This window comes from Streptococcaceae bacterium ESL0729, from assembly GCA_029391995.1.
Taxonomy (GTDB): Bacteria; Bacillota; Bacilli; order Lactobacillales; family Streptococcaceae; genus Floricoccus.
On record CP113924.1, the window covers coordinates 292,844 to 350,514 of the forward strand.

The 57,671-nt window shown below is 39.4% G+C and carries 58 protein-coding genes and 1 other RNA gene (2 of these 59 running past the window's edge); 50 read left to right on the forward strand and 9 right to left on the reverse strand.

Features of this window, described 5'->3' with window-relative positions:
- From OZX68_01530 to OZX68_01570, 9 genes are all read left to right on the forward strand, one after another.
- On the forward strand, window positions 1–338 hold the 3' portion of the coding sequence (locus OZX68_01530; GenBank protein WEV60953.1) for an amino acid ABC transporter ATP-binding protein. Its footprint begins 301 nt before the window's first position; 338 of the gene's 639 nt are visible here — the last part of the coding sequence; the start codon falls outside the window, past its left edge; the stop codon is at window positions 336–338.
- Window positions 339–340: 2 nt separating this feature from the next.
- Window positions 341–1,153, forward strand: coding sequence for an amino acid ABC transporter substrate-binding protein (locus OZX68_01535; protein WEV60954.1), 813 nt, complete (start codon window positions 341–343; stop codon window positions 1,151–1,153).
- Between the two features lie 99 nt (window positions 1,154–1,252).
- The gene (locus OZX68_01540; GenBank protein WEV61352.1) at window positions 1,253–1,738 is read left to right on the forward strand and encodes a peroxiredoxin; all 486 of its coding nucleotides are present in this window, start codon (window positions 1,253–1,255) and stop codon (window positions 1,736–1,738) included.
- 74 nt (window positions 1,739–1,812) lie between these two features.
- Window positions 1,813–2,124, forward strand: a complete 312-nt coding sequence (locus tag OZX68_01545) for a DUF1827 family protein (GenBank protein ID WEV60955.1) — start codon at window positions 1,813–1,815, stop codon at window positions 2,122–2,124.
- A gap of 107 nt (window positions 2,125–2,231) precedes the next feature.
- A complete protein-coding gene (locus tag OZX68_01550) occupies window positions 2,232–2,858 on the forward strand; it encodes a YigZ family protein (protein ID WEV60956.1) in 627 nt (208 codons plus the stop codon).
- Between the two features lie 25 nt (window positions 2,859–2,883).
- Window positions 2,884–3,233, forward strand: a transfer-messenger RNA (tmRNA) gene (gene ssrA, locus OZX68_01555).
- 100 nt (window positions 3,234–3,333) lie between these two features.
- Window positions 3,334–4,623 (forward strand): DEAD/DEAH box helicase, encoded by a 1,290-nt coding sequence (locus tag OZX68_01560; GenBank protein ID WEV60957.1) that lies wholly within the window; start codon window positions 3,334–3,336, stop codon window positions 4,621–4,623.
- A 143-nt stretch (window positions 4,624–4,766) separates the two neighbouring features.
- A complete protein-coding gene (locus OZX68_01565) occupies window positions 4,767–5,288 on the forward strand; it encodes a ComF family protein (GenBank protein WEV60958.1) in 522 nt (173 codons plus the stop codon).
- 132 nt (window positions 5,289–5,420) lie between these two features.
- Complete coding sequence (locus OZX68_01570) at window positions 5,421–5,819, forward strand: lipopolysaccharide assembly protein LapA domain-containing protein (GenBank protein ID WEV60959.1); 399 nt, start codon at window positions 5,421–5,423, stop codon at window positions 5,817–5,819.
- A 44-nt stretch (window positions 5,820–5,863) separates the two neighbouring features.
- On the opposite strand, the gene rsmG is transcribed toward OZX68_01570, so the two are convergent.
- The 3 genes from rsmG to OZX68_01585 form a co-directional block, all read right to left on the reverse strand.
- Complete coding sequence (gene rsmG / locus OZX68_01575) at window positions 5,864–6,577, reverse strand: 16S rRNA (guanine(527)-N(7))-methyltransferase RsmG (protein WEV60960.1); 714 nt, start codon at window positions 6,575–6,577, stop codon at window positions 5,864–5,866.
- Window positions 6,578–6,666: 89 nt separating this feature from the next.
- Entirely contained in the window at window positions 6,667–7,614 is a 948-nt protein-coding gene (galU, locus tag OZX68_01580; protein ID WEV60961.1) for a UTP--glucose-1-phosphate uridylyltransferase GalU, read from the reverse strand.
- 19 nt (window positions 7,615–7,633) lie between these two features.
- A complete protein-coding gene (locus OZX68_01585; GenBank protein ID WEV60962.1) occupies window positions 7,634–8,653 on the reverse strand; it encodes an NAD(P)H-dependent glycerol-3-phosphate dehydrogenase in 1,020 nt (339 codons plus the stop codon).
- Window positions 8,654–8,801: 148 nt separating this feature from the next.
- On the opposite strand from OZX68_01585, the gene OZX68_01590 reads away from it, so the two are divergent.
- The 4 genes from OZX68_01590 (at window position 8,802) to OZX68_01605 (ending at window position 14,280) form a co-directional block, all read left to right on the forward strand.
- A complete protein-coding gene (locus tag OZX68_01590) occupies window positions 8,802–9,365 on the forward strand; it encodes a 5-bromo-4-chloroindolyl phosphate hydrolysis family protein (GenBank protein ID WEV60963.1) in 564 nt (187 codons plus the stop codon).
- Window positions 9,358–10,539 carry a toxic anion resistance protein gene (locus OZX68_01595; protein WEV60964.1) on the forward strand — a complete coding sequence of 394 codons (1,182 nt, stop codon included), beginning with the start codon at window positions 9,358–9,360 and terminating at the stop codon, window positions 10,537–10,539. The genes OZX68_01590 and OZX68_01595 overlap by 8 nt, the downstream gene beginning before the upstream one ends.
- 151 nt (window positions 10,540–10,690) lie before the next feature.
- Entirely contained in the window at window positions 10,691–11,848 is a 1,158-nt protein-coding gene (gene nagA / locus OZX68_01600) for an N-acetylglucosamine-6-phosphate deacetylase (GenBank protein ID WEV61353.1), read from the forward strand.
- Window positions 11,849–12,003: 155 nt separating this feature from the next.
- Window positions 12,004–14,280, forward strand: coding sequence for an AAA family ATPase (locus OZX68_01605; protein ID WEV60965.1), 2,277 nt, complete (start codon window positions 12,004–12,006; stop codon window positions 14,278–14,280).
- 16 nt (window positions 14,281–14,296) lie between these two features.
- Here the strand turns inward: OZX68_01605 and OZX68_01610 are convergent, their stop codons facing one another.
- The gene (locus OZX68_01610; protein ID WEV60966.1) at window positions 14,297–15,502 is read right to left on the reverse strand and encodes a cation diffusion facilitator family transporter; all 1,206 of its coding nucleotides are present in this window, start codon (window positions 15,500–15,502) and stop codon (window positions 14,297–14,299) included.
- Between the two features lie 129 nt (window positions 15,503–15,631).
- Between OZX68_01610 and OZX68_01615 the strand changes: the two genes are divergently transcribed.
- The 4 genes from OZX68_01615 (at window position 15,632) to OZX68_01630 (ending at window position 20,903) form a co-directional block, all read left to right on the forward strand.
- Window positions 15,632–16,117 carry a MarR family transcriptional regulator gene (locus tag OZX68_01615; GenBank protein WEV60967.1) on the forward strand — a complete coding sequence of 162 codons (486 nt, stop codon included), beginning with the start codon at window positions 15,632–15,634 and terminating at the stop codon, window positions 16,115–16,117.
- 129 nt (window positions 16,118–16,246) lie between these two features.
- Window positions 16,247–17,953 carry an ABC transporter ATP-binding protein gene (locus tag OZX68_01620; protein ID WEV60968.1) on the forward strand — a complete coding sequence of 569 codons (1,707 nt, stop codon included), beginning with the start codon at window positions 16,247–16,249 and terminating at the stop codon, window positions 17,951–17,953.
- Window positions 17,953–19,761, forward strand: a complete 1,809-nt coding sequence (locus tag OZX68_01625; protein ID WEV60969.1) for an ABC transporter ATP-binding protein — start codon at window positions 17,953–17,955, stop codon at window positions 19,759–19,761. Before OZX68_01620 ends, OZX68_01625 begins: the two co-directional genes overlap by 1 nt.
- 122 nt (window positions 19,762–19,883) lie before the next feature.
- On the forward strand, window positions 19,884–20,903 hold the full coding sequence (locus OZX68_01630) for an undecaprenyldiphospho-muramoylpentapeptide beta-N-acetylglucosaminyltransferase (GenBank protein WEV60970.1): 1,020 nt from the start codon (window positions 19,884–19,886) through the stop codon (window positions 20,901–20,903).
- A gap of 28 nt (window positions 20,904–20,931) precedes the next feature.
- On the opposite strand, the gene OZX68_01635 is transcribed toward OZX68_01630, so the two are convergent.
- The gene (locus tag OZX68_01635) at window positions 20,932–21,558 is read right to left on the reverse strand and encodes a copper homeostasis protein CutC (protein WEV60971.1); all 627 of its coding nucleotides are present in this window, start codon (window positions 21,556–21,558) and stop codon (window positions 20,932–20,934) included.
- Window positions 21,559–21,781: 223 nt separating this feature from the next.
- Here OZX68_01635 and OZX68_01640 point away from each other — a divergent pair, with 223 nt between their 5' ends.
- On the forward strand, window positions 21,782–22,342 hold the full coding sequence (locus OZX68_01640; GenBank protein ID WEV60972.1) for a hypothetical protein: 561 nt from the start codon (window positions 21,782–21,784) through the stop codon (window positions 22,340–22,342).
- A gap of 127 nt (window positions 22,343–22,469) precedes the next feature.
- Window positions 22,470–23,258, forward strand: coding sequence for a TraX family protein (locus OZX68_01645; protein WEV60973.1), 789 nt, complete (start codon window positions 22,470–22,472; stop codon window positions 23,256–23,258).
- 32 nt (window positions 23,259–23,290) lie between these two features.
- Here the strand turns inward: OZX68_01645 and OZX68_01650 are convergent, their stop codons facing one another.
- Complete coding sequence (locus tag OZX68_01650; GenBank protein ID WEV60974.1) at window positions 23,291–23,740, reverse strand: hypothetical protein; 450 nt, start codon at window positions 23,738–23,740, stop codon at window positions 23,291–23,293.
- A gap of 156 nt (window positions 23,741–23,896) precedes the next feature.
- On the opposite strand from OZX68_01650, the gene OZX68_01655 reads away from it, so the two are divergent.
- From OZX68_01655 to tpiA, 6 genes are all read left to right on the forward strand, one after another.
- Window positions 23,897–24,721: a methyltransferase domain-containing protein gene (locus OZX68_01655; protein ID WEV60975.1), complete on the forward strand. Its 825-nt coding sequence runs from the start codon at window positions 23,897–23,899 to the stop codon at window positions 24,719–24,721.
- A 123-nt stretch (window positions 24,722–24,844) separates the two neighbouring features.
- Entirely contained in the window at window positions 24,845–26,614 is a 1,770-nt protein-coding gene (locus OZX68_01660; protein WEV60976.1) for a PTS mannitol transporter subunit IICBA, read from the forward strand.
- Between the two features lie 12 nt (window positions 26,615–26,626).
- A complete protein-coding gene (locus OZX68_01665) occupies window positions 26,627–28,576 on the forward strand; it encodes a PRD domain-containing protein (protein WEV60977.1) in 1,950 nt (649 codons plus the stop codon).
- 1 nt (window position 28,577) lies between these two features.
- The gene (locus tag OZX68_01670) at window positions 28,578–29,015 is read left to right on the forward strand and encodes a PTS sugar transporter subunit IIA (GenBank protein WEV60978.1); all 438 of its coding nucleotides are present in this window, start codon (window positions 28,578–28,580) and stop codon (window positions 29,013–29,015) included.
- 9 nt (window positions 29,016–29,024) lie between these two features.
- Entirely contained in the window at window positions 29,025–30,176 is a 1,152-nt protein-coding gene (locus tag OZX68_01675; GenBank protein ID WEV60979.1) for a mannitol-1-phosphate 5-dehydrogenase, read from the forward strand.
- Window positions 30,177–30,333: 157 nt separating this feature from the next.
- Window positions 30,334–31,092, forward strand: a complete 759-nt coding sequence (gene tpiA / locus OZX68_01680; GenBank protein ID WEV60980.1) for a triose-phosphate isomerase — start codon at window positions 30,334–30,336, stop codon at window positions 31,090–31,092.
- Window positions 31,093–31,227: 135 nt separating this feature from the next.
- Here the strand turns inward: tpiA and OZX68_01685 are convergent, their stop codons facing one another.
- The gene (locus OZX68_01685) at window positions 31,228–31,506 is read right to left on the reverse strand and encodes a DUF3270 family protein (GenBank protein ID WEV60981.1); all 279 of its coding nucleotides are present in this window, start codon (window positions 31,504–31,506) and stop codon (window positions 31,228–31,230) included.
- Between the two features lie 263 nt (window positions 31,507–31,769).
- Between OZX68_01685 and OZX68_01690 the strand changes: the two genes are divergently transcribed.
- Together OZX68_01690 and OZX68_01695 are read left to right on the forward strand one after the other, a co-directional pair.
- Window positions 31,770–32,690, forward strand: a complete 921-nt coding sequence (locus OZX68_01690) for a U32 family peptidase (protein WEV60982.1) — start codon at window positions 31,770–31,772, stop codon at window positions 32,688–32,690.
- Between the two features lie 138 nt (window positions 32,691–32,828).
- On the forward strand, window positions 32,829–34,121 hold the full coding sequence (locus tag OZX68_01695) for a U32 family peptidase (protein ID WEV60983.1): 1,293 nt from the start codon (window positions 32,829–32,831) through the stop codon (window positions 34,119–34,121).
- A 36-nt stretch (window positions 34,122–34,157) separates the two neighbouring features.
- Here OZX68_01695 and proC read toward each other — a convergent pair whose 3' ends face one another.
- Window positions 34,158–34,937, reverse strand: coding sequence for a pyrroline-5-carboxylate reductase (proC, locus tag OZX68_01700; protein WEV60984.1), 780 nt, complete (start codon window positions 34,935–34,937; stop codon window positions 34,158–34,160).
- 18 nt (window positions 34,938–34,955) lie between these two features.
- The gene (gene pepA / locus OZX68_01705) at window positions 34,956–36,023 is read right to left on the reverse strand and encodes a glutamyl aminopeptidase (protein WEV60985.1); all 1,068 of its coding nucleotides are present in this window, start codon (window positions 36,021–36,023) and stop codon (window positions 34,956–34,958) included.
- A gap of 189 nt (window positions 36,024–36,212) precedes the next feature.
- On the opposite strand from pepA, the gene OZX68_01710 reads away from it, so the two are divergent.
- The 23 genes from OZX68_01710 to sepF all read left to right on the forward strand — a co-directional run.
- On the forward strand, window positions 36,213–36,509 hold the full coding sequence (locus tag OZX68_01710; protein WEV60986.1) for a hypothetical protein: 297 nt from the start codon (window positions 36,213–36,215) through the stop codon (window positions 36,507–36,509).
- A complete protein-coding gene (locus OZX68_01715; protein WEV60987.1) occupies window positions 36,506–36,820 on the forward strand; it encodes a thioredoxin family protein in 315 nt (104 codons plus the stop codon). Before OZX68_01710 ends, OZX68_01715 begins: the two co-directional genes overlap by 4 nt.
- On the forward strand, window positions 36,821–37,444 hold the full coding sequence (locus OZX68_01720; protein WEV60988.1) for a DUF4479 and tRNA-binding domain-containing protein: 624 nt from the start codon (window positions 36,821–36,823) through the stop codon (window positions 37,442–37,444). It abuts the gene before it with no gap.
- Between the two features lie 98 nt (window positions 37,445–37,542).
- Complete coding sequence (locus OZX68_01725) at window positions 37,543–37,932, forward strand: single-stranded DNA-binding protein (GenBank protein WEV60989.1); 390 nt, start codon at window positions 37,543–37,545, stop codon at window positions 37,930–37,932.
- Window positions 37,933–38,024: 92 nt separating this feature from the next.
- The gene (locus tag OZX68_01730) at window positions 38,025–38,690 is read left to right on the forward strand and encodes an HAD family phosphatase (GenBank protein WEV60990.1); all 666 of its coding nucleotides are present in this window, start codon (window positions 38,025–38,027) and stop codon (window positions 38,688–38,690) included.
- Window positions 38,691–38,784: 94 nt separating this feature from the next.
- Window positions 38,785–39,069 (forward strand): co-chaperone GroES, encoded by a 285-nt coding sequence (groES, locus tag OZX68_01735; GenBank protein ID WEV60991.1) that lies wholly within the window; start codon window positions 38,785–38,787, stop codon window positions 39,067–39,069.
- Window positions 39,070–39,096: 27 nt separating this feature from the next.
- Window positions 39,097–40,725: a chaperonin GroEL gene (gene groL / locus OZX68_01740; protein WEV60992.1), complete on the forward strand. Its 1,629-nt coding sequence runs from the start codon at window positions 39,097–39,099 to the stop codon at window positions 40,723–40,725.
- A 181-nt stretch (window positions 40,726–40,906) separates the two neighbouring features.
- Complete coding sequence (locus OZX68_01745) at window positions 40,907–42,133, forward strand: aminopeptidase (GenBank protein ID WEV61354.1); 1,227 nt, start codon at window positions 40,907–40,909, stop codon at window positions 42,131–42,133.
- Entirely contained in the window at window positions 42,130–43,017 is an 888-nt protein-coding gene (locus tag OZX68_01750; GenBank protein WEV60993.1) for an aldose 1-epimerase family protein, read from the forward strand. Before OZX68_01745 ends, OZX68_01750 begins: the two co-directional genes overlap by 4 nt.
- A 113-nt stretch (window positions 43,018–43,130) precedes the next feature.
- Window positions 43,131–44,369 (forward strand): ammonium transporter, encoded by a 1,239-nt coding sequence (locus OZX68_01755; GenBank protein WEV60994.1) that lies wholly within the window; start codon window positions 43,131–43,133, stop codon window positions 44,367–44,369.
- Between the two features lie 11 nt (window positions 44,370–44,380).
- Window positions 44,381–44,716: a P-II family nitrogen regulator gene (locus OZX68_01760; protein WEV60995.1), complete on the forward strand. Its 336-nt coding sequence runs from the start codon at window positions 44,381–44,383 to the stop codon at window positions 44,714–44,716.
- 159 nt (window positions 44,717–44,875) lie between these two features.
- Window positions 44,876–46,234: a UDP-N-acetylmuramoyl-L-alanine--D-glutamate ligase gene (gene murD, locus OZX68_01765; GenBank protein WEV60996.1), complete on the forward strand. Its 1,359-nt coding sequence runs from the start codon at window positions 44,876–44,878 to the stop codon at window positions 46,232–46,234.
- On the forward strand, window positions 46,231–47,322 hold the full coding sequence (gene murG / locus OZX68_01770; protein ID WEV60997.1) for an undecaprenyldiphospho-muramoylpentapeptide beta-N-acetylglucosaminyltransferase: 1,092 nt from the start codon (window positions 46,231–46,233) through the stop codon (window positions 47,320–47,322). Before murD ends, murG begins: the two co-directional genes overlap by 4 nt.
- Before the next feature lie 4 nt (window positions 47,323–47,326).
- The gene (locus OZX68_01775) at window positions 47,327–48,430 is read left to right on the forward strand and encodes an FtsQ-type POTRA domain-containing protein (GenBank protein ID WEV60998.1); all 1,104 of its coding nucleotides are present in this window, start codon (window positions 47,327–47,329) and stop codon (window positions 48,428–48,430) included.
- Window positions 48,431–48,632: 202 nt separating this feature from the next.
- Window positions 48,633–50,741 (forward strand): polyribonucleotide nucleotidyltransferase, encoded by a 2,109-nt coding sequence (pnp, locus tag OZX68_01780; protein WEV60999.1) that lies wholly within the window; start codon window positions 48,633–48,635, stop codon window positions 50,739–50,741.
- Window positions 50,742–50,826: 85 nt separating this feature from the next.
- Window positions 50,827–52,191 carry a cysteine--tRNA ligase gene (gene cysS / locus OZX68_01785; protein WEV61000.1) on the forward strand — a complete coding sequence of 455 codons (1,365 nt, stop codon included), beginning with the start codon at window positions 50,827–50,829 and terminating at the stop codon, window positions 52,189–52,191.
- On the forward strand, window positions 52,184–52,597 hold the full coding sequence (locus OZX68_01790) for a Mini-ribonuclease 3 (protein WEV61001.1): 414 nt from the start codon (window positions 52,184–52,186) through the stop codon (window positions 52,595–52,597). Before cysS ends, OZX68_01790 begins: the two co-directional genes overlap by 8 nt.
- 209 nt (window positions 52,598–52,806) lie before the next feature.
- The gene (gene rlmB / locus OZX68_01795) at window positions 52,807–53,523 is read left to right on the forward strand and encodes a 23S rRNA (guanosine(2251)-2'-O)-methyltransferase RlmB (GenBank protein ID WEV61355.1); all 717 of its coding nucleotides are present in this window, start codon (window positions 52,807–52,809) and stop codon (window positions 53,521–53,523) included.
- Entirely contained in the window at window positions 53,520–54,038 is a 519-nt protein-coding gene (locus tag OZX68_01800; GenBank protein ID WEV61002.1) for an NYN domain-containing protein, read from the forward strand. The genes rlmB and OZX68_01800 overlap by 4 nt, the downstream gene beginning before the upstream one ends.
- A 208-nt stretch (window positions 54,039–54,246) precedes the next feature.
- Window positions 54,247–55,599, forward strand: a complete 1,353-nt coding sequence (gene ftsA, locus OZX68_01805) for a cell division protein FtsA (GenBank protein WEV61003.1) — start codon at window positions 54,247–54,249, stop codon at window positions 55,597–55,599.
- A 14-nt stretch (window positions 55,600–55,613) separates the two neighbouring features.
- Complete coding sequence (gene ftsZ / locus OZX68_01810; protein WEV61004.1) at window positions 55,614–56,873, forward strand: cell division protein FtsZ; 1,260 nt, start codon at window positions 55,614–55,616, stop codon at window positions 56,871–56,873.
- A gap of 2 nt (window positions 56,874–56,875) precedes the next feature.
- Window positions 56,876–57,556: a YggS family pyridoxal phosphate-dependent enzyme gene (locus OZX68_01815; protein WEV61005.1), complete on the forward strand. Its 681-nt coding sequence runs from the start codon at window positions 56,876–56,878 to the stop codon at window positions 57,554–57,556.
- A gap of 2 nt (window positions 57,557–57,558) precedes the next feature.
- Window positions 57,559–57,671 carry the 5' portion of a cell division protein SepF gene (gene sepF, locus OZX68_01820; protein ID WEV61006.1) on the forward strand. Its footprint extends 550 nt past the window's final position, so the window shows 113 of its 663 coding nt (coding positions 1–113); it begins with the start codon at window positions 57,559–57,561; its stop codon lies beyond the right edge, outside the window.

Below are 57,671 nucleotides of genomic sequence, written 5' to 3' on the forward strand. Positions count from 1 at the left end.
CCCAGACCATGGGGATGAGTAAGGAGGATGCTATCCATAAGGCTCAAGGATTTTTAAATAATTTAGGAATAGGGGAGCAAGAAAATTCTTATCCCTCACAATTATCAGGAGGGCAAAAGCAGAGGGTGGCCTTGGCTCGAGCTATGATGATTGATCCTAAAATTATTGGCTATGATGAGCCAACTAGTGCCCTAGATCCAGGCCTAAGGGATCAGGTCGCTGATTTAATTCTTGAAAATAAGAGGGCTGGGATAACACAAATCGTTGTGACCCATGATATGAAGTTTGCAGAAACAATCGCTGATACAATTTTAGCTGTTAATTCAAAGGAGGATTAAGTATGAAAAAAGTTTTAGGTGTACTATCTGTTTTACTAGTGTTTTTAACCCTTGGTGCTTGTGGTAAGAAGGAATCTTCAAATGATGACTGGAAGAAAATTGAAGATAAAAAGGAAGTAGTTATAGGTTTTGATAATACCTTTGTTCCTATGGGCTTCAAGGATGAGTCAGGTAACAATGTTGGTTTTGATATTGACCTTGCCAGTGCTGTCTTTGAAAAATACGGGATTAAGGTAAAGATGCAACCCATTGAATGGTCAATGAAGGAAACTGAGCTTAACAATGGAAATATTGATTTGATTTGGAATGGTTACTCAGTGACCCCACAAAGGGAAAAGCAGGTTCTTTTTACTAAGCCTTACATGGAAAATGATCAGGTTCTTGTAACTAAAAAATCATCAAATATTAGTAAGGTTAGCCAAATGGAAGGTAAAATCCTTGGTGCCCAAGAAGGCTCAAGTGGTTATGATGCCTTTACCAACAATCCAGAGGTTTTAAAAGACCTGGTTAAAGATAATGATGCAACCCTTTATGAAGGCTTTAATGAGGCCCTTCTTGACCTTAAGAGTGGTCGAATTGATGGTCTGTTAATTGACGACGTTTATGCAGAATACTATCTCAATAAGAACAATGAAATTGCTGACTACAACATTATTAAAACTGACTATAGCTCAGAAAACTTTGCTGTAGGTGCCCGCAAAGCAGATAAAACCTTGGTTGAAAAGATTAATACTGCCATCAAGGAACTTCACGAGTCAGGGGACTTCCAAAAAATCTCTGACAAGTGGTTTGGTAAGGATGTTTACCCTAAATAATGAAAGACCTTCGGGTCTTTTTTTTAATTTAAAATCCTCGATTCGGATATTTATGCTCCATTCATGTATAATAAATCTATAAAAGAGGAGGAGATAAAGATAATGAAAATAATTACACGCCACGGTGAAGAAGCAGCAAGAATCAATCCAATTACAGAAGGTAAGGCTCCTGATTTTACTTTACCTGATCAAAAGGGCCAAGAAGTTAGTCTGTCAGATTTTGATAAGCCTGTTGTCTTAAGCATTTTTCCAAATATTAACACCCGTGTCTGTGCCTTCCAGACCAGACACTTCAATCAAGAGGCTGCTCAAAATGATAGGATAGAATTTTTATCTATTTCAAACAATACTCGTGAAGAGCAAAAAAATTGGTGTGCAGCTGAAGGAATTGACATGGAAGTCTTGTCTGATGAAAAGGGTGACTTTGGAAGAGCTTACGGGCTTTTGATGGAAGAAAATGGTCTTCTAGCACGTAGTGTCTACTTAGTTGATAAAGGTCAGATTGTCTACAATGAGATTCTTTCAGAAATGACTGATGAACCAAGCTATGACAAATTAACTGAGGCCATTGAAAAATTATCGTAGACCTTCTAGTTTATTATTTTAATATTTAAAAGTCTAGTGATATAATGTAGGTGGAAGGGATTGGAGGAGACCATATGAAGATAATTAATGTAACTAATAATCATCGTGGTTTGGTCAGAGAGCAGTTGCGAAATACTGATGCCGAACTTGTAGAAGTTTATTCTGCAGGGAATACAGATGTTGTTTATACACAAGCTCCAAGCCACTATGAAATTATTGTTTCCAATAAGTATCGAGCTATCCGTCAGGACGAGAAGAAGCAGATTAAGGAATTTTTTATTAAAAAAAGAATTAATCGAGATATAATTGACAAGGAAAATATTGTTACAATTAGAGAACCTAACCTAATTGAGATATCAATACCCATCATCAAGAAGGATAGCTGAATTTTTAATCAGGTCAAAATCCCAGAAACTAAGTGATAAAAAATCCTTAATTTTAGGGATTTTTCTATTTCCTTCTCAAAGTATCTAAATTTTGATAAAATTTAAGCATGACTATAACGATTAAAGATGATTATGTAATTTTTGAGGAAGAGATAAAGAAATCTCGTTTTATTTGCCAACTAAAGAGAGTTTACACCGAAGATGAGGCAAGAGAATTTATTCAAAGTGTAAAAAAGGAACACTACAAGGCCACACACAATGTGTCAGCCTTTACCCTGGGCGACAAGCAGGAGATTCAAAGGTCAAGCGATGACGGGGAGCCGACTGGTACAGCAGGAATTCCCATGCTTGAAATTTTAAAGAAGCGTGGAATAGTAAATGTTGTAGCTGTTGTAACCAGATATTTTGGAGGTACAAAACTTGGTGCAGGTGGACTGATTAGGGCTTACGGGGGTGCTGTGGCTCATGCTTTAGACGGTGTTGATTTGGTTAAAAAAATTGAGCAGCAGGAAGTTGCTATTGTCCTTGACTATGCCCTATATGATAGCTTCAATCGTTTTTTGGGCGAAAGAGGCCTTGAATTTGCTAGTCCCGAGTTTACAACAGAGGTCAAGGGTTCAATTTTTGTTGATTTGGACGCAGTTGATCAGGAGCTTTTAGAAATTGAGAATGCCTTTAGTGGGCGGGTAAATACACAAAAGCTTGATAAAAGATTTGTGGAAGTTACGCTTTGATGGTATAATTAGACTTGTCTTATCTGGGGTCGTTACGGATTCGACGGGTATTATTGAGCATGAAGGGCAACTAGGTGGCAAACCTTAACCTGCAAACTTAAATTAATTGCTAAAAATAGTAATTCATACGCTGTAGCTGCCTAAAAACCAGCACACGTGGACTAGCTTTCATTCGCCCATGGTGAATTTTAGTCCTCAAAATTAGTGGGATACACTTGAAGGTTGTCTAGCCCTTTAAGGAGAAGATTATAGACTCGTTAAATTCCCAGTTGAGCTATGTCTGTGGATTTAATCAAATTAATGCATAGCCTATGGTTGTAGAACTTTGTGTAGCAAGATATTCGGACGTGGGTTCGACTCCCACCGGCTCCATTAATGAAAATCAGATTCTCCTATCTTGGAGGGTCTGATTTTTTGATGAAAAAAATTCATTTATTTTATGAGAAAATAAGCTTAAATTTGCGTATATATAAATATGGATGAACTATTATATGGACGGATTGTAAGTAAAAGTGAACTTGATTACTTGCCAGAAGAAGACTGCCAGGTAAAATCGATGATTGAAGAGGGAAGGTATATCCTTTGTAATAGATGTATTAGTAAGCATTTGAAGGAGGAGGTCAGACTTCCAATTGGAGCCTACTTTTGTCCCAGCTGTCTAAAACTTGGCCGAGTCAGATCAGATGAAAGTCTTTACCACTTAAAACAAGTTGATTTTCCCAAAAGAGACGAGAGTGTCTTAAGCTGGTCGGGACAGCTAACAGACCTCCAGAATAAGATATCAGAGGAGCTCTTACAGGCCTTGAAGGATAAGGAAGAAATTTGGGTTCATGCGGTAACAGGTGCTGGAAAGACTGAGATGACCTATCAGGTAGTGGCTAAGATTATTAATGAAGGTGGGAGCGTAGGTTTTGCTTCCCCTCGGGTTGATGTTTGCTTGGAGCTTTATAAAAGGCTGGTCAAGGATTTTAGCCTGGATATTTGTCTTTTGCATGCGGATGGGGATAAGTACTTTAGAAGCCAGCTTACGATTTTAACGACCCATCAACTCTTACGCTTTAAGGAGGCTTTTGACCTACTAATTATTGATGAGGTTGATGCCTTTCCCTTTAAGGATAATGAGCTCTTATACCAGGCTGCAGAAAAAGCCAGAAGGAAATGTAGCTGTCTTATTTATTTAACAGCTACTGCCACCAATAATTTAGACCAAAAGGTCAAATCAGGTCACTTAAAGAAAGCTACCTTGGCCAGGAGATTTCACGGGAAGCCTCTGGTTATTCCTCAAAATATTTGGTGTCATATTCCCTGGGATCTAAGAAAACTACCTAAAAAATTAATCAGCTACTTAAGGAGACAAAGGGCAACGGGATATCCTTTATTAATATTTGTTCCGGTTATAGGCTTCGGCCAAAAATTTACTGCTGCCTTAAAAGATATTCTAAGGCAGGAGAGAATTGCTTTTGTTTCAAGTTTAAGTGAGGATAGAAAGGAGCAGGTGGAAAAATTTAGGGAGGGTCAACTTGATATTTTGGTGACAACTACAATTCTTGAGCGGGGCGTGACTTTTCCAAGGGTTGATGTCTTCATTCTACAAGCCAATCACAGGCTCTTTAACTCAAGTTCCTTAGTCCAAATTGGAGGAAGGGTCGGAAGGAGTATGGAGAGGCCTGATGGCTTGATTTATTTTTTTCATGATGGTAAGAGTCAGGCGATGAACAAGGCCATTAAGGAAATTAAGCTGATGAATAAGTTGGGAGGTTTTTGATGATCTGTCTTTTATGCTCAAGTTTAGTGAAAGATTCAGTGGGTTTTTTGGATCTCTTGTTCTTAAGAAATAAAACCGCAGAAATATGCCACCAGTGCCTGGATAAGTTTGAGGAGATTAAAGGACCAACCTGTCCTACTTGTATGAAGGAGTCTTCAGAAGATATCTGTAGGGATTGTAGCTACTGGGCTACTAGTAGTGGGATTCTGGTCCAGCATGAGGCACTTTATAGGTACAATCAGGCTATGAGAGACTTCTTTGTGGCCTATAAGCTCCAAGGAGATTACCGCCTGAGATTGGTTTTTGCTAATAGTCTTAAAAGGGCCCTTACAAACTATAAGGGTTACACAGTCGTTCCCGTTCCAGTTAGTAGTAAAAGGCTTGAGGAGAGAGGTTTTTGTCAGGTAACTTCCATTCTTGAAGCAGCTCGTATTCCCTACCTTAATCTATTTAAAAAGGATGAATCTGATTCGCAAAAATTAAGAAATCGTAAGGAACGCTTGTTGGCTGAAAATCCATTCTCTTTAGAGGAAGGTCTTGACTGCCCCAAGAAAATTTTAATCTTTGATGATATTTATACCAGTGGTCGAACCATCACTCACCTCATGGAGCTTTTAAATGGCTTAGGAAAATTTGAGATCAAAAGTCTATCAATTGCTAGATAATCAGTCCCTAAAGGTATAATTTTAAGCTTTTGACTAATTAGGTAGCCATGTTAGTATTTTTTTAATAACTTATTTTTTTGACTTACTCACCTTTTTTTTGTAGAATGGTGGAAAATAAGGATTGGAGGAAGTATGATGAAAGACGCTAAATCATTTTTTACCTTTAAGAGGGTAGTTGCACTAATTATTGTTGTACTTGTTGCGGTATTTGCTTTACAAAACTGGAAATCTGTTGAAGTTTCTCTTTTGTTTTTTGCAATTAAGTTACCACTGATTATCTTGATTTTAGCTATGTTAGCTATAGGAGTTTTTGTCGGATGGGTCTTTGAAAAGAGCGATTTTGACCATTTGGTAGTCAACTTGGAACAAGAAACACGCAAGGAGTTAGATGATATTCAAACTCAACTTCAAAATGACAAAACTGCTAAAAAAGAAGCTGAGGCAGCTAGCCAAGTGGCAGATAAGGCCAAGGAAGTTAAGAATGATGTTAATGGTGCTGGTGATGAAACTAATCAGCCTGAAGACAAATAAAAATAAAAAGAATCCTTCCGAATGGGGGATTCTTTTTTGTTGCTTTAAAGGGGTTTTTTATTGGGTGTACCAGCTTTACGGGGATACTTATTGGGAGTATCCTTGGTTTTTTCTATTACAAGAATGTGCCTCTCATCACCGTTAGGTAGCTTGTAATCAACTTCCTTGATAAGCTTTGCCCCAAGGACTGACAGAGAATGCTTGGCTTCACTAACCTCATCCTTCATCTGGCTTGCCTTAAGTGATAAGAGAATTCCATTTTTTTTCAGGAAGGGAATGGTAATCTCATTTAGGACATTAAGACGGGCCACGGCACGTGCTGTCACAAAATCAAAGCTCCCTCTAAATTCCTTATCCTGGCCAAAGTCTTCAGCTCGACCATGTAAGAGCTCAAGATCTGAAATACCAAGTTCTCCGCCCAAGAGCCTTAAAAAGTTGATTCGCTTATTAAGGGAGTCAATAATTGTGACCTTGATATGGGGGAAGATAATCTTCATGGGAATACTTGGAAATCCTGCTCCAGCTCCAATATCTAAAAGTTTGACCTCTTCATTTGGAATAAGTCCATATAAAATGGGAGCAATCGAATCGTAAAAATGTTTGAGATAGACCTCCTTTTTCTCAGTGATTGCCGTAAGATTTATCTTTTCATTCCATTCAACCAGGAGAGTAAAGTAAGCTTCAAATTGCTCCTTTTGCCTGTCGTCAAGTACAAGTTCAAATTTTTCTAGTTCCTTATAAAATTCTTCTGTATTCATTTAACCTCATCCTATTTCTATCTTTAAATAAATGATAGCATTTTTTTTGAAAAAATAATGGAAAAAGAGAAAAAAGGGACAATTTGTCCCTATTTTTCCTTGTTTTCTTTAGCTTGAGTGCGGTCAGCTTTTTTGATGTTTTCTTCCTCAAGTTTAAGACCAAGCTCAATAATGTACTCTCTAAGTCCATCTTTGATTTGAGGATGTCTTAGGCCGTGCTCGATTGTTGTTTCAACAAAACCAAGTTTGTCACCAACATCATAACGTTTACCCGTAAATTTATGAGCAAAAACTCTTTGAATTTTATTGAGAGATTCAATGGCATCTGTAAGTTGGATTTCTCCTCCAGCACCTGGCTCTTGATTTTCTAAAATATTAAAGATTTCAGGTGTTAATAGGTAACGCCCAATAATGGCAAGATTACTTGGAGCCTCATCAACTGGTGGTTTTTCAACAAAATTCGCTACATTGTAAAGATCTTTTTCGACCTGACCTTCAGGAGCGATAACCCCGTATTTGTCAACATCTTTTTTAGGAACTTCCATAACAGCGATTGTTGAAGCATGAACCTTGTTGTAGTCATTGATTAGCTGCTGGGTTAGGGGAACCTTATCTTCCATCAAGTCGTCACCAAGCATAACAACAAATGGCTCATCCCCAATAAAGGCCCTTGCCTGTAAAACAGCATGTCCAAGTCCTTTAGGGTGACTTTGGCGGATAAAGTGAAGGTTAATGTCAGTTGTTTCTTCAACTAATTTTAAAAGGTCATCCTTGCCTTTTTCCTTAAGGGTCATCTCAAGTTCAATATTTGAATCAAAGTGGTCTTCTATTGGACGCTTAGCCTTACCTGTTACGATTAGGATATCTTCAATCCCACTTGCCAAAGCTTCTTCAACGATAAATTGAATGGTTGGTTTGTCAACAATGGGAAGCATTTCCTTGGCAATAGCTTTAGTTGCTGGTAAGAAGCGGGTTCCAAGTCCTGCAGCAGGGATAACAGCTTTTCTAACTTTTTTTTCTTGATAGACTCTTTTCACAGTAAAATTCTCCTAATTTTTAAATATTATATTCGTTTTCAGCCTTAAATTCACGTTCCATGACAGCAACAATCTCCTCAGATAGGTTGGCATCCTCATAGAGCACTCGGTAAATGGTTTCAGTTATGGGCATTTCAATATTGAGATCTTGGGATAGCTCATAAGCAGCCCTTGCAGTTGCAACGCCTTCAATCACCATGCCCATGTTTTTTTCGATATCTGAAAGTTTTTCCCCTCGCCCAATGGCATCTCCTGCCCGCCAGTTTCTACTGTGCTGGCTGGTTGCAGTAACTACCAAGTCACCAACACCTGACAGACCAATATAGGTCAGAGGATTGGCTCCAAGAGCCACTCCCAAGCGAGTTATTTCAGCAAGTCCGCGGGTAATAATGGCAGCCTTAGCGTTGTCACCATAGCCCAAACCATGAAGGACTCCTGCACCAACGGCGATGATATTTTTTAAGGCTCCAGCGGTCTCAACTCCTATAACATCTACATTGGTATAGAGGCGGAAGTAGCGATTACTGAAAATCTTTTGGGCATAGTGGGCATCTTCCTCTGATTTTGAAGCACTGGTAATCAGGGTCAAATCGCGAACGGCAACCTCCTCAGCATGGCTGGGCCCTGAAATGACGATGATTTCACCCCGCAGATTGCTAGGAATTTCTTCTTCAAGAATCTGCGATATACGCAAGTGACTACCTTGCTCGAGCCCCTTTGAAGCATGCATGATATTTACCTTATGGTCAAGGACCTGGGCCACTTGCTTTGCAACTAGCCTGATAACCTTGGTTGGTACAACAAGTAAGATGGCGTCAACATCCTTAAGGGCTTCTGAAAGGTCAGCATAGGCCACAATGTCCTCAGAGAACTTCTGGTCGCCAAAAAAGAAGGAATTTGTATGTTCTTCATTGAATTCCCTAATCTGTTCGATCTTATTACTCCACAGTCTTACCTGGTGTCCATTATCATTTAAAACTTGAGCAAGTGCCGTCCCCCAGCTACCTGCACCAAGGACTGCAATTTTTTGTTTATTCAAAAAAAATCCTCCTATACGATAAACATATTTTAGCATATTCTTGTGATTTTTGTAAGTATCTATAGGAAATCAGCAGAAAATCAGCCCCTAGCTGTATATGTAAAGATGGAAAATGTGGTAGAATATCTTCAAAAGGAGAGTGCAGATTATGTGGAAAACAGTAATAATTTTAGTACTTGTATATCTAATAATTAAGAATTTGTCTTCAGATAAGGCAACTAGTAAAAATAAGGAAAAGACTAAAGTTAAAGGCAAGAAAAATAATAATAAGGTGGAGCACTACCGGGAAAAGGGACTGGATGACAAGGATATTAGTATCTTCCGGGAGACCATGAAGGAAGCTCGTGACCATATAAAATATTGGGAGGAAGAAATCTCACGCGATGAAAAACTAGTAATTATTGAAGAGGAAACCCAGGGTCTTTTTGCCAGCAAAAAAACCTTCCAAGCCATTGTTGAAGAACCTGCCATGATGACCAAGGAGGATACTTTCCTCTACAGGGATTTACCAAATATGACCACCTTGGTTAAAAAATACCGGCAGTTATCAGCCGTTAAGCCCGTAAGTCAAGAGGTTAAGCTTGAGCTTGCTGAAAGGCTTCATTACATAATGAAGCTTTCTGAGAAAATATCTAAAAATTACCAGGCAAGTTTGATTGATGATGTTGATGACATAAAATATTCCCTAAGAGAGGAGGAAATCCATGAATAATCCAATATTAGATGATTTGATGAAGGAAGATGAACTTAAGAATTTTGAGGACTCAAATAGCCTTGAAAATATTGATGCCATGGCAGTCAAGGATGAAATTGCTAGGCAAGAGCAGATAAAATCAACCACCTTATCAACCTTGAGCCCAGATGAGATTGAGCAGGCTAAAAAATTGGTTGAAGGTCTGGATGAAAATGACTCCCAGTCAGTCATCCAATATGGTACTAATGCCCAGAAAAAAATTGGCGATTTTTCCCAATCAGTACTAGATAAGGTCCAGGCCCAGGACTTGGGTGAGGTGGGATCAAGTCTTACTGATCTAATGTTTCGCTTGAAGGAAGCAGATACCAATGACCTAGTGGCTGAAGATAAGGGCTTCTTTAGTAAGATGTTTGGCAAGGTTAAAAAATCTGTCTTTGAGATTACTCAGAAATACCAAAAAATTGGAGCTGGGATTGATAAGATTGCTGGGAAACTTGATTATGAGCAGGCAGTTTTATTGGCTGATAACAAGGTATTAGAAGGCCTTTATGATGAAAATCTAAATTATTTTAAGGCCCTAAATGTCTACATTGCAGGAGCTGAACTTAAGATGATGGAGCTTGATGAGAAGACCATTCCTCAGGCAAGGCTTAAGGCTCAGGAATCTACAGAAGATGCTCTAGCCATTCAAAAAATTAGCGACCTTGAAGCTTATAGGAATCGTTTGGATAAGAGAACCTATGACCTGCGTCTAGTTAGGCAGATAACCATCCAGCAGGCCCCACAAATTCGCTTGATTCAAAATACCAACCAGGAGCTGGCTGAAAAAATTCAGACATCAATAAATACAGCCATTCCCCTTTGGAAAAATCAAGTTGCTATAGCCCTAACCCTCCTAAAACAAAAGGATGCCCTAACCAGCCAAAGGATAGTTTCTGAGACAACCAATGATTTGATGGCTAAAAATAGTGAAATGCTTAAAACCTCTGCCCTCGAAGCAGCTAGGGAAAATGAGCGTGGTGTAGTCGATATTGAGACCCTCAAGAAGACACAGGATGATTTAATCTACACCATTCAAGAAACCTTAAGAATTCAGTCTGAAGGTAGTCGTAAGCGTCGTGAGTCAGAGCTTGAACTTGCTAAAATGGAAGAAGACATCAAGGTTAAACTCCTTGAAGTTAGTGGAAAATAAGTGAAGTGTCTAGTAATAAGCCCATAGAAAATTTCTGAAAAGTACCTTGAAAGCAGGTACTTTTTCTTAACCTCTAAAATAGGTATATACCAATTGACAGGAGTTTTTAAAGGAGTAAAATAGAGAGTGAAACTCAAACAGTTAAGGGGAGATTATGAAATATATAAAAGCAGATAAATTCTTTTATCCTTATGAGCTTAAGGGGCCTGGCTACCTTGAGCTTAAAGGTGGAAAATTCGGTAGGTACCTAGCAAGCATTCCTGAGGACAGCACAGCTGAAATAATTGACTATAGTGGCTACGCTATTAGTCCTGGTTTAGTTGATACCCATATACATGGCTTTGCTGGAGTTGATATCATGGATAATGATATTGAGGGTGTTTTAGCTGATATGAGTCTAGGGCTTCTTGAAACAGGGGTGACCAGTTTTCTTGCTACCACCCTGACTGGTGACCATGATCTTTTGAAGGAAGTATCAGAAAATCTTGGAAAAAATTACAAAAGGGCTCAAGGGGCAAAAATTCAAGGAATCTATTTTGAAGGTCCTTATTTTACCGAAGAGTACAAGGGTGCACAAAATCCCACTTATTTTTCAGACCCCTCTATAGAAGAATTTAAGCTATGGCAGGAGGCCTCTGGGGGGATTATCAAAAAGATAGCTCTTGCACCTGAAAGAAGAGGTGTTGAGGAGTTCATTAATCAGGTTACGAGTGAAGGCGTGGTTGTGGCCTTGGGTCACTCTAATGCTACCCTAGAAGATGCCAGTCAGGCTGTTGAAGCTGGAGCTAGCGTGTGGGTCCATGCCTATAATGCCATGAGGGGGCTAAATCACAGGGAGCTTGGAATGGTAGGTTCCATGTTTGAACTTCCTCATACTTATGCCGAGCTGATTTGTGACGGCCACCACGTTCACCCTAAGGCCTGCCATATTTTAATGGAGCAAAAGGGGCATGAGCATGTAGCTCTTATAACAGACTGCATGAGTGCAGGAGGTCAAGCTGATGGCGACTACAAGCTAGGCGAATTTGATGTTGTCGTTCAGGAGGGAGTTGCCCGCCTGAAGGATGGTGGCAATCTGGCAGGAAGTATCTTACAGCTTAAAGACGCCCTCAAAAACGTAGTAGACTGGGGTCTTGCAAGTCCTGAGGAGGCTGTACGAATGGCTACTCTTATCCCAGCCCTATCTTCAAAAATCGATGATAAATGTGGCCGACTAAAAGAAGGCCGAGACGCTGACTTTATTGTCCTTGATGACAAGATGAACTTGGTATCAACTTGGGTTGATGGCCTTTGCCGCTATGAAAGATAGATTTACCCTATCTTTCTTTTTTTGATAAAAGAAGTTAATAATGTTTAAAAGTTAAAATATTTGCTAAAATAACTTTAATTGGTATAATTGATTAAAGGTCAAAAAAGGTCAAACTTTAAATAAATATAAATTTTTACTTATAAAAGGAGATTAATATGCTTTGTCAAAATTGTAAAAAAAATGAAGCTACGATCCATCTCTACACGACAGCAGATGGAAAAAAACACCAAACAGATCTCTGTCAAAAATGCTATCAGGAATTAAAGGTTGGTGGCCGGACCAATCTATTTGATGGCCCACAAAATTCTACTACTAATAATAATGATAACAATCGCCAGTATAATCCCTTTGAAGACTTATTTGGTACCCTCAACCGAGAGTTCCAGATGGGCTACAATCAACCACCTAAAACTCAAACTGGTGGTCAGGGTGGTGGCAAGGGACCAAGGAAGCCTAAAAGTTCTAAGCCATCTCTTTTAGATGAGTTTGGGATTAATATTACTGACCTTGCCCGCCAGGGGAAGATTGATCCAGTTATTGGACGAGACCAAGAAATTACCCGGGTCATCGAGATTTTAAACAGGCGAACAAAAAATAACCCAGTTTTAATTGGTGAACCAGGAGTTGGTAAAACAGCAGTGGTTGAAGGCTTGGCCCAAAAAATTATCGATGAGGATGTCCCTCAAAAACTTCTGGGTAAGGAGGTTATCAGGCTTGATGTGGTAAGTCTTGTCCAAGGTACAGGTGTCCGCGGCCAATTTGAGGAAAGGATGCAGAAGCTTCTTGAAGAAATAAGGGAGCGAGATGATGTCATTCTCTTCATTGATGAAATTCATGAAATTGTGGGAGCTGGAAGTACTGGTGATGGAAGTATGGATGCTGGAAATATCCTAAAACCTGCCCTTGCCAGAGGCGAGGTTCAGATGGTTGGGGCCACAACCCTAAATGAATACAGAATTATCGAAAAAGATGCAGCCCTTGAGCGAAGGATGCAACCTGTAAAGGTTGATGAACCAAGTGTTGATGAGACCATTACTATTCTAAAGGGTATTCAAAAGAGGTATGAGGACTATCATCACGTTAAATATACCGATGAGGCCATAATCCAGGCAGTCCAACTGTCTAACCGCTATATTCAGGACAGATTTTTACCCGATAAGGCAATCGACCTGCTTGATGAAGCTGGTTCTAAGAAAAACCTAACCCTTCGTTTCCTAGACCCTGAAGATTTAACCAGAAAGATTGATCAAGCAGAGGACCAGAAGAATGAGGCCATGATACTTGAGGACTTTGAAAAGGCTGCCTTCTTTAGGGATCAAATTTCTAAACTTAAGCTCTTGAGGGAAGAAAGTGGTGAGAAGGTTGACACTCCATTAATTTCTGAAAAGGATATTGAGGCTATTATCGAGCAAAAAACCAATATTCCCGTTGGAAATATCAAGGAGAAGGAGCAAGGCCAGCTCATCAATCTAGCCAGTGACTTGAAGGCTCATGTAATTGGTCAAGATGATGCTGTCGATAAGATTTCAAAGGCCATTCGCCGTAATCGAATTGGTCTTGGTAAGGACAATCGTCCTATTGGGTCATTCATGTTTGTAGGTCCTACTGGAGTTGGAAAAACAGAGCTTGCCAAGCAACTTGCCAAAGAGCTGTTTGGCTCAGAAGAGAGTATGATTCGCTTTGACATGAGTGAATACATGGAAAAACATAGTGTTGCCAAGCTGATTGGGGCTCCTCCAGGCTATGTCGGCTATGAAGAAGCCGGTCAGCTGTCAGAGAAGGTTCGCCGCAACCCTTATTCGCTTATCCTTTTGGATGAGATTGAAAAGGCCCATCCTGATGTGATGCACATGTTCCTTCAGGTACTAGATGATGGACGCCTGACAGATGCTCAGGGTCGAACAATCAGCTTCAAGGATGCAATTATTATCATGACCAGTAATGCTGGAAGTGGTAAGGTTGAGGCTAGTGTAGGTTTTGGAGCAGCCCATGAAGGGCGGACAAACTCTGTTCTAGGCCAACTGGGTGATTTCTTTAGCCCTGAGTTCATGAATCGTTTTGATGGGATTATTGAATTTAAGCCTTTGGACAAGGAAAACTTGCTTAAGATTGTTGATCTAATGCTTGCTGGAGTCAATGGCCAACTTGCTAAAAATGATATCCATCTTGATGTTACTGAAAAAGCCAAGGAAAAATTGGTTGATTTGGGCTATGATCCAGCCATGGGAGCAAGGCCCCTTCGTAGGACCATCCAAGATAATATTGAAGATGGGATAGCTGACTTTTACCTGGAAAATCCAGATAATAATAGGCTGGTTGCTGATTTAAATAAGGATGATAAGATTGTTATCAGAAAGAAGCGTGGCCGCAAGAAGAAAGCTACCCCTAAAAATTCTAAGCCAGCACAAGCTGAGGCAGAATTAGTGGAATAAACAAAAAAGAATCCCTTTAGGATTCTTTTTTTGTTATCTGCCTGTGAATACAGTGCCAATTTTTATTTCTTCGCCACATGCTGGTTACTAGGAATACATCTTCACCGATAAAGTATTCATAATCAAGGACAAAGGTTTTTTTACTGATTCTACTTGGTTGGAAGTGGGCCAGCCCAAGTTTTTCCTGGAATCTTTGCCCAAGTTTTTCCTGCCTGTTAAGAATAAGTCCCTCACTTGTAATTTCCTTGAAATTGCTATCAAGAAGGTTATTAAGATTTGTACCATTTAGGACCTCCTCTTCAAGCTTAAGAAGGTCAAGGGCAATGTAGCTATCCCTCTCCTCATCAGCTAAATAAGTGGGTTCCACATGGACGTCGACATCAAAAATATCAAATTTTTGCCTGAGGAGATTCTCGATTTCCTCAGTTGCCAAATGACTCTCATAGACTGACATGTCAGGGCTCATATCAACTACCACATCAAGGAAAATATTACTGCCGTAAGTACGCCCCCTGATATTTTTAACCTCTTCAACGTCCTTAATGGTCATGATGGCCTCTTTGTAGTCATCAATCTTTTGCTCATCAAATCCATCAGACAGGCTAAAGGCACTTTCAGAGAAAATATCATAGGCTGTTTTAAAGATAAAGATGGTAATGATAATGGCCATCAAGCGGTCAATAACGGTCAGATTAAATGAAGCTGCGACGATGGCAATCGAGGTTGCAATTGAGGTCACAGCATCACTAAGATTATCCTTAGCGGCAGCCATAAGACCAGGTGATTTAACATTATCAGCCAGCCTCTTATTGTAAATATAGATGACGTACATGATAATGGCTGAAAAAATACCAACGATAGCACCAACAGGGTCAATTTCAGTTTTTTGATTGGCTATCATGTCAACGATGGTTTGGCGAAGGACGACAAAACCTACGGCGAACATGATAAAACTTGTAATCAGGCTTGCAACACTTTCAACCTTCCAGTGACCATAAGCATGGTCACTATCAGCGGGACGCCTTGCCATACGGATACCTGCAAGGACGGCTATATTTCCCAAGATGTCGGTGATGTTATTAAATCCATCAGCCCTCAAACTTTCTGAATTAGTAAGATTTGCGACAGCAATCTTGATGATTGATAGGACGACATAGGCGATGATACTGATTAAGGCACCACGCTCAGCTAGTTTTAGCTCTTTAACTCTTGAATTACTCATAAAGAGTATTGTACCATAAAAAAATTGGTCTGTAATAAGTGATGCAAAAGTCTTGACAGATACATCTAAAAGTAAGATAATTTGTTAGTCTAAAAAATAAAAAACTAATTATCTTAGAAGGGAGGAAGGATGTCTGAAATAAGTAGGAATCTCCTGGGTCTGTTTATGCAGATTGTCCATAAGCCAGATTTGATGATGGCCGTTCAAGGGGTGACTGATAAGAGGAGGGTAAAGAAGGACGGAAGTCACCGGGGTTCAAGAGGACTTCTTCTCTACCTGGAAAAAATGGGTGATGGCCTTACCAACTCTGAAATTGCTGATACCTTTAGCATAAAGCCATCAAGTGTTACTGCCATGGTCAAACAACTTGAACAGGAAGATTTAATCTACAGACTAGTTGATGAAGATGACAAGAGAATAAGCCGTGTTTATCTAACTCCTAAGGGCAGGCAGGATGTCAAGGAACGCAAGAGACATGTGGATAAGGTGACGGAGGAGATATTTGCTTCTTTGACTGTAGAAGAGCAGGGTCATTTACTTCGGCTCTTGACCAAACTTGACAACTCACTAAAGTCTCCAAGCAAGGTGTCTAAAAATTGTATAAGTGACCTTTAAAAGGTGACTTAATAAATGACAATTACCTTTCAAATGAGTAAAATGTTCTTACTGGTTTAAAGTCTATTTGTAGTTTAAGGACTCTTAAAGTTGCGTCGATTAAAAATAAGAAAGTAGAAAGAGGAGAAAATGCTTTTCCAATTTATTAAAAAATATAAGTGGTATGCACTAACATCTCTTGTGATGATTGGATTTGTTGTAGCATCAAGCTTACTGCAACCGCAGTACTTGAAAGATGTGCTTGCAGCAGTCTTAAATGATGACAAGGATAAAATATTAAGTATCGGGGTCTGGCTGATCGGAATAGCCGTTGTTGGGTTACTAGCGGGACTTATTAATACAGTCTTAGCAGCCAAGATTGCCCAAGGGGTATCAGCAGATATCAGGGAGGCAAGCTTCCGTAAAATCCAAACTTTTTCATATTCAAATATTGAAAAATTCAATGCCGGAAATCTAGTAGTAAGGATGACAAATGACGTCAACCAGGTCCAAAACTTGGTTATGATGCTCTTCCAGGTTCTTTTAAGGGTACCTTTACTCTTTATCGGATCTTTCGTCCTTGCCATTAATACCCTTCCTGAGTTGTGGTGGTTAATTATTTTACTGGTTGTTCTTATTGTTGCCATCACAGGTCTTGCCATGGGCAAGATGGGGCCTCACTTTGGTGCCTTCCAAAAATTACTTGATAGAAGCAATACCATTGCCAAGGAAAACCTTCGTGGTGCTCGTGTTGTTAAGAGTTTTGTCCAAGAAAAAGCTCAAATTAAGGAATTTGACGAAACAAGTGATGAGCTCTTAGGGCATAACCTAGCAGTTGGTAATCTTTTTTCAACCATGATTCCAGCCTTTACCCTTGTCAGCCAGCTGACAATTTTTGCAGCTATTTACCTGGTATCAGGATTTCTTACTGAAAAACCAGAGGCCTTGGGGTCAGTTGCAAGTTTCATGACCTACATGAGTCAAATCATGTTTGCAATTATTATGGGTGGAATGATGTCAATGATGGCAAGCCGTGCCTTCATCTCAATTCGTCGGATTAATGAAATTTTAAAAACCGAGCCAGAAATGTACTTTAAGGATGGTCCTGCTGAGGACTTAGAAGGTTCAATTGAATTTGACCATGTTTCATTCACCTATCCAAATGATGATAGCCCAACCCTTAAAGATGTAAGCTTTAAGATTAATCCAGGCCAAACTGTTGGGGTCGTTGGGGCAACAGGTTCAGGGAAAACTACCCTAGCCCAGTTAATCCCAAGATTATTTGACCCAAGTAAGGGTGAGGTTAAAATTGGTGGTGAGGACTTAAAAGACTTAAGCCGTGCAACCATCAAGAAAAATATCTCAATCGTCCTTCAAAAAGCCATTCTTTTTAGCGGAAGCATTGCCGATAACCTTAAGCAAGGTAAGGAAGATGCAAGTAATGCTGAAATGGAAAAGGCCAGTAGAATTGCCCAAGCCAAGGAATTTATTGAAAAAATGCCAGATGCTTATGAGTCAGAGGTAGAAGAGCGTTCAGCCAACTTCTCAGGAGGACAGAAGCAAAGGATGAGTATTGCCCGCGGGGTTATTAAAAATCCTAAGGTTTTAGTGCTTGATGATTCAACAAGTGCCCTTGATGCCAAGAGTGAAAAACTTGTGCAAGAGGCTCTTAATAAGGATTTAAAAGGAACCACAACAGTTATTGTTGCCCAAAAAATATCAAGTGTGGTAAAAGCTGATAAGATTTTGGTTCTTGACGAAGGAAAATTAATTGGTCAAGGAAGCCACAAGGAGCTTCTTGAGACAAATGCCGTTTACCGTGAAATTTATGATACACAGAAAGGAAGTGATGAATAATGGGTGAATACAAGCAGGCAGCTAAATTTTTCTATCAATATTTTAAAAAATATAAGTTTTCATTTTTTATCATCTTCCTGGCTATCATCACTGCAACTTACTTGCAGGTTAAGGCTCCAGTCTTCTTAGGAGATGCCCTAACTAGCCTTGGTGAGTGGCTTGGTGATTATATGAAGGCCAAGGGTCTTGCCCAGGCAACAGGAGCAGCATTTGTTAGCCCAAGCAAGCAACCTTTTTATAATATTATGTGGAAACTTCTTCTAACCTATGTTTTCACAACAGTTGCAACCCTTATCTACTCAATCCTCTTTACTAGGGTGGTAAGTTACTCTACTAATGAGATGCGTAAGGGCTTATTTGGAAAACTTGAACGTCTTACAATTTCATTTTTCGACCGCCATCAAGATGGAGACATTCTAAGTCGATTTACAAGTGACCTTGATAATATTCAAAACTCATTTAACCAGTCGCTAACTCAGGTGGCGACAAACTCTGCCTTATTTATCGGCCTACTTATCATGATGTTTAGGCAAAATGTTAATATGGCTTGGCTTACTATTGCATCAACTCCAGTTGCCTTAATTGTGGCTATTGTCATTGTTCGTCAGGCTAAAAAATATACTGACATCCAACAAGATGAGGTTGGTAAATTAAATGCTTATATGGATGAGAAGATTTCAGGGCAAAAGGCGATTATTGTTGAAGGTTTGCAAGAAGATGCCATTAAAGGCTTCGTCAAACAAAATGAAAAAGTTAAGGCAGCAACCTTTAAGGCACGTGTCTTTGGGGGCATGCTTTTCCCAACAATGAACGGGATTAGCTTGATTAATACAGCCCTTGTAATCTTTGGTGGGTCATACTTAGCCTTAAATGATAGCTCAATGTCAAGGGCAGCAGCTCTTGGTCTTGTAGTTATGTTTGTTCAATATTCACAACAGTACTACCAGCCAATCATGCAGATTTCAAGTAGCTTTACCGAGCTTCAAATGGCTATAACCGGTGCCCACCGTCTAAATGAGATGTTTGAAGAACCTGAAGAAATTCGTCCTGACCAAGGTCTTAAGTTTGAAAAACTTGAGTCAGCAGTTTCTATTAGTGATATCGATTTCTCATATGTTCCAGGAAAACCAGTCTTAAAAGATGTATCAATCGAAGTTGATAAGGGTCAAATGGTGGCCTTGGTTGGACCGACAGGATCAGGTAAGACTACCATTATGAACCTGATGAATCGTTTTTATGATGTCGATTCTGGATCAATCAAGATTGACAACACTGACATTCGTGAGATGGATCTTGATAGTTTAAGGTCAAATGTTGGTATTGTGCTACAAGAATCTGTCCTCTTTAGTGGAACCATCGCTGATAACATTCGCTTTGGGAAACCTAATGCCAGTGAGGAAGAAATCATCACAGCTGCTAAAACAACCCACATCCATGACTTCATTATGAGTCTTCCAGAAGCCTATAATACTCATGTTGATGATGATGAAAATGTCTTCTCAACAGGACAAAAGCAGTTGATTTCTATTGCAAGAACTATTCTTACAAATCCTGAGCTTTTAATCCTTGATGAGGCAACAAGTAATGTCGATACAGTTACTGAAAGCAAAATTCAAATGGCCATGGAAGCAGCCATTGCTGGACGGACAAGCTTTGTAATTGCCCACAGACTTAAGACAATATTAAATGCGGATAAAATTGTAGTCCTCAGAGACGGACAAGTAATCGAGGAAGGAAGCCACAAGGAACTCCTTAAACTTGGTGGATTCTACTCTGAGCTTTACCACAATCAATTTGTCTTTGAATAAAAAAAGACTAAACTCCTTATAAATAAGGGGTTTAGTTTTTTTGTTTGTGATTTGAAAGGATGCTTTTTGGCCCTTAAAATTGTATAATTGAGGGGAAGACTAAAAAATAGAGGAATTTAACAATGAAGATATTATATACGGGTGGGGGATCGGCAGGTCATGTGAGCCTCAACCTCCACTTGATTGAACTTTTTGGAAAAGATGGCTGGGAGCAAGTTTATATTGGTTCCAAGGAAGGTATTGAGCGGGAGATGTTGAAAAAATATCCCCAGGTTGACTACCAGGCCATTTCAACTGGAAAATTAAGGCGATATTTTTCTTGGCAAAATTTTACCGATATTTTTAAAATTATGGCGGGAATTTTTCAAGCTCGAAAGATTATTAAAAAAGCAAGGCCTGATTTTATTTTTTCAAAGGGTGGCTTTGTTTCAGTACCAGTTGTAATTGGAGCTAAGATGAATGGGGTTCCGGTCATTATCCATGAATCCGATAAGACCATGGGTCTTGCCAATAAGATTTCTTCTAAATTTGCCAAGGAAGTTTTGACTACCTTTAAGATTCCAGGTCACAGGCAGGTTGGAGCAGTCATTGATGATCAAGCTACTTCTAATTTTGAGCTACCTGAGTCATTTGATAAGAATAAGAAGACCATTCTTTTCTGGGGTGGAAGTCTTGGGGCTAAAAGTATTAATGATTTGGTCAGAAATAACTTAGATGATTTGCTTAAAAAATACAATGTTATCCATCAAACAGGAAGTGGTAATTCCTATGAGGAAGTTCCTGGTTACTATCCCTTTGAGTTTATAAGTGGAGGCATGCTTGGGATTATTAAAAGTTCAGACCTTGTTGTGGCTCGGGCTGGATCAAACTCTATCTTTGAGATTCTCTACTGTAAAAAACCAAATATTCTAGTTCCCTTATCAGCTGCTGGAAGTAGAGGAGACCAGATTCAAAATGCCCGCTACTTTGAAGAGATGGGCTACTCTCAGGTAATCCAAGATGAGGATTTGACCTATGATAAGTTAAGAGAAAAGCTAAGTGACCTTGAAAGTAATCAGGATAGCTATATTGATAAGATGGAGCAGTCTAATGAAATTATTTCAACTACTGACTTCTATCAACTTTTAAATACCCTTTACTAAAAAGAAAAAACCTGCAAACCAGGTTTTTTTAAATATCAACAATTTTTGTTCCATGAACATACTTGACACCAGTAAGATCAGCTAGGTCTTGAGCATTCTCATAGGTTACGCCGCCTCCAATCATAATGTCAATACGACCAGCAGCATAGGCGACCATTTCCTTGATTTTATCGATATTTAGAACTTGATCTAGGCTATTTCCGTGGGTCAGGATTTTTTCAACACCCTGGTCGATTAGGTAGTCCATGGCAGCCTGCCAGTCAGAAATTTCATCAAAGGCCATATGAAAGGTTATGGGAAGACCTAGACTTGCGATTAAAAGGCGTTCCATGACTTCTTCATCAATTGTATTTTCAGAAGTTAGGGCACCTAGGACAAGAGCTGTGGCACCAGCTTCTGTGGCCCTCAAGATATCCTCTTCCATAATTTTAACCTCGATGCTATTGTAGACAAAGTCCCCACCACGCGGGCGAATCATGACTGCAAGAGGAATGTTGTCGTCCTTGGTATAAAGGGATGCTTCCTTGATTACCCCGTAGCTTGGAGTGGTCCCACCGACTGCTAGATTATCGCAAAGCTCAACTCGATTGGCACCAGCTTTTAGGGCCTTGGGGATAAGGGTGAAGTTTTCAGCACAAAATTCCTTGATTAACATATAAGTCTCCAATTGTTTTATTTGATTTAATGATACAATAAATGCCCTTACTTGTAAAAGAAAGCTTGTGGTCTTGGATGCTTACCCATACCTATAAAATAGCTTTCTAGCAATCAGCCCAATAGCTTATTAGTTGATGAGGAGGTTATATTGACGAAGGGCTCAGAAAAAGTTAAAATTAATTAAAAATATCACAACTATAATTATTAGAACAAGGAAGAATATGAAAAAAAATTCAATCAAGGAACTTACTGTAGTGGCAATTTTAATTGCCATGGGGATTGCCATTCCAATGGTCATGCCAAAAATTGTCATTGGACCAGCTTCATTCACCCTAGCTAGCCATGTTCCCCTCTTTATGGCCATGTTTTTCTCACCTGGTGTAGCAGTTTTAGTAGCTCTTGGTACGGCCTTTGGTTTCTTCATTACAACGCCAATTATTATTGCCCTAAGAGCCTTATCACATTTACTATTTGCCTGGTTGGGAGCAATTTACCTGCAAAAGAGGCCAGATATTGTTTTAAGCAATAAGAAGTTCCAGCTTTATAATGTTGTCATTGCTCTCATTCATACAATAGTTGAAATGGCAGTTGTAGCGGTCTTCTTTTTCTCAGGTATGGGGGCGAAACCACAAAACTTAGGCTACCTGCTTACAATTATGGCCCTTGGAGGTTTTGTTCACAGCCTAGTTGACTACAATATAGCCTACTATATTGCACGACCATTAAGTAAAATATTTGATATCCCAGTCTTTAAGAAGGCTGAAAGTCTTAGCAAAAAATAATATTTAAATAAAACTGATGATTTTGTATCTTACAAATTTGTCAGTTTTTTTGATCAAATTGTTAGCTCAGGGGTCAATAAATTAGATATAATGTGCTAGAAGCAATAATTAAAGATTGGAGAAATTTATGAATATAATAAAAAAAGGAATCACCGGAAATGAGCTCAAGCTCTTTGGTGTTGTTCTAATGGTGATTGACCATATTCATCAGATGTTTGAATATGCTGGTGTCCCAACCTACTTTTCAATGATTGGCCGCTTGGTGCTACCAATCTTCCTCTTTACCCTGTCAGAAGGATTCCACTATACTAGGGATAAGGGAAAATACCTTAAACGCCTATTCATTGGAGCCCTTTCAATGAATATCTTAAATATCTTGATTTCAAGGCTTTTCCCTATGATGGATTTTGGTGTGGTTCTAATCAACAATGTGTTTATGACCATGTTTATTTCAGCAATTTTCATGCTGGCCTATGACCGCATCAGGGAGAAAAAATATCTAAAGGCTGCCATTTTAGTTGGTCTACCCCTTCTTGCAACAGTTATCGGAATGGTCTTGATGGGAGTGTTACCAATAGTTGGTGCCTACTTCATGATTTTTGTACCAAACTTTATCACCCTTGAAGGTGGAGTTATTTCAGCCCTCTTAGGCCTTGGATTTTATATCTTCCGCGATAAAAGATGGGTTCAGTATCTCCTAATTATTCTGGCTGGAATTTTATCTGCATCATCAGGTAACTTTACTAACCTCTTTACCAGCAACTTCCAGTGGATGCTTGTATTTTCAATCATTCCCATTGCCCTTTATAATGGTCAAAAAGGTGGCGGTTCAAAATATTTCTTCTATATTTTCTATCCTGCTCACATTTATATCCTTTATATCTTGTCATACCTATATGCAAATTACTTCATGTAAAAAAATACCCTATCTTCAGATAGGGTGTTTTTTTAATTTACTTTTTTAATATTTGAAACAACATCACCTACGACTTGCGGAGGTAGTGAATTTGTCATGGCAGGGTGCCCTGATAGGGTGAAGGCTACCTTGTCGCCTGCCTTGTAATCGCTGGCCTTAAAGTCTTTTGGTAGCTGATCCTTGCTAAGATTTAAGACTAGACCATTGGCCTCTAAGATGCCTTTTAAATCATTGGGATCACTTGTCGCCTCAATGTTTTTTAGAGAAAAGCGATAAGACTTATCTGCATCATCAAGCTGGCTTACGTCTTCATCAAGAATGGCTGTAAAATTTCCTTTTTTTGCCTCATCCTTTGATGAGTCACTAAGGCTTGTTGAAGAAGTAGTCTTATCCTTTGAGGCCTCCTTAGAAGAGCAAGCAAGCAAGCTTCCAGAAACAAGTAGGCTTATAGCAAGAAGGGGCAGTGTTTTTTTAAGATTCATTATAATCTCCTAGTAGTTAATAATTTTTCCTTCATTGTAAATTATTGGCTGTTAAGAGACAATAGGCAAAAAGTATGATATTTAAAGCAATTGCAATTATAGGTAATATTTGAGAAAATGAGGACAAGTACTTGCTAGAAATTAGATGGAGAAAAGATGCTAAAAAAAATTGACCGGGCCTATAATATTTTAGAAAATGAGCTATCAAGCCTTGCCTGTCCAAAATGTGGGGAAGATTTTGTTCTCTCAAGATACAGTTTGAAGTGTAAAAATAATCATAATTTTGATATCAATAAGAAGGGTTATGTTAATTTTTTAAGCCACAAGGTCGTTGAGAATTATACTAAAGATATGTTTATTCCGCGGGGGCAGATGATTCAGGCTGGCATGTATGCACCCATGCTTGCTTGGATTAAGAGCCATCTTGTGGGCACAAGCCTTTTAGATATCGGCTGCGGGGAGGGTTCTTTCATCAATCTTTTAGACTTTGAGGGATCAAATTTTGCCTTTGATATTGCCCGTGACGGGATAAGTCTTGCGACCAACCAGGAGCTTGCGGCCTTTTGGGCCATTGCAGATTTAACTCGCCTGCCCTACAAAAATAAGTCCATTGATAATTTATTAAATATTTTTACCCCCAGTAATTATCAAGAGTTCAACCGAGTAATGAGCGTGCGTGGTCAGCTTATCAAGGTTATCCCAGATAGGTTTTACCTAAGGGAACTTAGGGAGGCTTACGGTCTCCCTCTTGATTATGATAATAGGCTTGTCCTTGAAAAATTTAAGAATAATTATCAGGAAGTGGAAGAAAAGGAGCTCTCTTATACCTTTGATATTCCTGAGAATCTGAGACTTGCCTTCTTGGAAATGAGCCCCCTTGAGTGGCAGGTGGATCAAGAAACCAAGGACCGAGTCCGAAAGAATCCACCAAAAACAGCCACAGTCCATGTTAAGATTCTTGTGGGAAGGGATTTTAGGTAGTAATTTAGTTTCTATTAAAAAATGGCACGATTTTTTGTGCCATTACTTTTATTGAAAAAATAAATTAAAGCGCTTACAATAGTAGTAGAAAAACTATTTATAACATAAAAGGAGGATCTTTTAATGAATAAAGAACCACAATCTTTAAAGATTAAGATTCAAAAATTGGGAACAGCTTTATCGAATATGGTAATGCCAAATATTCCTGCTTTAATAGCTTGGGGAATATTGACCGCATTATTTATACCAGATGGTTGGATTCCAAATAAAGAATTTAATAATATGGTAGGCCCTATGCTTGCTTATCTGATTCCTATTTTAATTGCCTATACGGCAGGAAAAAATATTTATGATCATCGTGGTGGAGTAGTTGGTGCCATTGGTGCTTTTGGGGCAATTACTGTAGCACAAGTCGGTGCCGGAATTCCTATGATCCTTGGAGCTATGATTATTGGGCCTCTTGGCGGTTGGATGATAATGAAATTTGATAAATGGGCTCAGCCAAAAGTTAAAGCAGGATTTGAAATGCTGGTTAATAATTTTTCAGCTGGGATTATCGGATTTCTTTTGTCCCTTGTTTCTTATTTAGCTATAGGTCCAGCTGTAGAGGCTTTAACAAATATCATGGCTAAAGGTGTTGATACTCTGATAAATGCTCATCTGATTCCACTTGCTAACGTTTTTATTGAACCAGCAAAAATTCTTTTCTTAAATAATGCTATCAATCATGGAATTTTGACACCCTTGGGCACTGAGCAAGCTCAACAAACTGGAAAATCATTACTTTTTCTACTAGAAGCAAATCCTGGGCCTGGTTTGGGTATTTTACTCGCATATATGTTTTTTGGTCGAGGATCTGCAAAGGCTACAGCACCAGGAGCAGCAATTATTCACTTCTTTGGTGGGATACATGAAATTTATTTTCCATATGTAATGATGAAACCTTCTCTTTTCTTAGCAGTAATTGGTGGTGGTGTAGCAGGTACAGCTATTAATTCTACTTTGGGTGCAGGGCTTCGCGCTCCAGCAAGTCCAGGATCAATTATTGCAATTTTAGGAATGACTCCCAAAGGAGCAGGTAGCTTTATAGCCGTTATTTCAGGTATTTTAGGAGCAGCAATTGTATCGTTTTTAATAGCTTCATTAATTCTTAAACGGGATAAAAGTGAAGAATCTGAAGATGAATTTGAAAAAGCTAAGGACAAGGTTAGTTCAAGCAAAAATAGAGGAAAAGAAAGTGATAGTCTTTCAAACCCATCATCTATTAAACATATAATATTTGCATGTGATGCTGGTATGGGGAGCTCTGCTATGGGGGCAAGTATTCTTCGAGATAAGGTCAAAAAAGCAGGCTTGGATATTGATGTTACTAATCTTGCTATTGCTAACCTTAAAGATAACAGTGATACCCTTATTGTTACCCAAAAAGAACTTAATCCAAGAGCACGTACGATGGCACCTAGTTCACAAACTGTATGGGTTTCAAACTTCTTAAATAGCCCTAAATATGATGAGATAGTTACGGATCTTTTGGGTCAAAAAAAAGTTAATGAGGAATCTCAGATTATAAAAAAATCTGAACCAGTATCAAATATGTCAAAAATTGATGTAAAAAGGGTGATTTTTGCTCATGATGGTAAGTCATATGGAAGTACTACCATGGGGAAAACAATTTTTGAAGCAATTTTAAAGAATAATAATTTGAATGTTCCAGTTATAAGTGTTGATTTTTCAGAATTAGGAACCTACAACCAAGATGATAGTCTAATAATTTCTAAGGACAAATGGGAAAAAATTATTGAAGACCGTACTCCTAAAGCACGCCACCTGGGCGTTGATAGTTTAGTAACTACGCCAGAATATGATAAAATAATTGAAAGAATTAAAAAATAAGGCGGTTTTACTATGATGATGACGGATCGAGAACAAAAATTGATTGAAGCTTTAAAAAAATCAGAAGTTCTTACAATTGATGATATGCTCTCGGTAACTGAAACGAGTAGAAGGACCTTGTATCGGGATCTTGAAAGTATTCAAGAAACTTTAAGTGAAATAGGTTTGATTTTAAGAAGGGAGAAGGATGGATATTCTCTTGAAGGTGATTTAGAGAAACTTAGTCCTTCAAAAAGTATAAAGATTTTAGATGCCAGGGAGAGAAGGCTTGTTATAATAACCCTTTTGTTACTAGAAAATAGGTTAATCAATGAACTTCTTGGAATTCTTGGAATAACAAAGCCTACCTTGACTAAGGATTTAAAATTTATTGAGGAAGTTTTAAATATTAATGGGGCATCTTTAAAAAGAGGAAAGAAGCTTAGTATCAGTTGTAATGTTGACATTAAAAGAAAAATTTTAGTGGGTATAATATTTGAAACAACAAGTCCACTTGAATTTTTCAAATTTAATGATGAAAAGATTGATAATCCAATTTTAATTTTGTTGGATATGAAGAAGGTGCAAACTATTAATCAAGCTTTCCAAAATGTAAATTTGGAACTCCCGGATAGGGTTGAGCTAATTATCCGTCTCTATTTTTTAAGTATGATTATTATTCCTGGAACACTTGAGCAGGTTGGAAGAGCCAGTAATGATGCCCTTAAGATTAATGGTGAAATCAGTAGTAATCTCCCTTTTAAAATTACAGAGAATGATAGGATGTATTTGTCTCAAATTATTGATTTGGCGTATGATAGGGATACTTTTGGCCTCTTTATGAGTGGTAGGATTAACACTGATTTTTCTTATAAAATCAGCAAGTTTATAAATCTTATGAGTCAGGAATTTTCAATTGATTTTGAGCGTGATAGAAAATTGTTTGACCTATTAAAGGCCCATATGAGAATGACATTGCTTCTCCCTACATTCCTAGAAAATGTTCAAGATAGGCAATTGATTTCTCAAATTAAAGATGAGAATGAAGAAATATTCTTAGCTGTTGGCCGGAACTTAAAAAAGATTTTTGAAAGGTCCTTCTCAATGCGAGAAATAGCTTATATCACCCTTCACCTTGTTTCAACTCTCGAAAGAAGTGGAAATGTTTTGCCTCTTCGTTCTTTATTAATAACATCAAGTGGTATTGTGACAACAGAGCTTCTTTCTCGCAGTATAAGGACTCAATTTCCATTTGTTAAGGAAATTGACATCATACAAGCAACAAAGGTTAGTAGCTGCAATCTTTATGAGTATGATGTCTTATTTTCGACTGAAGATTTGGAATGTCAATTTGATTATATTAAGATTAATGAGATTTTAGATGTTAGAAATTTTGGTGAAATTTCTGTAAAACTTAGGGAAATTCAAAGAACTGTCAAAAGGAAAAGTTTACCCCCTAAGAAAATAAGAACTTTTTCAGATTTCTCGGAGTTTTTTAGAATAAGTTCTGATATTTTAGAAAATTTTAAGTTGGGTAAAATTTATGGGGCTACTAATCTTTATGAGTTGACAAATATTGTTGGAGAAATGTTATCTCCAGAAGTTTCTGCAGATGGAGAGTCTTTAAGTAAACTTATTTATGATAGGTTTCAGAAAACACCTTTTGGAATTCCTGAAACAAATATGGCGCTTTTACACGGGGCTAGTGATATCGTCAAGAAACCACATTTTGAAATTTTAGACATTGATCAAGCCATTGAGCTTCTTGGAATGGATAAAAAAAAGATTAAGGCGACACGTGTTATCGTATTTTTAGCTCCTAAAGAAATCAGTGAGGTAACACGTTCATTATTAGGAAAAATATCAAGTTCTATTATTGAAAATAAACTTTACATGGCAATTTATAACTCGGGCAACTACGATGTTATTTATGAACTTTTAAATCAAATTATTACTGATAGTTTGAGAGAATATGAGGATTAGTATGGAAATAAGAAAAGACATGGTGAAATTGAATAAAAATTTTACTGATAGTGATGATGCAATTAGGTATTGTGGTGAAATTTTATACGAGAAAGGTTTTGTTCAATCTAATTATATTGAATCTATGATTGAGAGAAATAAGGAACTTTCTGTATACATGGGTAATTTTATTGCAATACCTCATGGTACTGACCAAGCTAAGAAGGAAGTGATTAAAAGTGGGATTACGGTTGTTCAGGTTCCTGGAGGAGTCAATTTTGGAACGGAAGAAAATCCTAAGGTGGCAACTATCCTTTTTGGTATTGCAGGTATTGGCGATGAACACCTCGAGCTGATACAGAAGATTTCAATCTTTTGTAGTGATGTTGATAATGTTGTCAGGCTTGCAGATGCTCAAAGCGTGGATGAAGTTATTGAATGTTTCGATTTTGATATTTAGGAGGTAATTATGAAAAAGGCAGTACATTTTGGGGCAGGAAATATTGGTCGTGGATTTATTGGTGAAATCTTACATAAAAACGGATTTGAAATTATCTTTGTTGATGTTAATGAAAAAATTATTAATGCATTAAATAGTCGCCATGAGTACGAAATTGAACTTGCTGAGGAAGGTTTATCAAAAATTAGAGTTGATCATGTTTCAGGAATTAACAATGGAACTCATCCAATTGAAGTAGTCAATGCTATTAAAGAAGCTGATATTGTAACGACTGCTATTGGTCCTAATATCCTTCCCTTCATTGCAGAGTTGATAGCTGAGGGTATTAAAGGCCGTAGAGCTGAGTTCTCTCAAATACCTCTTGACATTATTGCTTGTGAGAATATGATTGGTGGAAGTGAATTTTTAGCTGAAAAGGTTATCCCCTTCCTAGATGAGGACGATCGTACTTATGCTGAAGAATATATTGGTTTTCCAAATGCCGCTGTTGATCGAATTGTTCCTAATCAGACCCATGAAGACCCACTTTACGTGGTTGTTGAACCTTTCTCTGAGTGGGTTATCGACAAAAGTCAGATGAAAAATCCAGACTTGAAGATTAGAGGAGTTCATTATGCAGAAAATTTAGAACCATTTATTGAAAGGAAACTATTTTCAGTAAATACTGGACATGCGACAGTCGCCTATAATGGTGCTTATTATAATTTTAAGACAATTGATGAAGCCCTAGAAGATGAGCGTGTTCTTACAGCTTTGAAGGGAGTTCAGAAAGAGACTAGGGCTCTTCTTCGAGCAAAATGGGACTTTGATGAATCAGGTCTTGAGGATTACCACGATAAAATTATTGCCCGCTTTGCAAATCCGCATATCACAGACGAAATTACTCGTGTAGCAAGAACCCCTATCAGGAAACTTGGTTACAATGAACGTTTTATTCGTCCGATTAGGGAATTATTAGAACGTGGTCTTGATTATTCAAATCACTTGGCTACAGTTGGAAAAATTTTTATTTATAATGATTCAGAAGATAGTCAAAGTTTAGAACTTCAAGAAAAATTGAAATCAGATAATTTATCTAAGGTAGTCAAAGAAGTTACAGGTCTTGAAGATAACCATCTTATTAATCAACTTGTTGAATCAGTTAAGAAAAATAAAAGGTAGTATCAATCAAAGGCTCCTTTCTTAGATTGGTAGTGATGTCAAAAAAATTATAGATACCAAAGATTTTCCAGGATAATTTACGCATTTTAGATAAATTTGTGATAAAATAGCCATGTATGGGCCCTGGGTCCAAAAAAATTATAAAAGAGGTATGACCATGTCACGTAAACCAATTATCGCTGGTAACTGGAAAATGAACAAAACTTTAGCAGAAGCTAATAAATTCGTTGAAGAAGTTAAAAACAAAATTCCTTCATCAGAGCTTGTTGACACTGTAATCGGAGCTCCTGCCCTTTTCCTAGCTTCAATGGCTGAAGGACGTAAAGGAACTGACCTTAAACTTTCTGCACAAAATTCTTTCTGGGAAAATGCTGGTGCCTTCACTGGTGAAAACTCTCCAGCTGCAATCGCTGACCTTGGTGTTGAATACATCATCATCGGACACAGCGAACGTCGTGAGTACTTCCACGAAACTGACGAAGATATCAACAAAAAAGCGAAAGCAATCATCGCAAATGGTTTAACTCCAATCGTTTGTTGTGGTGAAACTCTTGAAACTTTCGAAGCTGGTAAAACTGCTGAGTGGGTTGAAGGACAAATCACTGCTGCCCTTAAAGACCTTACTCCTGAACAAGTTTCAAACCTTGTAATTGCTTATGAACCAATCTGGGCTATCGGTACTGGTAAATCAGCTACTTCAGAAATTGCTGACAACACTTGTGGAGTTGTTCGTGCAACAGTTGAAAAACTTTACGGTAAAGAAGTATCAGACGCTGTTCGTATCCAATACGGTGGATCAGTTAACCCATCAAACGTTGTTGAATACATGAGCAAAGAAAACATCGACGGAGCACTTGTTGGTGGAGCATCTCTTGAAGTTGACTCATTCTTAGCATTACTTGACTTCGTAAAATAATTCGACAAAAAAACTGACGAGATCGTCAGTTTTTTTATTTAGATACTTGATAAATTTAATTGATAAGACCAGCTATATTATGACTATATAATAAAGAAAACCTAGCCTGAATTTTATAGGTATCGGACCAGGTTTTTAATTTTTTTGTAGAAATTTCTTGGCCAAAAGAATTAAGGAGAAGCTTCCTAGAAAAGCTAGGGGAAGACTTAAAAAAACTGGTAAGACCATTAAAAATAGGTAGTTTAAGATGATTAGGCTAAAAGAGAAGAGGGCCATGCTGGCAAAGTGGACCAGCTCCTTTAAGCGGACTTCAACTTCTTTTTCTTCGTGGTCTCTTGGATCAAATTCCCTAATTAATGATTTTTTTTGTTCTGATTTTATTTGGTTATTTTCTTTTAATTTGAATGCATGCATGAGCGGAACCTTTCTATTTCACTAAAAGGATAACATAAATATTAACTTATTAATATTACGAATTCTTTTAGTATTATTACATAAATATTACAATGAAAGTGCAATGAAAACTTATTTTTATTATGTTCAAAAAAATAAATTTATTTTATGATAAATTTTTGTAATATCTGTAATCAAAATTTTGTCTAAGTTGGTCAAAAATGTGTTATATGTATAATTCCTTGGTTATTTTCATGATATAATTGAAAGCTAGGAGAGGTATAATGATAAAAATAACGGCAACTGCTCAAAGTTTTGAGCAGGCAAAAAAATTACTTGATGCAGGAGTTGATACTCTTTACATCGGAGAAGGGGAGTATGGACTTCGCCTTCCCAAAAATTTTACTTGGGCTGAACTTGAAGAAATTACAAAACTAGCTCATGAGAATCAGGCAACTGTTACAGTTGCAGTTAATGCACTAATGCACCCAGACAAGATGCGTAAAATCAAGGACTATCTTGATTTTCTTGAAAAAATTGGAGTGGATCTAATCACAGTTGGAGATGCAGGAGTTATCCATGTCCTTAAAAGGGATGGTTACAAGCTACCTTACTTCTATGACGCATCAACTATGGTAACAAGTGCAAGGCAGGTTAACTTTTGGTCAGAGCATGGGGCCTGCGGGGCTGTTCTTGCAAGAGAGCTTCCAAAGGATGAGCTTAATAGCATGCAAAATCACCTTAAGGTTCCTGGGGAAATCTTAGTCTACGGGGCAACTATTATCCACCAGACCAAGCGTCCCCTCTTACAGAATTACTATAACTTTATAAAATCTGATGAGGATATCACCTATGAACGTGGCCTTTTCCTATCAGAACCAAACGATGAAGAAACTCATTATTCTGTTTTTGAAGATTCACACGGGACCCACATTTTTGCAAGTGATGATGTTGACATGATGAGTGTTTTGGGTGAATTAACAGACATGAATTTCAATCATTGGAAACTTGAAGGGATTTATTGTCCGGGGGATAATTTTGTTGCAATTGCAAAATTATTTATCGAAGCTAGATCTTTAATTGAAGCTCATGTCTTTACAGCTGATAAGGCCTACCAACTTGATGAGGAAGTTCGTAAGCTTCATCCTAGGGGTCGAAGTCTTGGACGTGGTTTTTATGATTTTGCCCCAGACGATATTAAGTAGTAAACAGATTTAATAAAATCAAGGATAAAAATAGAGCTTTTTATCCGCTAAAGTTTTGGTGGGATTTAACTTTCACCTTTTCAAATAGCATATGTAATTTTTTAAAAGAACTTACAATCTTGAAAATTGGAGTAGATAATGTCAAACACAAGAAATTTAAAACGCCCTGAGGTTTTAGCACCTGCAGGGACCTTAGAAAAACTAAAAGTTGCTATCCAGTACGGAGCAGATGCCGTTTATATCGGTGGTGATGCTTATGGCCTGCGTTCAAGAGCTGGAAACTTTACCTTTGAAGAGATGGCAGAAGGAGTTGCCTTTGCCAAAAAATATGGGGCCGAGGTTTATGTGGCAGCAAATATGGTAACCCATGAGGGGAATGAAGAGGGAGCAGGGGAGTTTTTCCGCACCCTGCGTGATATCGGAATTCGTGCGGTTATTGTAAGTGACCCAGCCCTTATTGCCATCTGTGCCGCAGAGGCTCCAGGCCTTCCTATCCACTTATCAACCCAGGCTAGTGCTACCAACTATGAAACACTTGAATTTTGGCGTGAGCTTGGGCTTGAGCGTGTGGTTTTAGCCCGTGAAGTTTCGATGGAGGAGCTTGCTGAAATCAGAAAAAATACAGAGGTTGAAATTGAAGCCTTCGTCCACGGAGCTATGTGTATCTCTTATTCAGGTCGCTGCGTTCTATCTAACTACATGAGCCACCGAGATGCCAACCGCGGTGGATGTTCTCAGTCTTGTCGCTGGAAGTATGATCTCTTTGATATGCCTTACGGGGAAGAGCGTCGCAGCATTGAAGGTCAAATTCCAGAAGAATTCTCTATGTCTGCCGTTGACATGAGTATGATTGAATATATACCTGATATTATTGAAAATGGAGTTGATAGCCTTAAAATTGAAGGACGAATGAAGTCAATTCACTATGTTTCAACTGTTGCCAATGTTTATAAAAAAGGTGTGGATGCTTATCTTGAAAGTCCTGAAGCCTTTGAAGAAATTAAGCCCGCCTTGGTCGATGAGTTATGGAAGGTGGCTCAACGTGAACTTGCTACGGGATTCTACTACGGAACTCCAAGTGAGGAGCAACAATTATTTGGTGCCCGCCGTAAAATTCCAGAATACAAGTTCGTTGGTGAGGTTGTAGACTTTGATGAGGCTACAATGACAGCTACTGTTCGCCAGCGTAATGTAATTACCGCAGGGGATGAAATCGAATTTTATGGACCTGGTTTCCGCCACTTTTCAACCACAGTTGAAAATCTAAGGAATGAAGATGGTGATTTAATTGACCGTGCACCAAATCCAATGGAACTTTTAACAATGACTGTGCCCCAGGCAGTTGTACCAGGAGACATGATTCGTCGCCACGGAGAAGGTCTTATTAATCTCTATCAAAAAGATGGTACCAGCATGACTGTTCGTGCTTAGACAAAAAAAGATGAAGAAGTATTCTTCATCTTTTTTTTATAAACTTTTGTCTTTTTCAATGGTTTTTGAGACTGCATCAATGACTGAGGCTACAAATTTATTTTCCTCCAGGCTAACTATCCCCTCAATTGTTGTGCCCCCAGGGCTTGACACCTTATCAACCAAGGCCCAAGGATTCTCCTTGCTCTGGCTTACCATTTGCCCACTGGCACTTACGGTTTGAGCTACGATTTCTGTTGCCAAATCCTTTGGCATCCCGTAGCGAACAGCAGCTCGACTTAGGGCGTCAATAAAGATGTAGATGAAGGCAGGACTTGATCCAGCAATGGCTGAAAAGGTCTGGAAATCTTTTTCTTCAATTTGGTAGACCTGACCAATACTTGCAAAAATTTCCTTGGTAATAGCGACAAAATCTGGACTAGAAAGCTCATTGGGACAAATGGCCGTGGTACTCTGTGAGATTTCGGCATTAATATTTGGCATAACCCTGATGATTTCTACCTGTTCTTGGATTAGGTCTTGAAGTCTTGCAAGATTTAATCCCGCTGCTATGGAAATTATTTTTTTACCAGCAAGTTCACCCCTGATTTCCTCAATAACCTGGGGAATAATCTGGGGTTTCACGCTTAAAACAATTACATCAACTGATTGGGCCAAGCTTCTATTATCCTCGCAAAAATTAACAGCAAGCTTTTGGGCCAAATCCTTAGTTTTTTCAGAATTACGACTTGAAATTGAGAGGTCAAATCGATTTGAATCAAGTCCTTTGATGATAGCTTGAGCCATCTTACCAGCACCAATAAATCCTACTTTCAAGTTACTACCTCCTATGTCCTAGTAATTTTTGATGGTGTCAACAGTAGTCTTATCCAAGTTTTTGACAATCGCTTGTAGGTAGGCTTGGGCTTGAGCAAAATCATCCAGGTTGAAGATGGTTTGGTGGCTGTGGATGTAGCGGGCACAAACACCAATTGTTGTAGATGGAATTCCATCTCCTTTAAGGTGAGCTGCCCCAGCATCAGTACCGCCTTTTGAAACATAGTACTGCATTTTAATACCCGCATCCCTTGCTGTATCAAGAAGGAATTCCTGCATATTTGGAAGCATGATGTGACCTGGATCAAAGATACGAAGGAGAGTTCCTTGCCCCAAACGACCATCTGCCGTCTTATCAAAGGTATCTTGAGCTGGCGAGCAGTCAACTGCAAAGAATAAATCTGGATTAAACTTGGTAGTTGATACCTGTGCTCCCCTTAGACCAACTTCTTCTTGGACATTGGCTCCTGCAATCAGAGTGTTTGGAAGCTTTTCATCCTTGAGGGCTGATAATAGTTCTGTAACCATTAGACATCCGTAACGATTGTCCCAAGACTTACTGATGACATTTTTCTTATTGGCAGTCAGAATGGTTTGACTTTCAGGGACTACAGGTTGTCCTGGTTTAACGCCATAGGCTACAGCCTCTTTTTTATTAGTGAAACCGCCATCAAAGATAATATCTCCAATTTGAGGAATCTTGGGTCCAGCAGCACCTCTTAAAAGGTGAGGGGGGACACCACCACTTACGACAGGGATTTTTCGACCATCCTTAGTAAAGAGGGTAAAGCGTTGGCCGCTTACAACCAAGGGATTCCAACCACCAAGAGGCACCACCCTAAAGGTTCCGTTTTCTTCAATGCGGCTGACCATAAAAGCAACCTCATCCATGTGGGCTGCGACCATGATTTTAGGAGCATTGGCATCTTCGTTTTCACGAATCCCAAAAATACCGCCTAGGCCGTCAAATTCTACCCGGTCAACAAGAGGTGTAATCTCTTGTTTTAGATAGTCGCGGACAGGACCTTCAAATCCTGGTGCTGCTTGTAATTCCGTTAATGTTTTAATCTTATTAAAAAGTTCCATATAACCTCCATTAATCTATAAGTAACATGATAACAAAAAAATAAAAAATTACCTACCCGTTTACAGTTTATTTTCAGGACTTCTTTCTTTTAGCCTTTAATCTACAATCAAAAGCCAAAGTATGATAGAATAAAGCCACTGAGATTGGTAGGATTTCCCTACTGGTTAGAAAAAATTGGAGGGTGGATTATGAAAACTTCGCGTAAATTAGCCTTAAGTCTTTCAGCAACGCTTGCAGCTGGTCTAGGTCTTTATGCCCTTTATCAGAATAAGGAAGCTCAGAGGCAAAAAGCCTTATTATCCTACGTTAAAGAAGAATTAGTTGATGAAGAAATCAAGGCTTCTTGGCTGATGGATGAGCCTGTTTATGACAATGTTTTTGAAGGTGGTCTTGTTATTGAAAAAGACGACCAGCTTGAAAGTATTGAATTTGAAGTCGATGATGATACCCTTGAAATTACTGAAATTAGGAGGAAATTACTATGATAGTACCAAATTCTTATGAAGAAATCGCAGCTTTTGTTGAAAAAGGTAAAAATGTCTTCTTCTTTACCGCTGATTGGTGTGGGGACTGCCGTTTTATAAAACCAAGCATGCCAGAGATTGAAGAAGAAAATAAGGGATTTACCTTCATTGAAGTTGACAGGGACAAGTACATGGATCTTGCCATTGAATGGGGAATTCTTGGAATCCCAAGTTTTGTTGTAACCAATGACGGTCAAGAGATTGGTCGTTTGGTCAACAAGCAAAGAAAGACCAAGGAAGAAATAAATAAATTTTTAGCAGGAGTTAAGTAAGTGATTGCAGTATATAACCAAAATTTAAAAGATGTTTTAATGTTTATCGTGGCTGACAATGAAGGAGCAGACCTTGATTTTGTCCGTAAGGGTCAAGTTGCTCGCATTTTTAGAGAAGATACGGGTCAAACTGTAGCCTGGAATATCTTTGAAGCATCAAATGTCATTGATATTATCGGTAATGGTCAGGTTGATGTTGAAGGTGAAGATTTAGAAAAAATTAATGCCCTTCTTATGAAGGAAGGATTTGATCAAGTAATTCCTTTTGACGGACAACCAAAATTTGTTGTTGGTGAGATTGTTGACTTAAAAGCACATGAAGACAGTGATCACTTAAATATTGCTCAGGTTAAGATTTCTGATGATGAAAGTGTTCAGATTGTCGCAGGAGCTCCTAATGCTCGTTTAGGTTTAAAAACAATCGTTGCCTTACCGGGTGCCATGATGCCAAATGGTTCCCTAATTTTTGCAGGCGAGCTTCGTGGGGTTCCATCATATGGTATGATGGCAAGCCCAAGAGAGCTTGCTCTTCCAAATGCACCGCAAAAACGCGGAATCATTGAATTGGCTAGTGATGCTCAGGTCGGTGAAAAATTCAATCCAGAAAAACACTGGCAGGGATAAAAAATTAGAACGGTAAAAAGCCGTTCTTTTTTCGTATGTAGGCATGGAGGAAGAAGAAGCTTGTAGTCAAAATAAAAGGGCTTCTTCAAAAAAATAATATGAACAGAAGTATTTTAATTGGCCGCCTAACCGCAAATCCTGATCTGAAAAAGACAGCCAAGGATAGGAGCTTTACCCGCTTTATTTTGGCGGTAAATAGAAAATTTAAGAATGCTCAAGGTGAAAGAGAGGCTGATTTTATTTCCATTGTTGCCTGGGGTAAGTTAGCTGAGCTGATTAGCTCTTATGGGCGAAAAGGTGCCCTTCTGTCAATTGATGGTGAGCTTAGGACCAGCAGTTTTACCAACAAGGAGAATCAAAAGTGCTACCAAACGGAGATTCTGGCCACATCCTTTGAACTCCTTGAAAGTCGTGCCGCTCAAGCCTTAAGGGAAAATAATTTTGACCAAAAAGATTTGGTTTTAGAGGGTGAAGACTTTCCCTTTTAATAGCTAGTAGCCATTGATGAAAAACCTTAAAAATGTTTTAATACACTAATAGAAAAGAAACCATGGGTAAGAAAACATAGGAAAGGTTTGTAATGATAAAAAAACAAGCGATTATTTTTGATATGGATGGCCTCATATTTGATACCGAAAAAGTCTATCATAGAGCTAATAAGGAAGCTGCGAAAACTTTTGGTATTCCCTACAATGATGAAATCTTCTATCGATTCATCGGCTCGAATTACCAAGATGTAATCAATTTTTACCATCAGGAATTTGACTCTGAATTTGGTGAAGAGCAGGTCAATTCTTTTATTTTAGAAGCTGATAGACTGGTAGAAGAATATTTTAGGGCAGGTCTTGTTGAGACCAAGCCAGGGCTTTATGAACTCCTTGACTTTCTTGACCAAAAAGAAATTCCAAGAATCATTGCATCTAGTAGCTCAGCCCAGATAATTGAGCTCCTTCTTGATCGCAGTGACCTTAAGGGGAAATTCCAAGCCTTTGTCTCTTCAGATGACGTCAAAAGAGCCAAGCCTGATCCAGAAATCTTTGAACTAGCCAGTCAAAAATTAGGGCTTGCTAAGGAGGAGATATTGATCCTTGAAGACTCTAAAAATGGCATTCTTGCAGCCAACCAGGCTGGGATTGACGTAATTATGGTTCCAGATATCATAGAGGCTGACGATGAACTTAGGGACTTGACTGAAGCTGTCCTTTTAAGCCTTGATGATTTGGTAGGACTTTGGGCGGAAAAATAAGTATCCTGCTTGACTAAATCTGACTAAAGAATTAGAATATAGATAGTTCTAGCACTCGATTAAGATGAGTGCTAATAAATAATTGGAGGATGTCATGCTAAAACCAATAGGTGATCGTGTTGTTTTACGAGTTAAAAAAGAAGAGGAAAAAAATATAGGTGGTCTTGTCCTTGCAAGCTCGGCTCAAGATAAACCTCAGACAGCAGAAGTTGTAGCAATTGGAAGCGGAAGTCGCACTTTAAATGGCGATTTGATTCCTCCTACAGTTAAGGTTGGTGACCTGGTTGTATTTGAAAAATTCGCAGGTACAGAGGTTAAAATTGAAGAAGAAGCCCTATTGATCCTTCGTGAAGCTGATATTTTAGCAATCGTTGAATAAGAGTTAATAGGACGAGGAGAAGATAAAATGGTAAAAGATATTAAATTTTCATCAGATGCAAGAAGTTCTATGGTGCGTGGAGTCGATATACTAGCGGACACAGTTAAGGTTACTTTGGGTCCAAAGGGTCGCAATGTTGTACTTGAAAAAAGCTTTGGCTCACCTTTAATCACTAATGATGGGGTGACTATCGCAAAAGAGATTGAACTGGAAGATCACTTTGAAAATATGGGGGCAAAACTTGTTTCAGAAGTTGCTTCAAAGACGAATGATATTGCAGGAGATGGTACAACGACCGCTACTGTTCTAACCCAGGCCATTGTGCGTGAAGGGCTTAAAAATGTGACAGCTGGAGCAAACCCAATCGGTATCCGTCGTGGTATTGAAAAGGCAACAGCTGAGGCAGTTAAGGCTATAAAAGAAATTTCAAAACCTGTTAAAGGCAAGGAAGAAATTGCCTCTGTTGCTAGTGTTTCAAGCCGTTCTGAACGAGTGGGTGAATACATTTCAGAAGCCATGGAACGAGTGGGCGAGGACGGTGTAATTACCATTGAAGAATCACGTGGTATGGATACTGAACTTGAAGTGGTTGAAGGAATGCAATTTGACCGTGGTTACCTGTCACAATACATGGTAACAGATAATGAAAAGATGGTTGCAGACCTTGAAAATCCCTACATCCTTATTACTGATAAGAAGATTTCAAACATTCAAGATGTCCTTCCGCTTTTAGAAGAGATTCTTCAACAAAACAGACCTTTATTAATTATCGCAGATGATGTTGACGGAGAAGCTCTACCAACTCTAGTTCTTAATAAGATTCGCGGTACCTTCAATGTTGTTGCTGTAAAGGCACCTGGCTTTGGTGATCGTAGAAAGGCCATGCTTGAAGACATCGCTACCCTTACTGGAGGGGTCGTAATTACTGAAGATCTTGGCCTTGACTTAAAGGATGCAAGCCTTGCCTCTCTTGGTTCAGCTGCCAAGGTAGTTGTAGACAAGGACTCAACAGTTATTGTTGAGGGTGCTGGTAATAAAGACAATATCAGTAACCGAGTTGCTGTCATCCGTTCACAGATGGAGCAAACTACTAGTGAGTTTGACCGCGAAAAACTTCAAGAACGTCTGGCAAAATTATCAGGTGGTGTTGCTGTAATTAAAGTCGGAGCTGCCACTGAGACTGAACTTAAGGAGATGAAACTTCGAATCGAAGACGCCCTTAATGCAACTCGAGCTGCAGTTGAAGAAGGAATTGTAAGTGGTGGAGGAACAGCTCTTGTATCTGTTATTCCAGCAGTTGCTGCCCTTGAGCTTGTTGGTGACGAGGCAACAGGCCGCAATATCGTCCTTCGTGCCCTTGAAGAGCCGGTCCGCCAAATTGCTATCAATGCTGGTTATGAAGGTAGTGTTATCATTGATCGTCTTAAAAATAGTGAAGGTACCACAGGTTTCAATGCTGCCACTGGTGAGTGGGTTGATATGCTTGAAGCAGGAATTGTTGACCCTGCCAAGGTAACACGTTCTGCCCTTCAAAATGCAGCAAGTGTTGCCAGCCTAATTCTTACAACTGAAGCTGTTGTAGCCAATAAACCAGAAGCTGAAATGCCAAACCCTGCTATGGGAATGGACCCATCAATGATGGGTGGTATGATGTAGTTATTAGTTGGTCTAAGATTAATCAACTTTTAAAAATAAAAATCCTGCAGACAAGATTTATTGCTGCGGGATTTTTTTATTTTAAAAATATAGTATTTAAGGGCAGAATGAATGCTTGGTTTTTGAGATTAGATTTATAAGTTAATGATATGTTATAATTATATTATCAAAATTGGAGGATATTATGGCTACATTTGAAGAAAATTTAAAAAAATATGCAGAACTAATTGTTAAAATCGGAGTAAACGTAGGTAACGACCATACAGTTGTCCTAAATATTTCAGTAGAACAAGCTCCTCTAGCAAGGCTGATTGTAAAAGAAGCTTACCGTCAGGGAGCACGTGAAGTTATCGTGAGATGGTCAGATGAAATTATCAATCGTGAGCGTTTGATTTCAGCTAAGAATCTTGATGAAATTAAAGAATCAACAAGCAAGATGTTTGATGAATGGATTGAATCAGGAGCTAGTCGCATCAGTATCGTTTCAGATGATCCAGCAGCCTATGAGGGTGTTGATCCAGAAAGGATTGCCCTCGCTCAGGCTACAAATGGTAAGGCTAGTAGGAAATTAGGGGCAGCCCTTCAGGCCAATAAATTTTCATGGCTTGTAGCTGCAGCAGCTAGTCCAGCTTGGGCCCATGAAGTATTCCCAGATTTAGCTCTTGAAGAAGCGACAAGTAAATTATGGGATGAAATCTTCAAGGCAACTAGAACAAATCTTGAAAATCCAGTAGAAGCTTGGGATGCTCATGATAAACTTCTAACATCAAAAGCTAAGTGGTTGAACGAGCAAAAATTCGATAAATTCCACTATCAAGCTCCAGGTACGGATTTGGTTGTTGGACTGCCAAAGAATTATGTTTTTGAAGGGCCAAGTAGTGCTAACTCTCGCGGGGAAAAATTTATAGCTAATATGCCGACAGAAGAAGTTTTCTCAGCTCCTGATAAAAGACGCGTTGATGGCGTTGTGTCAAGTACTAGACCCTTAAGTTATGCTGGAACCATCATTGATGGCATTAAATTAACTCTTGAAAATGGACGAATTACAGAAGTTTATGCTGAAAAAGGACAGGAAGTTTTAGAAAAATTAGTTGCGACTGATGAAGGTAGCCACTATTTTGGTGAGATTGCCCTAGTTCCTAATTCAAGTCCGATTTCTGCTAGTGGAATTACCTTCTTTGAGACACTTTTTGATGAAAATGCTTCAAATCATATTGCCATTGGTCAAGCCTATGCCTTTAGTGTTGAAGGTGGTACTGAAATGAGCCAAGAGGAGTTGGACCAAGCCGGATTAAATAGAAGTGATGTCCATGTTGACTTTATGATTGGAAGCTCTCAAATGGATATTGACGGTATCAAAGAAGATGGAAGCATTGTTCCAATCTTTAGAAAGGGTGAGTGGGCATGAGTGAACTGACCCTAGAAAATGAATTTTTAAGTCTGGTTGTTAAAAACAAGGGAGCAGAACTTCAAAGTATTAAATCTAAGGACGGGGTAGAATACCTGTGGCAGGGAGATAAGGAATTTTGGGGTCGTCGTGCCCCCATCCTCTTTCCTAATGTTGGCCGCCTGAAGAATGAAAGTTATAAGTACGATGGTAAAACCTATCGACTTTCAGGGCATGGTTTTGCAAGAGATAAGGAATTCAAAGTTGAACATAAGCTTTTTGATAGCTTAAAAAATCAACTTGAGTATGAATTGAGATATGATGATGAAACCTTGGAAGTTTATCCCTTCAAGTTCTCTTTAAAGATTATCTACCGTCTGATTGATAATCAAATTGAAGTTAAGTATATTGTTAAGAATTTAGATGACAAACCTATGTTCTTTGGTATTGGAGCACATCCAGCCTTCAACATTCCCATGGCTCAAGGAAGCTTTGAAGACTACATGGTTACAGTTTTGCCAGAAGAAAAGAGAACAAGGATTCCTCTTGACCTCAAGGAGGGAACCCTCCATTTGGATCAGGCATTTGTAAGTGGACAGTCAGAATTTCCTCTGACCAGGGATTTATTCTCTAAGGATGCTCTCATTTTTAAGACACCTGACCAAACAGATGTTATAATTTCTAACAAATTTGATGAGAGAAGGGTGAAGGTTTCCTACCAAGATATGCCTTATCTAGGAATTTGGAGTCCTTACCCTAAAGAAGCCCCTTTTGTTTGCTTGGAGCCTTGGTGTGGACTTGCTGACGACGATCAAACAGACGGTGATATCATGAATAAATATGCCGTTAATGAACTTTTAGCTGACCAAAAATTTGAATGTAAGTATACAATCGAGATAGATTAAAGGTGCTCTTTGCAGCACCTTTTTTTATATTGTAGGTTTATTTTTGCAATTCCTTGTTTCTTATGTTATATTTTATAACATAAGAAATGAAAATTTAGGGGGATTTAGTTTTTATGGACGGAGCAAGCACGGTTTTTATAATTATTTGTGCGGCTATGGTATTTTTAATGACACCGGCCCTGGCTTTCTTTTACGGGGGTCTTGAGCGTCGTAAAAATGTATTGAACACCATGATGATGGCAGTAGTATCATTGGCTCTGGCCTCGCTTATGTGGTTTGCAGTAGGTTATAGCCTATCCTTTAGCGGAGACGACCTATTCTTTGGAAATTTAAAGCATATCTTCTTGGATAATGTGAGTATGTTTGATAATAGCATTCATTCTCTGAAAATTTCTGATGGTCTATTTGCTGGTTTTCAAATGATGTTTTCAATAATTACCATTGGAATTTTAACCGGATCAGTTACTGGAAGGATGCGAATGCAGGCCTTACTACTCTTTATTCCCCTTTGGCTGCTTTTAGTCTACTATCCATTAGCCCACATGGTATGGGGCGGCGGTTTACTTCAAAAGATTCATTCCATTGACTTTGCAGGAGGAAATGTGGTTCATATATCAAGTGGTGTATCGGGACTGGTACTTGCCTTAATTCTTGGCAAGCGTAGGGAATACAATCACTTGGAATACCGTCCTCACAATGTTCCCTTTGTTCTTTTGGGTGCTGGTTTGTTATGGTTTGGTTGGTTTGGTTTTAATGCAGGTAGTGCCCTTGAAGCCAGTGGTCTTGCTGTTCACGCCTTTATGACCACCCATCTAGCGGCGGCTGCGGCCATGTTTTCGTGGATTGTCATTGAATTAATTTTAATCAAAAAACCAACCCTTGTTGGAGCATCTACTGGCCTGGTTGTAGGTTTAGTTGGGATAACTCCTGGTGCAGGCTTTGTTCCCCTTTGGGCAGCAGTTCTTATCGGACTCTTGGTAAGTCCAATTTGTTACTTTGCCATTTCTAAGGTCAAGCAGGTATTTTCTTATGATGACTCCTTGGATGCCTTTGGTTGCCATGCAATTGGTGGTATTTTTGGAGGCCTGGCAACTGGATTATTTACTAAGGAAGCTCTAAGTCCAGAAGAAGGCTATTATGGGCTAGTCTTTGGTGATATCAAATTATTTTTGGCCCAGTTTGAAGCCATTGTTTTCACCATTATTTTATCGGTTGCCATGACCTGGATAATTGCGAAATTTATAAGCATTTTTGTCAAACTTCGTGTTGAAGACCGGGCTGAAGCCATTGGATTAGACGATAGTGAGCACGATGAGACTGCCTATCCAACATTTATGGGATTAGATAGTTAGAGGGGGAGCAGATGAAGAAAATAGAAGCGGTTATTCGAACTGAAAAACTTGAGGACCTTAAGGTTAAGTGGGCTGACAATAGTCAAATAACAGGAATGACTGTTAGTCAGGTGCTTGGCTTTGGGGAACAAAAGGGCTTTAAGGAATATATTCGTGGTAGGGCCATTCAACCCATGTTGCTTGCCAGAGTAAAGGTGGAAATTATCTGCACTGATAATCTAGTAGATCAAATAGTTGAAGACATTTGCCAGGCTGCCTATACGGGTGAAGCGGGTGACGGGAAAATATTTATTTCACCGATTGAAAGGGTTATTAAAATTCGTACTGGCCAGGAAGAAAGAGATTAAAGAGCGGGGGAAAGGAGCTGATTTTCCCTGTTTTTTTATATTTAGATGACAGGCTCATTAAAAGACTGTAATTTACTTATTAAATTCATGAAAAACTTGAAAAAATCCATCAAAAAAAGTAAACTCTTATATAGTAAAAGAAGGCGGTGGATGGTTACCATGAAAAAAATTTCAAAATTTCAAAATGAAAAAGTTTTGGTTCTAGGGCTTGCAAAAAGTGGAGCAAGTGCAGCAAAAGTCCTTAATAGTTTAGGGGCTTTTGTTACAGTTAATGACGGCAAAAAAATTGATGAAAATGTTGAGGGGCAAGAGCTACTAGAAAAAGGTATCCGAGTAATAAGTGGTAGCCATCCCCTTGAACTTCTTGATGAAGATTTTTCTTTGTTGGTTAAAAATCCTGGTATCCCCTATGAAAATCCTATGGTAGCAAGGGCTCTTTCTAAGGGTATTCCTGTTATAACCGAAGTTGAGCTTGCCTATTTAATCAGCCAGGCTGATATTATTGGAATTACAGGGTCAAATGGTAAGACCACCACCACTACCATGATTGCTGATATTTTAAATGGATCAGGTATGTCAGCTAAGTTAGCTGGAAATATTGGTTTTCCAGCAAGTGATGTCGCTACTAAAGCTACTAGTACAGATACCTTGGTTATGGAGCTGTCAAGCTTTCAATTGATGGGCATAGATGAGTTTCATCCTCATATTGCACTTATTACTAATATTTTCTCAGCCCATCTTGACTATCACGGTAGCCAGGAAAATTATGAGGCAGCCAAGTGGCGAATCCAAGAAAATATGGACCAAGATGATTATTTGGTCTTAAATTATAATCAGAAGCGTTTAAGGGATTTGGCCCAAGAGACTAAGGCTCAGGTTGTTTTCTTTTCAAGTACTGACAAGGTGAACGGAGCCTACGCTCAAGACGGGAAAATTTATTATCAGGACGAGTACGTCATGGATGTAGCTGATCTTTCTCTACCTGGGGACCATAATTTAGAAAATGCCCTTGCCGCTATTTCTGTTAGCAAATTAAAGGGGGCAACAAATGCTTCAATCATTGAGGTTTTATCACATTTTTCAGGTGTTAAACACCGTCTGCAGTTTGTTGCAAGTATTGATGATATCAAGTTTTACAATGATAGTAAGGCTACCAATATCCTAGCGACTCAAAAGGCCCTAAGTGGTTTTGAAAATGATAAATTGTGGCTACTTGCTGGTGGGCTTGATCGAGGTAATGGCTTTGAAGAGTTAAGTTCTGATATTGAAAATCTAAAGGGAATGATTGTTTTTGGTCAGACTGCACCTAAGTTAAAGGAACTTGCTGAAAGCCAGGGTATTTTTCTGCTGGAAAGTAAGGACGTAGCTGAAGCAGCTAGGTTAGCTTATGACCATGCACAAGCTGGCGATACAGTCCTTTTAAGCCCTGCCAATGCTAGTTGGGATCAGTATCCAAACTTTGAAATTCGTGGAGATATTTTCATTAAAGAAATTGAAAAAATAAAGGAAAGTTTATGAAAATCGTAGTAACTGGTGGTGGAACAGGGGGACACGTCTATCCAGCTTTAGCATTTATTAGATATTTGAAAAATATTGACTCTCAAGTTGAGCTTTTGTATGTTGGAAGCCAACATGGACTTGAAAGTAAGCTCGTACCTGAGCTTGGCATTGACTTTAGGACGGTTGACGTCCAAGCCTTTAAAAGGGATTTTGATCTAGCCAACCTTAAGATTGCCTACAAATTTGTTAAATCTCTTGGTGAGGCCAAGGATATTTTAAGGGATTTTGAGCCTGATATTGTTCTTGGCATGGGTGGTTATGTTTCAGCACCGGTTGTTTATGCTGCTGGTCGCTTGGGTATTCCTGCCGTTTTACATGAGCAGGATAGTATCCCCTGCCTTACTAATAAATTTTTAAGTCGCTATGCTCAAAAGGTAGCCTTGGGCTTTCAAGGAACAGCTCAGTCTTTTCCTGAGGACAAGGCGGTTTACACTGGAAATCCTAGGGCTCAGGAGATGGCTGATCTCTTTGTTCCTGGTGCCTTAGGGATTTTTAACATGTCGACTGAAAGAAAGACTGTTTTGATCTTTGGGGGGTCAAGAGGTGCCTTTACCATCAATGAAGCCATGCTTGACGTCCTACCAAAATTCATTGGTAAAAATTATCAGGTTGTTTATGTGGCTGGCGAACACTATTATAAGGAATATGAGGAGACCTTTAAGAAATATGACCATGAGAATAATATCGCAGTTGTCCCCTATATTTCTAACATGTCAGAAATCATGTCAAATGTTGACCTTTTGGTAAGTCGTGCGGGTGCTACCACCATCGCTGAAGCTACAGCCTTGGGACTGCCAACAATCCTCATCCCAAGCCCCCATGACCCTGGAAGTCATCAAGAAAAAAATGCTCAGACCTTGGAAAAAACAGGAGCAGCAGAGGTTATTGCAGACGCTGATCTTACGGGTGATAGAATCCTATTAGAAGTTGAAAAAATATTTTCTAATGAATCCATTTATCGAAAGATGTCTGAAGCATCACTTAGAGAAGGAGTACCAGACTCAAATATTCGCTTGTATCAAGTGATTAAAAGTTGTTTAGTATAAAAATATGTCAAAAAATAATGAAGAAAATAAAGAGCAAGAAGAACACAAGGAATTAAGTCCCTGGCAAGAGAAGCACCTTGAGTCTGAAGCTGAACTGCGGGAAAAAAATAGATTGGCTGAACAAGAAGCCTTATTAGCCGAATCAGAAGAGGATCTATTAGTAGATGATGCGGTTGAAAAAAAATCTAATTCTGCAAGTGATGAAGAAGGTGACCCAGCTGAAACAATTATGGAGGAAGATGATTCTGTAGCTAGTGATGAAAAAGCTTCTACGGAGGAGAAGGAGCCAATTTTTTCTGTATTTAAGAAAATGTGGGCCGTCCTACTTGTCTTTCTATTAGTTTTTGGGACAAGTGCTTACTTTGTCAGTCCTTACAGTAAGATTGGTAAATTTCAAATTAAAGGTGAAGCGAGTGAAAGTGTCGAGTCTCTTGCTGAGGCTTCAGGGCTTAGGTTAAACGACAAGATAATTCATATCTATCTTAACCGAGGTCGCATCGAGCGTGCCATTACTAAAAGTTTTCCAAGGGTTGAATCAACCAAGCTTTCCCTTGCCTTTCCTAATAAGGTGTTGATAGCAGTTAAGGAATATCCTGAGATAGCCTATATCAAGCACGGGGAAGACTACTATCCCGTCCTTTCAGACGGTATATATCTGACAGATGCTAAAATTACTGAGGATAAAACTGACAAAAAACTTCCTCTTTTGGTCGAGATGACAGATAAGAGTGAGGTTGAGCAATTTATAAAAGCCTATACCAGCCTAAATGAGGAAATAAGCAGCCAGATAGCCCGTGTCGAAAAAACACCAAGTAAGGCTACATCTGACCTTCTAACCCTAGATTTAAGAGATGGTAATCGAATCATTGTCCCCTTAAGCGAGATGACCTTAAAACTTCCTTACTATACAAGTATTAAGGAGAGTTTAACAGAAGCAAGTGATATTGACATGGAAGCTGGAATTTTCTCATATGCCAAGGGAAATCCACCAGCAAAAGAAGATGCCAGTGATAAAAAGGCAACTGAAGATAAAAATCAGGAAAACCAAGCAGCTGATGGTTCAAATGAGGCAGCTGATACGCAAAATACAGCAACCAGCGGCCAATAAATTGAGCAGCTCAAGGAGCATGAAAAGGAGATAAATCTATCTCCTTTTTTTAATTTAGCTGGGCTTAGGATTTACCAAGCTAGTAAGATAGATTATTTTTTGGTAAAATGTTACTTGCGTCTGATTCTAAGCAAAGTTGAGCTCATTTGTAATGGGTTGACCTTTGTCTAGAAGGGCGTAGATAAAGAAAAAAGGTGAAAAAATGTCAAAAAAAGTTTTTGAAATAGAATTTTACGGCCGTCCTCTAATCGTTGAAGTTGGTCAAGTTGCTAAGCAGGCAAATGGAGCAGCAGTCATTCGCTACGGGGAAACAACCGTTCTTACAGCAGCAACCATGAGTAAGGAGATGAAAGATGGTGGCTTCTTCCCCCTTCAGGTCAACTACGAAGAGAAGATGTATGCCGCTGGAAAAATCCCAGGGGGCTTTAACAAGCGTGAGGGGCGTGCTTCAACAGATGCTACCCTTAATGCCCGTTTGATTGATCGTCCCATCCGTCCCATGTTTGAGGAAGGATTCCGCAATGAGATTCAGGTAATCAACACCGTTCTTTCATATGACGAAAATGCAACAGCTGCCATGACTGCCATGTTTGGCTCAAGTCTTGCCCTTTCAATTTCTGATATCCCCTTCAACGGACCAATCGCAGGAGTTGAGGTCGGCTATATCGATGGTGAGATCATCATCAACCCAACTGAGGCCCAAAAAGAAGTCAGCCTGCTTGATCTTTCAGTAGCCGGAAACCGCGATGCCATCAACATGGTTGAGTCAGGTGCCAAAGAGCTATCTGAAGAAATCATGCTTGAAGCCCTTCTACGCGGACACGAAGCTGTAATCGAGTTAATCGAATTCCAAGATAAGATTGTTGCTGAAGTTGGAAAAATTAAGGCCGAAGTTGAGCTCCTTCAAGTTGATGCAGATTTACAAGCTGAAATTATTGAAAAATACAATGCTGACCTCCAGGCTGCTGTCCAAGTTGAAGAAAAACTGGCCCGTGAAGATGCAACAAATGAAGTACGCGATCGTGTAATTGCTGAATACGAGGAAAAATTCGCCGAGGATGAAAACTATACCCGTATCATGCGTGAGGTTAAGGAAATCCTTGAAATCATGGAACACACTGAAGTCCGCCGCCTAATTACTGAAGACAAGGTTCGCCCTGATGGCCGTAAGATTGACGAAATCCGTCCACTTGACGCTGAAATTGACTTCCTACCTAAGGTTCACGGTTCAGGACTATTTACCCGCGGACAAACTCAGGCCCTTTCAGTCTTAACACTTGCCCCAATGAGCGAAGCTCAGGTAATTGATGGACTTGGTGAAGAGTACAAAAAACGCTTCATGCACCACTACAACTTCCCGCAGTACTCTGTGGGTTCAACAGGACGTTACGGGGCTCCAGGACGCCGCGAAATCGGTCACGGTGCCCTAGGTGAGCGTGCCCTTGAACAGGTTATGCCTTCAGTTGAAGACTTCCCATACGCAATCCGTCTAGTGGCAGAAGTTCTTGAATCAAATGGATCAAGCTCACAGGCCTCAATCTGTGCCGGAACCCTTGCCCTTATGGCTGGTGGTGTGCCAATCAAGGCTCCAGTTGCAGGGATTGCCATGGGTCTAATCTCAGACGGTGAAAACTACACAGTCCTTACAGACATCCAAGGTCTTGAAGACCACTTTGGGGACATGGACTTTAAGGTTGCAGGAACACGTGAAGGGATTACAGCCCTTCAAATGGACATCAAGATTGACGGAATTACGCCAGCCATCCTAACTGAGGCTCTTGAGCAGGCCAAACGTGCCCGTTTTGAAATCCTTGACGTCATTGAAAACACAATTGCAGCCCCTCGTCCAGAGCTTGCTCCAACTGCACCAAAAATTGAAACCATGCAAATTGATGTTGATAAGATCAAACTTGTTATCGGTAAGGGTGGGGAAACAATTGATAAAATCATCGCTGAAACAGGCGTTAAGATTGATATCGACGAAGATGGGCTTGTTGCCATCTTCTCAAGTGACGCTGCTGCCATTAAGCGTGCCATGGAAATTATTGAGGCAATCGTTAAGGTAGCAAAAGTTGGTGACATCTACGATGCCAAGGTAACAAGGATTGAAAAATTCGGAGCCTTTGTCAATCTCTTTGGGACAACAGGTGCCCTCCTTCATATTTCTGAACTTGACTGGGCTAAGACAGACAAGGTTGAAGATGTTGTAAACATTGGTGACACAATTAAGGTTAAGGTTATCAAAATTGATGACCGCGGAAGAATTGACGTAAGCCACAAGGTACTAATTCCTAGGGCCGACGAAGACTAGAAGACTGGGTAAAAGAAAATTGTTCCTAATTTTCTTTTACTTTTTCGTATGAGGAAGTTTTACTTAAAGAACAAGAGAGACTGATATGATTAAACTTTACAATACACTTACTCGCACAAAGGAAGATTTTTACCCCCTAGAAGAGGGCAAGGTTAAGATGTATGTCTGTGGCCCTACGGTTTATAACTACATCCATATCGGAAATGCAAGAAGCGTTGTTGCCTTTGATACAATTAGACGTTATCTTGAGTACCGTGGTTACGTGGTAACCTATATCTCAAATTTTACAGATGTAGATGATAAGATTATTAAAGGAGCCCTTGAAGCCGGACTTGATATCAAGGATTTCACAGATAATTATATTGGAGCCTTCTTTGAAGATGTTGAACGCCTGGGTGTAAAAAAAGCCAGTGAAAATCCCCGTGTTATGGACTTCATGGATGAGATTATTAGCTTTATAGCTGAGCTGATTGCAAAAGATTTTGCCTATGAGTCATCTGGCAATGTCTATTTCAAGGTACGTAAATCAAAGGATTACGGGAAGCTTGCTGGTAAAAACCTGGATGAACTGGAAGAGGGAAGAAGTGGGCGTGTTGACGGGGATACTGGAAAAATTGACCCCCTTGATTTTGCCCTTTGGAAGAGTGTCCCTGCTAATGAACCATCTTGGGAAAGTCCTTGGGGATTAGGTAGACCAGGCTGGCATATTGAATGCTCAGTTATGGCAAATAATCTCCTTGGGGATACCATTGACATTCATGGTGGCGGACAAGACCTTGAATTTCCCCACCATACCAATGAGATTGCCCAGTCTGAGGCAAAAACTGGCAAGAAGTTTGCCAATTACTGGCTCCACAATGGTTTTGTAACGACAAGTAGTGGCGAGAAGATGAGTAAATCCCTTGGAAACTTCAAGACAGTCCACGACATGCTTGAGGTTGTGGATGGAAGTATCCTTCGCTTCTTCCTTGCCACAACTCATTACAGAAGGCCCCTTCTCTTCTCTGATGAAAACATGATGGATGCTGAAAATAATTTTACAAAGATTAAAACAGCCTACGAGAATCTGAAATTCAAGCTGGAAAAGGGAAATTTTGTCGAGGATGATCAATCAATTGACGCCTTTAGGGAGGGCTTCATAGAAGCCATGGATGACGACTTTAATATCGCTAACGGCCTCACTGTTTTCTACGACTTTATCCGCCACGTCAATTCAGGAAATGCCAGTCCTGAGGCTCTTGCCTTCTTTAATGAGGTCCTAGATATCTTGGGTATCGCCTTTGTTGAAGCAGGGCTTCTTGACTCAGACATCGACCAATTGATTTTGGACCGGGAAGAGGCAAGGAAGTCGCGTGATTTTGCCCTTGCTGACAAGATTCGTGATGACCTGCGTGAGCAGGGTATCATCCTTGAAGATACAAAAGAGGGAGTGAGGTGGCGTCGTGGCTAAGGTTGACGTTAAACTAATAAACGGGATTGCCCTTGCCTATGTAGGTGACGCAATCTATGAGGTTTATGTCCGTGACCACTTGATTCACGCGGGTCTAACCAAGCCCAACCGCCTTCATAAGAGTGCGACAAAGTTCGTTTCAGCACGTGCCCAGGCCTGGCTGATTTCTCAGATGGAGGAGGAGAAGCTCCTTAGTGATGAGGAATGGGGCTACTTTAAGCGCGGGCGAAACGCCAACAGTAAGACCAAGGCCAAGAATGCTGACATCCTCACCTACCGGGTTTCGACTGGCTTTGAGGCTGTTATGGGTTATCTTCACTTGACTGGGCAAGATACACGTCTGACTGAGGTCGTAAATTGGTGCCTGCAAAAGATTGAAGAAAAAGACCAAGAGGATAGTAATTAAAACAAATAAAATCTTATGCTATAATTAGGCATAGGATTTTATTTATATAGACAGGAAGACCAATGAGAAAACAAGAAAATAATTCTTTTAAAAACAAGAAAAGATATGACGGAAAAGCTAAAGATTTCCGCAGTAAAAAGAACTTTGACGGCCGCAAAAATTTCACATCAAGTGAAAACACTGAACCTTTAGAAGTTGAAAATAATGACATGGTCTACGGGGTCCATGCCGTCCGTGAGGCTCTAAATGCTGGGACTGGTAACAAGCTTTATATTCAAGCAGACCTTAAGGGGAAAAATCTTGAGGAGATGAAGGCCCTTGCTGCTGACAAGAAGGTATCAATTTCCTTTGAGAAAAAAGCAGAACTAGATAAGATGACTGACCGCGGTGTCCACCAAGGTTTTGTCCTTAAAACTAGTGCCTATGCCTATGCTGAACTTAGTGACCTTCTTACTAAGGCTTCAGCTGAGGAGAATCCCTTCATCCTTATCCTTGACGGCCTAACTGACCCCCACAATCTGGGATCTATCCTAAGGACTGCTGACGCAACGGGTGTAACAGGGATTATCATCCCTAAACACCGTGCCGTTGGGATTACCCCGACAGCTGTTAAGGCAAGTACTGGAGCAGTTGAACATGTGCCTGTAGCCCGCGTCACAAATCTTAGCCAGACCTTGGACAAGCTTAAAGAAGCAGGCTTTTGGACCTTTGGTACTGACATGGAAGGTACTAACTACACCAAGTGGAATACAAGCGGAAAAATCGCCCTTATCATTGGCAGTGAAGGACGTGGTGTTTCAGCAAATATTAAGAAGCAGGTAGACGAGATGGTAACAATCCCAATGACTGGGCATGTCCAAAGCCTTAATGCAGGTGTTGCCAGTGCCATTCTCATGTATGAAGTAGCAAGAAATAGGGGATTTTGATGAGAAAGCAACTACTGATTGTTGATGGTTATAATATGATTGGAGCCTGGAAAAAAACAAGGTCAGCCTTTCAACACAATCGCCTGGAGGAAGCTAGGGATTATCTATTAGAAAAATTATCCGAGTATGCTAACTTTGAAGGAATAGAGGTAGTTTGCGTATTTGATGCCCAGTACGTTCCTGGAGTGAGGAGCTCGTTTAAAAAGTATAATGTGCTGGTTGTTTTCACGGAAGAAGATGAGACGGCTGATTCTTATATTGAACGTTTGGCTGGAGAGTGTAATGACCTTTTGACCCAAGTTTATGTGGCAACAAGTGATCTGGCAGAACAGTGGGTGGTCTTTAACCAAGGGGCTGCAAGAATTTCAGCCAGGGAGCTTGAACGGCTGGTTGGTGTTGGTAAAAAGGAATTAAAAAATTATACCACCAACATGATTGATAAAAAGCCTAGAGCCAACCAATGGACTGACCAGCAAATCAGTCAACTAAAGGATTTAATGGATAATTTAGAATGATGATTAGGCTTTAATTAAGCTACAATTTGAGGGGTAATTTAGTGAAAATAATATTGGAAAAATAGGGTAAGTTATTGCTTTACTGGCTCATTATGTTAAAATACTGAATGAGTGTTAATATCTTAGACTAGGAATATTATCTACTTTACTAAAAAAATGATTAAGCTAACTAAAAATGTACTTTAAGAAGAGGAAAGGAGTCACTTTGATGGCCAAAAGTGGACTTTTTACGGGTATTGATATCGGAACTAACACAATAAAGGTGTTGGTTGCTGAATACATCCGTGGTGATATGAATATAATTGGTGTGGGCAATGCCAAGAGCGAAGGCTTAAAAAATGGAATCATAGTTGATATTGATAAGGTTGCTGTATCCATTAAAAAAGCAGTTGAAGCAGCTGAGGAACGTTCAGGTGTCAAAATAACTGGTGTGAATGTGGGCTTACCTGCTAACATGCTTGAAGTTGATTTTTGTCAAGGGATGATTCCAATTGCAAATGGTTCAAAAGAAATAACAGACAAGGATGTCGAACAGGTTGTCGACAATGCCCTCTTACGTAGCGTCTTACCTGAAAGAGAGATTGTTGCAGTTTTACCTAAGGAATTTACGGTTGACGGTTTTGAAGGTATTACAGACCCTCGCGGAATGTTTGGAGTACGCCTTGAGATGAGAGGTCTTCTCTACACTGGACCAAGAACCATCATCCATAATCTTCGTAAGTCTGTTGAGCGTGCAGGTTTGTTTGTTGAAAACATTGTAATAAGTCCCCTATCTCTTACAAATTATGTCCTTAGTGAGGGAGAACGCGAATTTGGTACAACAATTGTTGACCTTGGGGCTGGACAAACCTCAATCATCAGCATCAAGGATCAAAATTTACAGTATCTTGATGTAAGTCCTGAAGGTGGCGATTACGCGACCAAGGATATTTCGACAGTTTTAAACACAACTGTTGAAATTGCAGAAGACTTAAAAGTTAATTACGGTGAAGCAAGTACAAGCCGTGCAAGTAAAGATGAACGTTTCCTAGTTGATGTTGTTGGCAAGAACGAGCCAGAAGCAGTTGATGAGTACTACCTGTCACAAATCCTTGAAGCCCGCCTAACTCAAATTTTTGAACGCGTGAAAAGAAATCTAAAGGATAATCATGTGAGTGATTACCCAGGAGGTCTTGTTCTGCTTGGTGGTGGTGCTGCCATGCCAGGGATTGTTGAGTTGGCCAGTCAAGTTTTAGGAACTAATGTTCGCTTATTTGTACCTGCTGAAATGGGACTTCGAAATCCAATTTTTGCCAATGTTTTAAGTATTGTTGACTATGTTGGTGGCAGAAGTGATATTGACAGTTTAGTCCAAGCTTCAGTTGTGAAGCAAGAGACATATACAGAAGATTTTTCAAGGGAAAGTCAAGAAGATGTCTACTATGAAGAATCAGCTTCAGATGAGTATTCTGAACCTGTAGCTGACGACTATAAAGAGTCAGTTCAAGAAGACAAGATTAATAAAAAAGATGGTGGCTTAGTTCACCGGTTAAAAGACATGTTTTCTAGCATGTTTGATTAAGAGGAGAGATAAACATGGAATTTTTATTTGATGGTGATCAACAAGGTGCAGTAATCAAGGTTATTGGTGTTGGTGGAGGTGGTGGTAACGCCATCAACCGCATGGTTGAAGAACAAGTTGGTGGTGTTGAATTCATCGCAGCAAACACAGACGTTCAAGCCCTACGTTCTTCTAAGGCTGACACTGTTATCCAAATCGGTCCAAAGCTTACTCGTGGACTTGGTGCCGGAGCTGTTCCTGAGGTTGGTCGTAAGGCTGCTGAGGAAAGTGAAGAAGTAATTGAAGAAGCTCTTGCTGGAAGTGACATGGTCTTTATCACTGCTGGTATGGGTGGTGGAACTGGTACAGGAGCTGCACCAGTTATCGCTGGAATCGCAAAACGCTTAGGAGCACTTACTGTTGGTGTCGTAACTCGTCCCTTTGGTTTTGAAGGATCAAAACGTGGCTACCATGCCGCTGAAGGTATCGCTGAACTTAAGGAAAATGTTGATACCCTACTTATCATTTCAAACAATAACCTACTTGAAATCGTAGACAAGAAGACTCCACTTACAGAAGCCCTTCGTGAAGCAGACAATGTTCTTCGCCAAGGTGTTCAAGGGATTACCGACCTTATCACAAGCCCAGGTATGATTAACCTTGACTTTGCTGACGTTAAGACAGTAATGGCAAACAAGGGTGATGCTCTTATGGGTATTGGAGTTGCTGAAGGTGACGACCGTGTTATCGAAGCTACTCGTCAAGCTATCTACTCACCACTACTTGAAACAACAATTGATGGAGCTGAAAATGTTCTCTTGAACGTTACAGGTGGTCTTGATATGTCTCTATCAGAAGCTCAAGATGCATCAGAAATCGTTATCCAAGCAGCAGGTCATGATGTAAATATCTTACTTGGAACAGCCATTGACGATAGCCTGCAAGGTGAAATCCGCGTTACAGTTGTAGCAACTGGTGTTGATAAGGAAGAAGTTAAACGTGTTGTCAACCAACAAGCAGAACAACCACGTCGTCGTATTTTAGGAACTTCAGCAGGGGATAATTCAGCAAGTAACGATGTTCGTCGTAAGGATACTAAGGTTGTAAGCCAAAATCAAAATCAAAAATCAGCCTTTGGTGAATGGGATTTGCGTCGTGATTCAAATCAAGCACGTCCCAACCAAGTAAGTAGCCGTGATGAGCAAGCATCAATCAGCAAATTCAATGTACCAAATCAAACTACTCAAATTGAGGAAGATAATTTGGATACACCTCCATTTTTCCGCAACAAATAAATATGACAATAGCGGAGAATGTAGAAGCTGTTCTCTGTAAACTGAAAAAAATCGAAAATCAAGCAGGTCGTGCAGAGGGTTCAGTAACAGTAGTCGGAGTGACTAAGTATGTTGATGAGTCCGCTGCACGACAACTTGTAGATGCTGGAATTAATAATTTAGCAGAAAATCGGGTTGATTTATTTCTTGATAAGTATCAGTCTTTAAAAGATTTGGATATAAGCTGGCATCTAATTGGAAGTTTACAAAGGCGAAAGGTGAAGGACGTTATAAACTATGTTGACTACTTTCATGCTTTGGATTCAATAAGACTGGCTGAGGAAATTTCAAAGCGGGCCAACCATCAAATAAACTGCTTCCTTCAGGTTAACGTATCAGAAGAAGAAAGTAAGCACGGTTTCTTGGTTGACCAGCTTGAAGCTGCTGTTTTGGAAATAAATAATCTACCAAAGATCAAAATAGTAGGTCTCATGACCATGGCACCTTTCAGTGCTAGCCGGGAAGAACTTACTGCAATTTTTTCAAGGACTAAAGAGCTACAAGAGGCCATTAAAAGCCTCAAGCTTGAAAATGTACCTTGCAGGGAATTGAGTATGGGGATGAGCCGGGACTATCAAGAAGCTGTTGAAAGTGGTGCAACTTTTATTAGAATAGGGAGTGAGTTTTTTAAGGGACTAAATTAATTATGGATAATGTAAAAGATATATATGAAAAGATGAAATCTTTCTTTTTAGGGGAAGATGAAGAAGATTATGATGATGAAAAAAAGGTTGACAACTATGGTCAGTCTGAAGATCC

Bases quoted from the DNA above. Each gene is read 5' to 3' on its own strand.
- OZX68_01615 (WEV60967.1), top strand. From the start codon at position 15,632: ATGTCTGAAATAAGTAGGAATCTCCTGGGTCTGTTTATGCAGATTGTC.
- OZX68_01535 (WEV60954.1), top strand. From the start codon at position 341: ATGAAAAAAGTTTTAGGTGTACTATCTGTTTTACTAGTGTTTTTAACC.
- OZX68_01710 (WEV60986.1), top strand. From the start codon at position 36,213: ATGAAAACTTCGCGTAAATTAGCCTTAAGTCTTTCAGCAACGCTTGCA.
- ftsZ (WEV61004.1), top strand. From the start codon at position 55,614: ATGGAATTTTTATTTGATGGTGATCAACAAGGTGCAGTAATCAAGGTT.
- OZX68_01685 (WEV60981.1), bottom strand. From the start codon at position 31,506: ATGCATGCATTCAAATTAAAAGAAAATAACCAAATAAAATCAGAACAA.
- OZX68_01645 (WEV60973.1), top strand. From the start codon at position 22,470: ATGAATATAATAAAAAAAGGAATCACCGGAAATGAGCTCAAGCTCTTT.
- OZX68_01620 (WEV60968.1), top strand. From the start codon at position 16,247: ATGCTTTTCCAATTTATTAAAAAATATAAGTGGTATGCACTAACATCT.
- ftsA (WEV61003.1), top strand. From the start codon at position 54,247: ATGGCCAAAAGTGGACTTTTTACGGGTATTGATATCGGAACTAACACA.
- groES (WEV60991.1), top strand. From the start codon at position 38,785: ATGCTAAAACCAATAGGTGATCGTGTTGTTTTACGAGTTAAAAAAGAA.
- murG (WEV60997.1), top strand. From the start codon at position 46,231: ATGAAAATCGTAGTAACTGGTGGTGGAACAGGGGGACACGTCTATCCA.
- OZX68_01590 (WEV60963.1), top strand. From the start codon at position 8,802: ATGTGGAAAACAGTAATAATTTTAGTACTTGTATATCTAATAATTAAG.
- OZX68_01675 (WEV60979.1), top strand. From the start codon at position 29,025: ATGAAAAAGGCAGTACATTTTGGGGCAGGAAATATTGGTCGTGGATTT.
- pnp (WEV60999.1), top strand. From the start codon at position 48,633: ATGTCAAAAAAAGTTTTTGAAATAGAATTTTACGGCCGTCCTCTAATC.
- tpiA (WEV60980.1), top strand. From the start codon at position 30,334: ATGTCACGTAAACCAATTATCGCTGGTAACTGGAAAATGAACAAAACT.
- pepA (WEV60985.1), bottom strand. From the start codon at position 36,023: ATGGAACTTTTTAATAAGATTAAAACATTAACGGAATTACAAGCAGCA.
- OZX68_01635 (WEV60971.1), bottom strand. From the start codon at position 21,558: ATGTTAATCAAGGAATTTTGTGCTGAAAACTTCACCCTTATCCCCAAG.
- OZX68_01560 (WEV60957.1), top strand. From the start codon at position 3,334: ATGGATGAACTATTATATGGACGGATTGTAAGTAAAAGTGAACTTGAT.
- murD (WEV60996.1), top strand. From the start codon at position 44,876: ATGAAAAAAATTTCAAAATTTCAAAATGAAAAAGTTTTGGTTCTAGGG.
- OZX68_01550 (WEV60956.1), top strand. From the start codon at position 2,232: ATGACTATAACGATTAAAGATGATTATGTAATTTTTGAGGAAGAGATA.
- OZX68_01715 (WEV60987.1), top strand. From the start codon at position 36,506: ATGATAGTACCAAATTCTTATGAAGAAATCGCAGCTTTTGTTGAAAAA.
- cysS (WEV61000.1), top strand. From the start codon at position 50,827: ATGATTAAACTTTACAATACACTTACTCGCACAAAGGAAGATTTTTAC.
- OZX68_01665 (WEV60977.1), top strand. From the start codon at position 26,627: ATGATGATGACGGATCGAGAACAAAAATTGATTGAAGCTTTAAAAAAA.
- OZX68_01730 (WEV60990.1), top strand. From the start codon at position 38,025: ATGATAAAAAAACAAGCGATTATTTTTGATATGGATGGCCTCATATTT.
- OZX68_01625 (WEV60969.1), top strand. From the start codon at position 17,953: ATGGGTGAATACAAGCAGGCAGCTAAATTTTTCTATCAATATTTTAAA.
- OZX68_01605 (WEV60965.1), top strand. From the start codon at position 12,004: ATGCTTTGTCAAAATTGTAAAAAAAATGAAGCTACGATCCATCTCTAC.
- OZX68_01670 (WEV60978.1), top strand. From the start codon at position 28,578: ATGGAAATAAGAAAAGACATGGTGAAATTGAATAAAAATTTTACTGAT.
- OZX68_01755 (WEV60994.1), top strand. From the start codon at position 43,131: ATGGACGGAGCAAGCACGGTTTTTATAATTATTTGTGCGGCTATGGTA.
- OZX68_01760 (WEV60995.1), top strand. From the start codon at position 44,381: ATGAAGAAAATAGAAGCGGTTATTCGAACTGAAAAACTTGAGGACCTT.
- OZX68_01630 (WEV60970.1), top strand. From the start codon at position 19,884: ATGAAGATATTATATACGGGTGGGGGATCGGCAGGTCATGTGAGCCTC.
- OZX68_01640 (WEV60972.1), top strand. From the start codon at position 21,782: ATGAAAAAAAATTCAATCAAGGAACTTACTGTAGTGGCAATTTTAATT.
- OZX68_01650 (WEV60974.1), bottom strand. From the start codon at position 23,740: ATGAATCTTAAAAAAACACTGCCCCTTCTTGCTATAAGCCTACTTGTT.
- groL (WEV60992.1), top strand. From the start codon at position 39,097: ATGGTAAAAGATATTAAATTTTCATCAGATGCAAGAAGTTCTATGGTG.
- OZX68_01690 (WEV60982.1), top strand. From the start codon at position 31,770: ATGATAAAAATAACGGCAACTGCTCAAAGTTTTGAGCAGGCAAAAAAA.
- rsmG (WEV60960.1), bottom strand. From the start codon at position 6,577: ATGAATACAGAAGAATTTTATAAGGAACTAGAAAAATTTGAACTTGTA.
- rlmB (WEV61355.1), top strand. From the start codon at position 52,807: ATGGTCTACGGGGTCCATGCCGTCCGTGAGGCTCTAAATGCTGGGACT.
- OZX68_01775 (WEV60998.1), top strand. From the start codon at position 47,327: ATGTCAAAAAATAATGAAGAAAATAAAGAGCAAGAAGAACACAAGGAA.
- OZX68_01565 (WEV60958.1), top strand. From the start codon at position 4,767: ATGAAGGAGTCTTCAGAAGATATCTGTAGGGATTGTAGCTACTGGGCT.
- OZX68_01750 (WEV60993.1), top strand. From the start codon at position 42,130: ATGAGTGAACTGACCCTAGAAAATGAATTTTTAAGTCTGGTTGTTAAA.
- OZX68_01660 (WEV60976.1), top strand. From the start codon at position 24,845: ATGAATAAAGAACCACAATCTTTAAAGATTAAGATTCAAAAATTGGGA.
- OZX68_01695 (WEV60983.1), top strand. From the start codon at position 32,829: ATGTCAAACACAAGAAATTTAAAACGCCCTGAGGTTTTAGCACCTGCA.
- OZX68_01610 (WEV60966.1), bottom strand. From the start codon at position 15,502: ATGAGTAATTCAAGAGTTAAAGAGCTAAAACTAGCTGAGCGTGGTGCC.
- OZX68_01595 (WEV60964.1), top strand. From the start codon at position 9,358: ATGAATAATCCAATATTAGATGATTTGATGAAGGAAGATGAACTTAAG.
- OZX68_01570 (WEV60959.1), top strand. From the start codon at position 5,421: ATGATGAAAGACGCTAAATCATTTTTTACCTTTAAGAGGGTAGTTGCA.
- OZX68_01815 (WEV61005.1), top strand. From the start codon at position 56,876: ATGACAATAGCGGAGAATGTAGAAGCTGTTCTCTGTAAACTGAAAAAA.
- OZX68_01545 (WEV60955.1), top strand. From the start codon at position 1,813: ATGAAGATAATTAATGTAACTAATAATCATCGTGGTTTGGTCAGAGAG.
- OZX68_01655 (WEV60975.1), top strand. From the start codon at position 23,897: ATGCTAAAAAAAATTGACCGGGCCTATAATATTTTAGAAAATGAGCTA.
- OZX68_01725 (WEV60989.1), top strand. From the start codon at position 37,543: ATGAACAGAAGTATTTTAATTGGCCGCCTAACCGCAAATCCTGATCTG.